Genomic DNA, 52107 nt, shown 5'->3' with positions numbered 1-52107 from the left:
GCCAAGACCAGTTCCGGGGATCTGATCGCCATGCGACTTCGTTCCGATATCTTCGTGTCGGCGCTTCTGCGCCGGGTCTTCGCCGCCGGCGGCTTTGCCGCGGTGGTCTCGAAGGGCGTCGAGGAAGCGGGTGCGATCTTCGTCAGGCAGCGGTTCCGCGACGGGCTGGAAACGCTCTACGGACCGGCGCCGCAGGCCCTGCTCGGCGAGGAGGATCGCGACAGTCGCCTGTTCGAGGCGAGGCTGGAAAAGGCGGAGCCGGAAGCGGTCGACGAAATGCTTGCGCGCGAGCGCCGCTGGGACCCGGATTGCTGGGTGGTGGAGCTTGAAACCGACGAGATCGGCGACCTTCTGCCCATGGCGAAGGAAGGCAGGCCATGACGGTTCTCGGGCGCGGCTGACCCGGCCGGAAGGCTGGCCGTCAGCGCTGCCGCGCCTTCAGCACCTGCGGGCTGTGTTCGTCGACGCTTTGCAGGATCGCTGCGACGGGCTTGATCGCCTGCGGCTTTGCCGGCGCGGTCGTGGGTTCCTCGCCGCCGGCGGAATGGAAGGTGTAGCTGTCGGCGCGGCGCCAGGTATCGACCCGTTCCTCGCATTCGATCGGATCGAGGCTTTCGATCAGCCGTTCGGCGCGGGACATGCCGCCCTCGTCGCGGGAAAGATGCGGATAGAGGCTTTTCAGCACGAAGGCGATTTCGGCGGGCGCCATGGCGACCCCGACAAGCGTGGTGGCAAGCTGGCGGCCGGAAATATCGAGCAGGATGCGTTCTGCGAGCCAGCGGCTGGAAGACAGTGTGTCGGCGAGCGTCGTGGCGAGAAGGCCGGCCTCCCGGTTGCGGGCGAAGCGCACCAGGAGCGCCTCCTGCAGCGAGGTGACGGTCCTGAGGCCGAGGCGATCGGCGGGCGGACGGTTGACATGGGCGGTGAGCCGCCTGATTTCGCCGCGCAGTTTCTCCTCGCGCTCCAGCCGTCCGCCATCGGCGGCGGCCGGTCCCGATGCCGCCGCAGCCTCCGTCGCCGATGGGCCGCTCCGCTCGCCGTCCGGGGTCGTTGCAGCCGGTTTCGGGTGCTCCGCGGGCGTCCGGCTCTTCGGCGCATCGAGATGCCGCATTCCGACCAGCGCATCGATCACGGTGGGCGAAAGCGCCTCGCGCCGGACGATGGCGCGGGCATGCGCGGCCCCTTGCGTGCGGGCGATCATGATTAGAAGGTCATCGGAAAGGCAGGGCGAGGAGGCGAGAAAGGGGGCGGCGATGGCAATCGGCTGGGATGCGATGAAGAGGGCGACGGCGGTCGGGATGTTGGAGCATTGGGAAAGGGCCGCGACCGCCTGCCGTCTCGCCTCTTCGCTGGAGGCGTGGAAGAGCGGCGTGAAGAGTTCGGCGAACTGCCTGAGTTCCGACTTGGTGGGGAAGGCGATCTCATCGAAACTGGTGACGGTGGCCATCAGCACTACGTCCTTCTTCCTTACGCCCACCGGCTTTTCCAGCTCACGAAACCGACTGTTCATGATACGACCCACGCTCACGCAATACCCGTGTTCCAGATTAGAACGAATTTGTTAGCAAGCTGTTAACTAAGCTGTGGCCAAATCAGGGCATGGGGGTGCATAAGTATGATTCGTGTATCTCTAATTTAGTGCAGTTCGCGTGTCCCTCCCGGTGGGTGGCTTTTAGCTCCGGCAGGTTCGCGCTGAGAAAGGCACGATTGGCTCCGGCCCATGGGCCGCATGGCATTGCCGTCCGCCGGAGACGTGCTGGCCCTTCATCGAAAGGGCAGGGTGAGATCGCACGTCCTCATCCGTCTCGATCTGGAAAACGGAGACGAGAATGGCGGAAATTATCAGGATCAAGGATCGGTTGTCGCTGGCGGACAGGCGCGTGCGACGGGACGGGACGGCGGCGCAAATCCTGCTGTTCACCGGCATACGCTACGAGCGTTACGAGCCGCCGCGGATAACAGAGAAACGCCTGCCGGCGCTGCCCCGCCCGCTCGACGGCGGCATGGACCAGAGGCCCTGACGCCTGCGGCTGGACGTCTGTCGCGAAAGGCGTCGAGCGGTTTTGCTTGCCGCGACGACCGGCAGCACGACAAATAGAGCGCCGGCGGCGCACCCGTTCCCGGCAGTGTGCGGCAGGGCAGAGGGGGGGCGGAATGCCGCCGCGTCAGAAACGCCCGAACCCAAAAGACCGGGCTCAAAGCCCTTCCACGGGCGCGCAGACGGCCTCATCCAGGAAGCTGTCGGCCTGCTCCTCGAGGCTCGGCTGCGGCGCCATGGCACGGAGCACCGCATAGCCTGTATTGCTCCTTGCCTCGACGATGATCGATTCCGTCAGGGCGGCGACCGGTGTCTTGCGGATTCTCGCCATCTGCACGGGGTTTGCCACCAGCACGTCGAGATTGCCCGAGACCGAGGTGCGGTCGTTCATGCTGAAGATTTCGTTGGAATTGGCGTCGTAGAGCGCCAGCGACCAGAAGGCCGGCCCGCGTGGCGCCAGCAGCCGGAGCGGACGCCGTTCGATGTCGAAATGACAGACGGCGACCCGGAGATAAGGATCGCCGTTGGAAAGTCCGGCCGCATCCGGCGTGTCGGCGAGCGCATAGAACCGGTTGGCATTGCCCTCCGCCTTCACCCGCGTATAGGCGTCGCGGCCGGTATAATGCGGCAGCGAGAGAATGATGATGATATGCAGCACCACGGCGCCGACGAGGCCGGTCGCGACGGCATAGAGGAATTTATTCATTGCCGCACCCGATCGTCTCGACCTTGGGCATTTCGAGCCCGATCAGCCCGGAACTTCCCGCCGCCGGCGTATCGAGCAGCGTCAGCACCAGCGAGAAGCGCCCGGCATCCGGCAGCGCCAGCCAGTTGCCGGCATGGGCGGTGGGCGAAATCACGATCTCGAAGCTGCCGTCGCGCTTGCGCAGGATGCTCTGCGAATTATGCGAGCCGGGAAGCTCGGCCCGCGTCGAAAGCGGCCGCCCGGCGGCATCGGCGGCATAAAGCGTCCAGAAGCGGGCGGTCGGCGTGCGCCCGGAGAGCCGGTAGCTGCAGGTGCCGATGAGCTGGCGGCCGCTCTCGTCATGGGCGGCGGTAAACGTCAGCCCTTCCGCCGAACCGTAAAGCAGCCGTCCGGCCTTCGCCCGGTGGGATTTCGCGTAAGGATCGGCGGCATCCGTCTGCGCCTGCGGGAAGGCGCTCCACACGCCAAGCCGGATCGCGCCGAAGCCGACCGAGGCATTGAGCGCCGAAAGCGCCGACAGGATCCCGCCGCCGAAGGCGATGACGAGCGTAACGGCGATGAGCAGTGGAACACGCAACACGGCTGGCTCTGGACCCTCTTGAAATGCAACGCGGCCCGCCCCGCGCCGGGTTCCAGCGGTATCACTGATTCTGGGGAAGGGGAAGGCGAGGGGTGTGGTGACGGAACTCACCGATTCATGCGTTATCCAAGCTTAGAATGTCCGCTTGCGACTTCGTCGCTAGTACTCCATTCTGAATGGCAACTAATATAACCTTCTCCTATGGTTGCTTGAAAATGGAGGCAGTCATGAAGCGATTGTTGGGAATGTCGGCAGCACTTTGTCTTTTTGCCAACGTCGTTTCGGCGGCCGATACAATTTTGTGGAAAGAGGTTGGCGGATGGGGAGTGTACATGGACCCATCCCTAGGTAATGGCTGCTTCGTATTGAACGTTTATGAAGATGGTACACTCCTGCGGCTCGGGTTCAATTTTACGGTGAAGCCAACGACCATTTATCTTGCGCTTGGTAATGACAAATGGAAGTCGCTGGAGGTTGGTAAGGATTATCCTATCCAGATTCAGTTTGATCGCAGCCCTGTCTGGGATGCAACCGCTAGCGCTATTGAGATGAACCAATCGAAATTTCTTGTCGTGTCTACAACCGACCCGAATTTTGCATCGGAATTCGCTAGCAAGCTGAGCATGCGTTCGACCTTCTCCGGTCGAGAAATAGCGCATCTGCGCTTGAATGGATCGGCGAAAGCCATTTCTGAAATGCTGAACTGTCAACAAGCGGTCAATTCGACCAAAAAATCTGATCCCTTTGAGGCAGATCCCGGTGTGAAGAGCTCGAGTGATCCATTCGAACTTTAGGTAAAAACCCTAATTTTCTTGATGGCCTCAGAAACTTTGAGCTACGGTGTCTTCCGTTAATGGTCACCAAGTTGGACAAGTTGCTATTGTAGAGAATCAAAACGCCAAAAATTGATCCGCTTGTGTCTCCTTAAAATTGTAGAAAGGCCTTTTGAGAATCGAACAAAATATATCTAAATACTCTAGAAATAAATATATTGTGATGGATTGGCAATGGAATACAAAAATAAAAGAAGCGTTTTTGATTATCTGCAATCGATAGATAAGAAATTGGAGCTTATTGTAAAATTCATTGGGTATTTTAGTATATTTATTATAACGCCATCATTTTTCTTGTTTGCTAAGTTTGGATTAGATATAAAGGAATATTTTTATGGCCGCGAATTGAGCGAGGGTCAAAAAGAAATAGTCGCTTTAATAAAAAGCAGGGGGTATGAGGCTAACGAGGAAGGAGCTTTGTTGGCCTTAAGGGAGAATTCTCCTTTGTTTGTTGATTACATACGTGCTGAAATTCTGCCAGAATCAGCGCTAGTTACTGCAGAACTTCTTGAGGTGTGGGCGTCCGGACACCAACTCAATGGTGATTCGGAGGTATTTAAGGGGTGGTTGCGTAAGGATCCTGCTGTTTTGAAGGATCTTCGTCCTGCGCTTGATGACGCTAATCAGTTCATCAATCGTATCTCGGTGGATGCGGTGTTCGGCAATGTTTCAGAAGTGTGTGTCGCGCTAGGAAAGAATGTCGATGAGGGCGCTTTCGGCTATGCGATCGGGCAAACTGCCGATTGTCAGTTGTCCTTTGTTGAGGGCACTATTGGCGTATATCTGTCAAATCTAATAAAAAATACAAGATACTGGAATGAACTCGTTGGGATTGCTCAGCCTCCGGATGTTCCGACGGAGAATGTCGTCCGAATTGCCACGCTCGCCGACCTTGACGACAAGGCGAGTGAGAGGCAGTTGACGCCGATTACTCCCGATCTATTTGACGATGTGTACGATGGACGCATGTATCGCTTTAAGGTCGACGCTAGAGAATATGGAACGTTGGCACAAATTGAATATGAAAATGCCTATCGGCTTGCTGTCGTCAATCAAGACGTCAAGCTTAAGAAGAAAGAGGTGTTTAAAATAAGGCTATTTAGGAATTTTTCCGATGAATGGTATTATAAGTATTGCCGCCAAGGAGATACGTGTCTGATTGATTTTAATGGTATTTTCTTCGATAATAAAGTTTTCCTTACTAAGGTGAATGGAGTTGAGGCTGGAGATGAAGAACTTTGGGCTTATGTAGACAACGGCGATGATTGGAGTGATAGCAAATAACGGAAATAATTTTTTATATTACGCGATGATATTGTTGTCAACGAAATGATATTAAGATTGACTTGCGTTTACTGTTTGAGATATATTTTCAGGCGGCGAGGTGGATAGGATGCTGGTGCTAGGGCCTGAGGTGATTGGGTATTAATCTTCCTCGTTGTCGAAATGAGATAAGGCGCAAGCAGAGTTTTGCTCATGCAAGTGTGCCACAAGAAGCGCTTAACGCCTCCGATGACAGCCCCTCAGAGTTTTCCGCGATCCCTGTAACCTCCGCGAACAACCTCCATCGCACCCACCCCCTCAAGCCGCATCCGTCCTCTCGCCTTCGGCTGGCGGGCCGAAGTGCCAGCCGTTGCGGCCGTCGGCCTTAACGGCGTAGAGGCCGCGGTCGGCGGCGTCGAGGGTTTCGGAGAAGCTGGCTTCGTCGGCGATCGAGCCGCAGCCGATACCGATGCTGATGGTCACGTGGCGGTTGCGGTCGCCGGTGTGGTCGTGCGGGATGGCAAGCGCCCGGACGGCCCGGCGCATGCGCTCGGCGAACATGCCGGCGCGGGCGGAATCGGCAAGCGGCATCAGCGCCAGGAATTCCTCCCCGCCATGGCGCGACAGGTGGATTGCGTCGGGCAGTTCGCGGCGCATGCTTTCGGCGACGGCGCGCAGGCAGGCGTCGCCGGCGCTGTGGCCGTAATTGTCGTTGAAGGCCTTGAAATGGTCGATGTCGATCAGAAGCAGCGCCGATTGCGCAAGGTCCTCCGCCCGATACCAGCGGCGAAGCCGCGCCAACTCGGCCTCGGCGCCCCGCCGGTTGGGAAGCTGGGTCAGGGGATCGGTGACCGACAGACGCTCCAGCTCGCCGTTCTGGCGGGAAAGCTCGCGCTTCAGCGCCTCGTTCTCATGCGCCTGCAGGAAGGCGATCTGCCGCTCCGCCTCCAATTGGTGGCTGGAGATGAGCGTCAGCGCCGCCGTCGGTATGTAGAGGGCGAGGTGATAGAGCACGTAATCGAGGCTGACGCCCTTCAGGAACCAGATGAAGCCGTAGTTCAGCAGGAAACAACAGAGCGTCGCGTAGAGCGTGATCTTCAGGGGAGCCCTGACGGCGATGGTGATGACCATCTGGAACACCGCCGCGGCATAGTAATAATGCAGCGCCGCCGGGCTTTCGCTTGTCGTCAGCACGATGCACCAGACGAGATTGCCTGACAGCACCACGGCGAGCGTCGCCGCCTCCTTGCGGGCGATCGGCCGCCGGCCCATCTGGTATTGGCTGAGCGCCATCGCCAGCGGCAGCATCAGCCCGAAGCGCAGCGACAGCGACAGCCAGACGATGTCGCCGAGCAGCATCGCGTCGACGGCGGCATAGATCAGATAGAACAGCGTGACGGTAAACGTGGTCTGGTTCAGCGAATGGCTGCGGGCCACCGCGCGGTCGCGCTCATAGGCCGAACGTTGTTCGTCCGTCAGGCGCGGGCGTGGGTCCAGACCAAGCCAGTTGTCCATCAAACATCGTCCAAGGCGCGAAAGAAAAGGGAAGCCCCGCTCGGGACCGGCGCAACAAATAGGTCGTTCGACTTAATCAGCCTTTAAAGCAACGAAAAACGCGCCTGAAACAGGCGGGCTTGACGCTCCGTGGTTAACGGCGGGTAACCGTCGCGGCAAGCGGCGTTTCAGCCCCGGATACTAAGGGGTTTTTGCCGGTCCGACCGTCTCATTCCGAGCCACGCAGTTCGGCGCTCGCAAGCTTCTGTATCGGCCGGGCCGGCGGCTTCGCTTCCTTCAGCATGCGGGCGATATCGCGAATCAGCCGGGTCGAGCCCGCCGACAGCGAACGCGGCCGGACCGGGGCGGGCAGGGCATCCTCGCCGTCCTTCGGCGCGGCCTTTGCCACCTTCTCGCCGGTCACCTCCTTGCCCGGGTTCTCGAAGCCGGGAATGGGCCTGAGATCGATGCCCTGATGGGCATAGTCCATCAGCTTCTTGAAGGTCATGGCCGGCACCGAGCCGCCGGTCATGTTGTTGGTCGAGGTATAGTCGTCATTGCCGAACCAGACGGCGGCGGCGTAGTTGCCGGTGAAGCCGCAGAACCATGCGTCGCGATAGGCCTGCGTGGTGCCGGTCTTGCCGCCCGTCAGAACCCCGTCGACGGCGGCGCGCCGCGCCGTGCCGATATAGGGAACCTTGGTCAGCATCTGCAGCATGGAATGCGCGGCCTGCTCGGAGAGGACGCGCTCAGGCTGCGGTTCGTCGCGGTCGAAATCGTAGAGCACGTCGCCATTGTAGTTCATGATCTGCTGGATGCCGTGGCGGCGCGACTGGTAGCCGCCGGTCGGAAACACCGCATAGGCGGTCGCCTGGTCGAGCACGGTCACTTCCGAGGTGCCGATCGGGATCGTCACGTCTTTTCGGATGGGTGTTTCCACGCCGAATTTCTTCGCCTCCGCCATAATGTCGTTGATGGCGTTGGGGCCGAGCCTGTCCTTGGCGAGACGCACCGGGATGGTGTTGATCGACTTGACCAGCGCCGTCTCGATGTTGATGCGGCCGGCATAGCTGTTGCCGTAGTTCTTCGGGCTCCAGTTGCCCCAGGAAATCGGGCCGTCGGTGATCGGCGTCTCCGGGGTGAGCCCGCTCTCCATGGCCAGAGAATAGGTGTAGATCTTGAAGGAGGAGCCCGGCTGGCGCAGCGCCCGCGTGGCGCGGTTGAACTGGCTTTCGCCGTAGTCGCGCCCGCCCACCATGGCGCGCACCGCCCCGCCGTTCTCGATCAGCACCAGCGCGCCCTGCTTGACGTGATAGGCCTCGCCATATTCGCGCAGGCTGGAGGCGACGGCCTCCTCCGCGGCCTTCTGCAGGCCGGTATCGACGGTGGTGCGCACGACAAGCGAATGATCGGGGAATTTCGCCGCGATCCTTTGCACCTCGTCGAAGGCCCAGTCGAGGAAGAAATCCGGTGCCTCGGCCTGGCCGCGGTCGACCACGGTCGCCGGGTTGCGCCGGGCGGCGATCACCTGTCCCTCGGTCATGATGCCGCCCTGCACCATGTTGGACAGCACCTCGTTGGCGCGGGCGCGGGCCGCCGGCAGGTTGACATGCGGCGCGTATTTCGCCGGCGCCTTGAACAGGCCGGCGAGCATGGCGCTTTCGGCGAGCGTCACCTCGGTGATCGGCTTGCCGAAATAGAATTGCGAGGCCGCCGCCGCCCCGAAGGTGCCGCCGCCCATATAGGCGCGGTCGAGATAGAGCGAGAGGATTTCCTTCTTGCTGAGATTGGCCTCGAGCCACAGCGACAGGAAGGCTTCCTTGATCTTGCGCTCGATCGAGCGTTCATTGGTGAGGAACAGGTTCTTGGCGAGCTGCTGGGTCAGCGTCGAGCCGCCCTGCACGACGGAGCCGGCCTTGGCGTTTTCACTCATGGCGCGGATCAGGCCGAGGAAGTCGATGCCGAAGTGATCGAAGAAGCGGCGGTCCTCGGTGGCGAGAACGGCCTTGATAAGATGGTCCGGCAGCTCGTCGATCGGCACCGAATTCTCGTGGATGATGCCGCGATGGCCGATCTGGTTGCCGTAGCGGTCGAGGAAGGTGACGGCGAAGTTGTCGTGGTTGCGCCAGTCCTTCTTGGTCTCCTCGAAGGCCGGCTGGGCGAGCGCCAGAAGCACGACGAAGCCGGCGGTGCCGAGCGTCATGCCTTCGCCGAGCACCTCGAAGAACAGCCTTTTGAGGCCGCGCACCCGGAAGCGGCGGAAGAAGATGGTGATCTCCTCCCAGGCTTCGGTGAATTTGAAGCCGGCGTTCCACAGCGTGGAATCGATCCAGCTATCGATGCGCAGGAAGATATGGCGCTTGAGGCGCGGCTTCTTTTCCGGTTCCGGCGGCAGGTTGTCGGCCACGCAATTGCTTCCCAGGAATGCTGCGGACAGGCGTCCGCGACTGTCGATCCGGACCGTCCGATAAGGGGGTGCCCGGCAAAACGCAGCCGGCCCCTGGATCGTTCGACCCTTGACGCGACCGCCGGCAGGGGCCAAGAGCATGACGAACCGGCCGGCAAATCGGTGAATGCTGATAGATTGTCGATTTGTACGCAAAGAACAAGAAAAAAGCGGGGCGCAGTCTGCCCCGGTGACGGGCGATGACCGAACTACCCTACTGGAAGACCAAGACCCTTGCTGAAATGACGCTTTCCGAATGGGAAGCGCTGTGCGACGGCTGCGGCCTCTGTTGCCTCAACAAGCTGGAAGACTGGGACACCGGCGAGGTGGTGTTCACCTCCGTTGCCTGTCGCCTGCTCGACGGGGAAAGCTGTCGTTGCAAGGATTATGAAAACCGCAAGGCGACCGTGCCGGACTGCATCCAGCTTACCGTCAAGGGCGTGGACGAGATCGGCTGGTTGCCGCCGACCTGCGCCTACCGGCTGATCGGCGACGGCGAGGATCTCTACTGGTGGCATTATCTCGTTTCCGGCGACCGCGAGACGGTGCATGCGGCGGGCATCTCCGCCCGCGGCCGCACGGTGTCCGAAGAGGACGTCGATGTCGAGGACTTCGAGGACTACGTGGTCGACTGGCCGCTGAGGGTGGGAGAGGGCGGCCGCTGAACGCCGCTGCCGCCGGGTGAGGCGCTATCCGGCAGACCGGTTGCCGCGCATCAGGCCGATGAAGAAGACGCCGCCGGCAAGGCCGGTGATGATGCCGATCGGCATGTCCTGGGGCGGGATGATGATGCGCGCCGCGATGTCGGCGACCACCAGCAGGATCGCCCCGGCGAGCGCCGACAAGGGCAGCACCCGCCGGTAATCGCCGCCCACGACCCCGCGCACGATATGCGGCACCATCAGCCCGACGAAGGAGATGATGCCGGAAAACGCGACGGCGGCGCCGGTCAGAAGGGCGCAGACGACGAAGGTCGCCAGCCGGAAGCGGCTGGCGTTGAGGCCGAGCGTCGTCGCACTCTCGTCGCCGAGCGTCATGGCGTTGAAGTTGCGGGCGTTGAGGAAGATGTAGAGGCCGCATCCGAAAAGGGCCACCAGCGGATAGGGCAGGTGCGACCACTGGGCAAGGCCCAGCCCGCCCAGCATCCAGAAGACCACGGTATGGGTGGCGCGGGGATCGCCGAGCAGGATCGCGAGGCTTCCGAGCGAGGAGATCACGAAGGAGATCGCCACGCCGGAAAGGATCAGCCGGCCCGCATCGGCGGAATGCGTGAAGCGCGCCGTGGCGATCACCAGCGCCGTGCTGCCGAGAGCCCCCGCGAAAGCGAAGAGCGGCACCGTCACCGCCCCGAGGATCATGCCGGTATGCAGCATGGCGACGATGGCGCCGAGGGCCGCCCCCGAGGATATGCCGAGCAGATGCGGATCGGCGAGCGTATTGCGCGTCACCGATTGCAGCGCGGCGCCGACGAGCGCCAGGCTCGCGCCGATCGTCGCGCCGAGGATGACCCGCGGCGTCCTGACTTCCCAGACGATGTTGTCGCGGCCCGCCGACCAGCTTGCCTCTATTCCCTCGATCCCGAGATGGCTGGCGACGACCTTCCAGACGACATCGAGCGGAATGCCCGTGGAGCCGACGCTGACGCCGAACAGCATGGTGCCACCAAGGGCGAGCGCCAGACCGGCGATCAGCAGCGGCATGGCGTGGATCAGCGCGTGACGCGGACCGCGGACGAAATCCCGGTGGCTCATCAGTTGCTCTTCGGATGGAAGGCGGCGGCAAGCGCCTTCACGGCCTCGATATTGCGCGGGCCGGGCGTGGCCTGGGCATAGGGCAGGATCACGAAACGGTTGTTCTTCACCGCCGGAATATCCTTGAAGGCCGGGTTCCGGCGCATGAAATCGATCTTCTCCGCGGCGCTGACCGCGCCGTAATCGACGATCAGCACGATATCGGGATTGCGCTCGATGACCGGCTCCCAGCCGACCTCCGTCCAGCTCGTTTCGACATCCTCCATGATGTTCCTGCCGCCGGCCGCCTCGATGAGCGCCGTCGGCATGGCGAAGCGGCCGGCGGTGAACGGCTTTTCCTCGCCGGAATCGTAGACGAACACCTTCGGCGCCTCGCCCGCGCCGGCGACGGTCGCCGTCGCCGCCGCAATCTCCTGCTTGTAGCCGTCGACCAGCGCGACCGCCTTTTCCTCGACGCCGAAGATGCGCCCGATGTTGAGGATGTCGTTGTACATGTCGTCCATGGACGACTTGTCCTTCTTCATGATGTGGATGCAGCTTTCGGTCAGTTCATAGACCTTGATGCCGAGGGGTAAGAGCGTATCCGGGGTGAGCTCTCCCCCGACCTTGAGGCCATAGTTCCAGCCGGCGAACAGGAAGTCGGCGTCGGCCGCGAGCAGCACCTCCTTGGTCGGCCGCTGCGGCGCCAGTTCCGGCAGGCTGTCGAGGCGCTCCTTCAGCGCGTCGTCCATCTTGTACCAGCCGGAAATGCCGGAATAGCCCGCCATGTTACCGGTGAGGCCGAGCGCCAGCATCATCTCCGTCAGGTTGATGTCCTGCGAGACCGCGCGCTTCGGCGCCGCCTCGAAGGTGACGTCGCGATTGCAGCTTTTGACCGTGACGGGAAAGCCGGATGCTGCCGCCATGGAGGCGGCAAGGCTGAAGGTGGCGGCAAGAAGAAGGGCTAGGCGCATCAGATACTCCCCTGAACATGCGTTTCGAGATGAAAGGAAAAGCGGGGACGGCCGGTCGCCGGATTGCGGTCGATCACGGTTTCCACGGAAAAGGTTTCGCGAATGGCATCGGGCGTCAGGACGCCGGCGGCGGGACCGCAGTCGACCTGTCGTCCGTCGCGCAGCACCAGAACCCGGTCGGCATGGGCCGAGGCGAGGGCGAGGTCATGCAGCGATACGATGACGGTCGTCGGAAGCGCCGACAGCAGGGCGAGCACTTCGAGCTGGTGGCGAATGTCGAGATGATTGGTCGGCTCGTCGAGGATCAAAAGGTCCGGCTTCTGCACCAGCGCCTTGGCGATCAGCACGCGCTGCTTTTCCCCGCCGGACAGCGAGGTGAAGGACCGGTGCGCCAGATCGGCAAGGTTCAGGAGGTCGAGCGCCGCGCCGATGGCGAGACGGGTCTCCCTGCGGTCAGCTTTTCCGACATGGGGCGCAAGGCCGAGTTCGACCACCTCGGCGACCGTCAGCCCGAAATCGCCGGCCGGCTCCTGCAGGACCGTCGCCACGCGCCGGGCGACATTGCGAAGCGGCATCCGCCAGATATCCGCGCCGTCCAGCGAGATACGCCCCGCAAGCGGCCGATGAAAGCGGTAGAGGCAGCGCAGCAGGCTGGACTTGCCCGCACCGTTCGGGCCGACGATGGCGAGCATTTCGCCGGCGGAAACGGAGAAGCCGATATCCTGGACGATCGGCGCACGCCGCGAGGGCCCCCACGCGAGATCCTCCACGAGGAGCGCGGCGGGACTAGCTCCGTGAAGATAGGGTGAAAGCTCCATCGCAAGCCTCCGCGAACGCACGGGGGCTCAAGCGAGAATCAGTCGGGCAAAGATCGGAAGAGAAATCTACAATCGCCATCGTCATTCCCCCAGGCACACCCCGGCCAGGTTTCGTTGATCGTCGACGGCAGGTCTCCTGACTCACGGGTCAAAGCGCCTTCGCACCTTCCCAGCCTTTCGGGCCAGTGGCGCATGTTGCGAAGGAACTCGCCGTTCACAGTTGCGGGGGCAGCCACGGATTTGCGCCCTGATGGGTACGTCGCACCGTGTTCCCTTTTAATCCCCCGAAAGCGGATGCCGTTGGGGGAACCTTCAACGACCGGCATGTAACTTTGTAACGGCCATGAAGTCAACTGCCGATATCAGGTTTGTGAGGCTTCGGGGCGCGAAGGGGCCTCCTTCCGACGAAAGCACAAGCGACAAACAACGTCCAATCGGCCGATGACCCTCCCATGTCGGAAGGGTCATCCCTGGTGCGGTCCTCGGGTGCTTCCTTGATCGGGCAGAAGATATCGCAGCGGATTTCAGGCGGTGCGGCCGGTGGAAGCGCCGTTTCGCTCGAGGCGCTGTGCGATCAGGTGGTCGAGGGAGAAGAGGCCCGGCCCGCGGGCGATGACCACGAGCAGGCAGGCGGCCCAGGTGCCGTGGGTCGGCCAAGCGTCCGGATAGACGAAGATTTCGATCACCAGCGTCATGCCGAGCAGCGCCAGGGCGGAGAGACGGCTGGCAAGTCCCAAGACCAGCAGGACCGGAAAGAGATGTTCGGCAAACGCGGCCATGTGGGCGGCAAGCCATGGGCTGAGCAGCGGCAGCCTGTATTCGTTCTCGAACAGATAGATCGCATTTTCCGAGACGCGCCAGCCGTCGAGCTTGGTCTGGCCCGACTGCCAGAAGACGCCGGCAATCGAAAGCCTTGCAACCAGGGCGATGAAGCCGTTCGGAATGCGTTCGAGCATTGCTATGCCGGAGAGCGCTCTGTGCAGGAGCGGCTGGCCCTGCGCCGGGGCCATGGTCATCGGATGTGGCATGGGTTTTCCTCCCTGATCGTGATGTCGATGAATGCGCCACTGGCCAGGAGTGTGGCGAGAGCGGCCGCAAGGTTGAAGGCGTCCGTCTCCCGGACGGCGAGGTCGGCGGCTTCCGCCAGCGAAAGGCCCCGGACGAGCGCGTCGAAGAAGGCGGCGGCGCCGGGCGGCAGACGATGAACTTCGACGGTCATCGCCGGACGCACGATGATGGCGTCCTCGCCCGCCCAGTCGTCGACCGGCGCAAGCTCCGCCTCGCCGGCATTCATCGCCCAGATGGTGACGGCGGGATGGGCGAAGCGCAGGACGGCGAGGGACGGATGCGGCGTGAAGATGAGATCCGCCAGCCGTTCGGCAGGCACCTGCGCCAGCGTTTCCGCCGCCAGCGGCACGGCATCGGCTGCATGATAGGCGTGCCCGCGGGCGATCTCCAGCCGGATGACGTCGGGCAGGTAGGGCAGGCCCGCCGCCGGCGCGAAGGTCGAGACGAAATCGGCGAAGCCATCGCCATAGTGCATGAGCAGCGGAGAGCGAGGCGGATGCGCGGCGATATATGCCGCGGCCATGGCGGCGAAGAAATCGGGTCCGACGATTGCCTCGCTCGCTGGAAAACGCGACGCAAGCGCCGCAGTGAGCCCGGCGCGCACATTGTTGCGATAGATGGAAAAGCGCCGTTCCGGCCGCTCGCCGGTCCATGCGCGCAGCCCGGCGGGAACGGGACTTGTCCAGTCGGCAAGGGCTTCGGCGAAGCGCGCCTGTGTCGTTGCGGTCATGGCGGCCTCACGCGGCATGGCCGCGGCGCGCGCGGCCGAGCACGGCTTCGGCGGCCTGCGCCTCGGCAAGCAATATCGGCCATTCCGGCACGTCGTTATCCCACTCAATCAGGGTGGCGACCGTGCCGGTGCGCGACAGGACGGTTTCGTAGAGCGCCCAGACCGGGTCCTTGACCGGTGTGTCGTGCGAATCGACGAGCAGCGGTGCGCCGGTATCGTCCAGCGTCTCGGAATGGCCGCTCAGATGGATTTCCCGCACATGCGCTAGCGGGAAGCCGGCGAGATAGGCGCAAGGGTCGAGATTGTGATTGGTCGAGGCGACGAAGACGTTGTTCACGTCGAGCAGCAGGCCGCAGCCCGTGCGCCGGGCGATCTCCGACAGGAAATCGGTTTCGGCAAGCGTGCTTTCCTCGAAGACGAGATAGGTCGCCGGATTTTCCAGGAGCATCTGCCTGCCGAGACGCTCCTGCACCATGTCGATGTGTTCGACGACCTGGCGCAGCGTCTCGTCGGTATAGGGAAGCGGCAAGAGGTCGTTCAGGAAGACCTCGCCATGGCTCGACCAGGCGAGGTGTTCGGAAAAGCTGTCCGGTTCGTAGCGGTCGCAGAGGGTTTTCAGCCGGGCGATGTGCTCGCTGTCCAATGGCTGCATTGCGCCGATCGACAGACCGACACCGTGGATGGAAAGCGCGTAGTCGGCCCTGATGCGGGCCAGCCTGGCATGTGGCGGGCCGCCCGCGCCCATGTAGTTTTCCGCATGCACCTCGAAGAAGCCGACGGGCTGGCGTGCCGCATCGATCTCCGCGAAATGCTCGGGCTTGAAGCCGACGCCGGCTGAGGCGGGCAGCAGGGAATATTTCATCGCAGGTTCTCCGGGTTTCCGTCGGTGCCGCGGCGCGGTTTTGCCCGCGCCGCGTTGGTTTTCCTGTGTCAGACCGGTGCCGGGCCCTGCATCAGCGAGCCGTTGCCATCGGGCGTCTTGATGGTTGTGCAGGTGCCGGCCGGCACCAGCTTCCAGGCATTCTTCTGATAGTCGATCTTCGAGGTGCCGGCGCAGGTGGTGCCGGGGCCGGCGGCGCAGTCGTTCTGCCCCTTGAGGGCCACGCCGTAGCACTTCTCCTTCTGTGCCTCCTGCGCGGAAGCGCCAAGGTTGCCGGCGAGCACGAGGGCGGTGGCAAGCGACGTGGCCAGCGCGGTGCAGCGTCTGTTCATGGTGATGTCCTTTTTCGATGATGAAGGCAGAGGGTGGAAATCAGGCCGGCGTGAGCGAGCCGTGGCCGCCGCCCGGCACCATCATCGTCGTGCATGTGCCGGCGGGAACGAGCTTGAAGGACTGCTTGTCGTAGTCCATCGTCGCCTTGCCGGCGCAGTCGTGCTTGCCGGCGGCGCAATCGTTCTGTCCCTTCATCGCGACGCCGTAGCATTTTTCCTTGGCGGCATCCTCTGCGAGGGCCGGCGCGGCGAGGGTGGCGAGTGCGGAAGCAAGCGAGCCGGCAAGCGCCAGAGTGACAAAGCCGTTTTTCATCGTTAGTTCTCCTCATGTGGCAAGCCCTGATTGGCTTGGACATCGGGAGCTACGCAGCCGCCGGGGAAAACATTACGCGGGGTTTTCGCTTTCTTTGGCCGCCGTAATGGCGCAGTGAAGCGTTGCCTTGCAAAATAAATGTTGAAAATCAATGCGTTGACGGGCCGAAAAATTCGTCGCGATCACTGCGGTAACAAAAACGTGTAGGCCGACGTAGAGGGTATAGTGAAGCAGTTGGAACGGGAAGCGCAGTGGGCCGAATGGATGCGCGGAGCGCTGGATGGCGACGCGGCGGCCTATGACCGTTTCCTGCGCGCGGTGACGCCGCATCTGCGCGCCATGGCCAGAAGGCGCTGCGAGCAGTTTGGCGCGCCTGCCGGCGAGGCCGAGGATATCGTTCAGGAGGTTCTGATCGCCGTGCATCTGAAGCGCGGCAGCTGGGACCCGGGCCGGCCCATCGGTCCATGGCTTTCGACGATCGTGCGCAACAAGCTGATCGACAGCCTGAGGCGGCGCGGGCGCCGCATCGACGTGCCGCTCGAGGACGTGATGGCGACGCTGGAAGCGGAGGAGGGCGCGGATGTCGCCGACAGGCTGGACGCCGAGACCGTTCTCACGCGGCTGAAAGAGCCGCAAAGGGACATCGTGCGTTCGATTTCGCTGGAGGGCGCCGGCGTGAAGGAAACCGCCGAGCGGCTGAAGATGAGCGAAGGTGCGGTCCGGGTGGCGCTGCACCGGGCATTGAAGACGCTGTCCGCCCTTTACCGGAGTGAAGCATGAAGACGGACGAACTGATTAGGCTGCTTGCGGAAGACGCGCCGGTGCGCATGCGCCTCGGCCGGATGCTGGTCCCGGCGCTCGTCTTCGGCATACTGGCTTCGGCGGGGCTTTTGCTTTCGACGGTCGGGCTGCGCGTCGATCTCGCAACGGCGATCGAGACGGCGCGTGTCGCCTTCAAGATCGGTGCGACGCTGCTGCTTGCCGTTCTCGCCTGCGTCGTCGTCGCCCGGATCGGCCAGCCCGGCCTTGCCGTTCGTTCCCAGGCTCTCTTGCTCCTTGTGCCGGCCGCCCTGCTGCTCGTGGCGATCCTTGCCGAGCTTTTCGTCCTGCCGAGAGGGGAATGGACCACGCGCCTTTTCGGCCTGCACGCGGCCTTCTGCGTTTTCTTCATTCCGGTGCTGTCATTGGCGCCGCTTGCCGGCCTTATGATCGCGCTGCGCCAGGGGGCTCCGGGAAATCCGGGCCTTGCGGGCGCCGCCGCCGGGCTTGCGGCGGGCGCCGTGGGGGCCGCCATCTATGCCTGGCATTGCCCGGATGACAGCCCGCTTTTCATCGCCACCTGGTATACGCTCGCCATCGCCCTGGTGACGGCCGCAGGCTACGTCATCGGCCGGAAGGTGCTGAGGTGGTGAGGGCGGGTATTCTCTCCCCCGTCATGCATGCGACAAAAAATCTTCCATTCGCTCCTTGACCCTCCCATGATGGGAAGGTGCATCTATGGTGCGGTCCTCCCTCGCTTCCCATATGGGGTGGGGGATATCGCAATGGTTTTCAGGTTTCGCGGCCGGTCGAAGCGCCTGTTTCGGGCGAGGCTGCGAGACCGGGGGTGACGATGATGAACGAGATGCCGAGAAACAAAGCGCCGGCCGCCCAGCCGATCATCCTGCCGGTCGAGGGCATGACCTGCGCCTCCTGCGTCAAGCGGGTCGAAAAGGCAGCGGCGAAGGTGCCGGGCGTTGCGGCGAGCGCCGTGAACTTTGCCACCGAAACGCTGAGTGTGACGCCGGGGCCCGGTTTTTCGGCGGAAGCGCTGGTCAAGGCGGTGCAGGATGCGGGCTATGAGGCGAAGGCCGAGACGGTGACGCTCGATATCGAGGACATGACCTGCGCCTCCTGCGTCTCAAGGGTGGAAAAGGCCCTGAAAAGCGTGCCGTCCGTCGAGAGCGCGGCCGTTAACCTTGCAACCGGCAAGGCGGTGGTGACAGTGCTTGGCGGCAGAAGTGCCGTTCCCGCTCTCACAAAGGCGGTCGAGAGGGCCGGCTACAAGGCGAAGCTGCAGGCCGAGGCCGGCGAGACGGATACCCACGAGGAAGCAAAGGAGCGGGAGATTTCCTGCCTGACCCGCGATTTCTGGATTGCGCTGGTGCTGTCGCTGCCGCTTTTCGTGATGGAGATGGGCAGCCACATCTATCCGCCGCTGCATCACAGGCTGATGGACATCTTCCCCGGCAACCTCCTGAATTACATCCAGTTTACGCTCGCGACGCTGGTGCTTTTCGGCCCCGGCCGCCGTTTCTTCGTCAAGGGCGTTCCGGCGCTTTTGCGCGGCGGGCCGGACATGAATTCGCTGGTCGCGATCGGCACCGGTGCCGCCTATCTCTATTCGTTGGCGACCACCTTCGCGCCTGACGCGCTGCCCTATGAGGCGCGGCACGTCTATTACGAGGCGGCGACCGTGATCGTGACGCTGATCCTGCTCGGGCGGCTGCTGGAAGCGCGCGCAAAGGGCCGCACCGGTGCCGCAATCAAGAAGCTTGCCGGCCTGCAGGCCAAGACCGCCCGCGTCGAGCGCGACGGCGAAACACTGGATATCGCGGCGTCCGACGTGGTGGCCGGCGATGTCGTGGTGGTGCGTCCGGGCGAGCGCATTCCGGTCGACGGCAGCGTGATCGACGGTGCCTCGCATGTGGACGAGGCGATGATTTCGGGCGAGCCGGTGCCGGTCGAAAAGACCGCCGGCGCAACGGTGATCGGCGGCACGATCAACGGCAAGGGGTCCTTCCGCTTCCGCGCCGAACGGGTCGGCTCCGACATGATGCTCTCGCAGATCATCCGCATGGTGGGCGAGGCGCAAGGGGCGAAACTGCCGATCCAGATGGCGGTCGACAAGGTGACGGCCTGGTTCGTTCCAGCGGTGATCGGCATTGCCGTGCTGACCTTCCTCGTCTGGCTCGTTATCGGGCCGGAACCGGCTTACACCTACGGGCTGGTTGCGGCCGTCGCCGTGCTCATCATCGCCTGCCCCTGCGCCATGGGGCTCGCCACGCCGACCTCGATCATGGTCGGCACGGGGCGCGCCGCAGAACTCGGCGTTCTCTTCCGCAAGGGCGAGGCGTTGCAGACGCTCAAGGATGTCGACACCGTCGTCATGGACAAGACCGGCACGATCACCAAGGGCCGGCCGGAACTGACGGATATTGCAGTCGCCGAAGGCTTCGAGGAGGACCGTGTGCTGGCGCTTGCCGCAAGCCTCGAGGCGCGCTCCGAACATCCGGTGGCCGAGGCGATCGTGAAGGCTGCAACGGCGCGCGGGCTTGCGGTCGAAGCGGCCGACGCCGTCGAGGCGGTGGCGGGCTACGGTATCGCCGGCAGGGTTTCCGGCGTCACGGTGGCGGCTGGCGCCGACCGCTACATGGCAAGGCTCGGTCTCGACGTTTCGGTTTTTGCGGAGACGGCGGCGCGGCTCGCATCGGAAGGCAAGACGCCGCTTTATGTCGCGCTCGACGGCCGGCTTGCCGCTGCGATTGCCGTTGCCGATCCGTTGAAGCCGACCAGCATTCCGGCCGTCAAGGCATTGAAGGCGCTGGGATTGTCGGTGGTCATGGTGACGGGCGACAACCGCCGGACGGCGGAGGCGATCGGGCGCGCGACCGGCATCGACGAGGTGGTGGCGGAAGTGCTGCCCGAGGGGAAGGTGAAGGCGATCGAGGCGCTGCGCGACAAGGGCCGCAAGGTGGCCTTCATCGGCGACGGCATCAACGATGCGCCCGCACTGGCCAGCGCCGATACCGGCATTGCGATTGGAACCGGAACGGATGTCGCCATCGAAAGCGCCGACGTGGTGCTGGTTGGCGGCGACCTCTCGGGCGCGGTGCATGCCGTGGAAATCAGCCGTAAGGTCATCCGCAATATCGGCCAGAATCTTTTTTGGGCCTTCGGCTACAACATATTGCTGATCCCGGTTGCCGCGGGCATCCTCTACCCGCATTTCGGGATCATGCTCTCGCCGATGGTGGGCGCCGCAGCCATGGGGCTTTCGAGCGTCTTCGTCCTGACCAATGCGTTGAGGCTGAAGCGGGCCACCGTGACGGATATTGGCACGGCGGGGGCTATCTGATGCGGGCGGTTGTGAAGGAAGGCCATCGGGTCGGAGAATGGAAGGGAAAGGAGTGACGCATGAACATCGGTGAAGCCTCTCTCGCCTCCGGCGTTTCGGCCAAGATGATCCGCTATTACGAGGAAATCGGCCTGGTTCGCCCCGCCACACGGACCGCCAGCAATTACCGCATCTACGGCGAGGACGAGGTGAACCGGCTGCGCTTCGTGCGGCGCTCCCGCGATCTGGGTTTCTCGCTGGAGGAGACGGAAAAGCTGTTGGCGCTCTGGGCCGACAAGGAAAGGGCGAGCGGCGAGGTGAAGAAACTCGCGCTCGACCACATTGCCGAACTCGAGGAAAAGATCGCCTCGATGAAGGCCATGGTGGCGACGCTGAGCGAGCTTGCGGAAAGCTGCCACGGCGACCATCGGCCGAGCTGCCCGATTCTCGCGGATCTCGCCGGCAGCGGCAAGAAGACGCGGGCCCACCGAAACTGACCCTGGTTTTTGCCTCTTGACCTTCCAATTGTAGGAAGGTGCAAGAAGGACCGGTCCGATAGGTCGGAAACGGAAGGAAGAGACGATGAACGAGATAGTACGATTTGCGGTGGAAGACATGACCTGCGGCCATTGCGAGAAGGCCGTGACCAAGGCGCTGAGCGAGGCCCTGCCGGGCGCTGCGGTGACGATCGACCTGAAATCCCACGAGGTCTCGGTGGCCGGCGACGCTGCCAAGGCCGAGGAAGCGATACGCGAGGCCGGCTATACGCCGGTCCGGAAAAGCGTCTGACGGCGCCGGCCCTGGCGCATCGAGCTTTCCGAAGATCGCAATCGATTTTCGGAGAGTTCGATTCGCAGATTCTATAATTCGGAGCGTCCTTTGTGCGTCCTGATGGACGCACGGCGCTCCAGGGTAAGGGGTCCGAAAACGGCCGGGAGCGATCCCGGCCGTTTTCTTTTTGTGGGTTGGCTTTGTTCTTCAATGGATTGAGAACGAAAAGGACGGAGCGCTGTGCGCCCGCTAGTCCAGTTTGCCGCACCATGTCTTTCCGTCGTTTTCATGCTTGCGGCAATCTGAAATCTTCATGTATATGAATTTATATATGTTTTGATTGAAAGGGTGACCGGTGAGCAAGGACTATCTCGACATCACGAAGGAAATCTCCAATGGTCTCAAGATCTTGCGCAAGGACGTTCCGGATGTGATGGCCGGCTTCTCCGCCCTGGCGCAGGCTGCCACCAAGGCTGGCGCGCTGGACAAGAAGACCAAGGAACTGGTGGCGCTTGGCATCGCGATCTCCACCCGCTGCGACGGCTGCATTGGCTTCCACACCGAAACGCTGATCAAGCTCGGTTGCACCAAGGCGGAATTCGAGGAAACGCTGGGCATGGCCGTCTACATGGGCGGCGGCCCGTCGCTGATGTATGCAGGCCATGCGATGACGGCATGGGAACAGTATGGCGGGGCGGCGGAGTAAGGAAGCGGGTGTGATCCGCCCAGTATTGGCGTTTCTCCGGCGGAGGCCTGGGCGCTAGCTTGAGCCTCTGTCTTCTGAGGAGCCCCCGCCATGCGCCGCATTGTCCCGATCCTGCTTTTTCTCGCCGGCATGCCTTTCGTGGCGAATGCGGCCGAGCCGGCTTTCTACGAAAAGGAGATCGGTTCGATGAAGGATTGCGACGCGATTTTTACCGCCACTACGCCGGACTGGCAAAACCGGCCGGAATTCATCGCGCGCAACCTCTCGGGTGGACGAAAGCAGGTCGTCCAATGCCTGCCGGATGGCGTCGTCGAACTCTATTGCGACCCGCAGAACCGCCACGCGATGGCGGCGGTGCTGGAAGGCGAGACGCTGCCGGCCTGCAGCAAGATCACGCCCGGCATCAAGGTTCGCGATGTGGATACGTTGATGAAGTGGTAGGGATGGGGTGGCACTCACTGTCGACGGTAGTCCGCCGGCATTGCGGCGAAACTCACTTGCACCGCTATCCTGCTGAGTTCGATTTCCGTCATAACCGCCGCGCAGCGCTCAAGATTAGCGATGCAGAACGTGCCGAAGATCTTCTTCGTCAGGCTCGCGACAAGCGTTTGACCTATCGGCGGATTGGTGAAGCCGCTCACGCCTAAGCAGAAGGCTAGACACCTACTTTGGAAGAGACGAAGTCATCCCCAAAAGTGACTGAAGCTGTTCCTGAAATGTAATGAATGCACCAATTAACAAAATCGCAGAAATAACTACTTTGTTTATGTAGCCCTTGGACGGCAGGTGACTGACATTGACTTCCAGTCGCTGAAACCGCTCGCGCACGTCCTTAAGATCAGGCTTGATTGAAGAAATATCTTCACGGATCGTGTCCGTGTATGCCTCTATCTTTGATACCCTAGATCCAAGTTCGTCCATTCCATCACCTCCGCCGCCGCCACTAGTTATGGGGCCGGTTGCGGCAAAACTGTTGTTGCCAAGCTTCTCCATAAGCGCGCCACTGACGTTCGATTTCTCATAGTCGTTGTTATCAGGATTCGAGGCGCTCATGTCTTTTCGTTCCTGTTCTGAATTGCACTAGCAATTAAGGAACTCATAAGAGACCTGACATAATTCAACGCTTCAAGATTATTCCTTTTAGACATGTCCATAAGGGCGTTAGCGTGATCAACATTACCATTGCTGTAGGCGATCAACGCTTCCTGGATCGAACCCAACGAGGAGATAACTCCGTTTATGGAGAAAAACAGATTGTCGATATCGGCCTTGGTAAGCCTGATTTCAACGTCATCATCAGGAGAAACCTTAGTCCACTGTTCTATGAGTGACCTCGGGATCGTATGAATGACCGGCAGCGGTGGGGCTTCTTCTCTCATTGGGCAAATGAACTATAAAATCACTTTTTTCGCGAGTCCTTTTTGTTTTTGTCGCCGGCCGTGTTTTCTGATTTCTTCGGTTCAGGCGGGGTCTTCAGCATACGCCGCAAGATCTCGTCGCCCTTCTTGTCGTCAATCTTTTGATCTGGGTCAGCCATGGCAAAAACCTCCAAGACAGTTGAAATCCCAAGCGACCATGCGGCAATCTGGATGATTGGATGCCTTACAGTTTCTTGGTCACGGGTCGAAGACATTCTTGAAACAATCCTAGAGGCCTATCTAGCGCCGCACCCTTTGGGCGTCGAGATTTTAGAAACCTTAGGAAATGAAACCAAAACAGATTTCATTTTCAAGATGCTCCTTATGAAGGACAAGAAAAGCGAATTTGTAGCCTTCTGCTCGAAGTTAAAGAAAGCTTTATCAGTGTGCAGGGACAACAGAAACTTTTTGGCGCACGGGATCGTCCACAAGCGCGGTGATGACTTTATCCATATTGAGCGGTACACAAAAAAGAAAACGTCAAGGCTACTATACAAATTGACTTTGCAGAATCTTAATTTGCTTCAAAATGACCTAAATGACGTAATAAACGCACTACATTACGTATCAACAAATAACAAATTTGCTATGTCTCTTTATGGCGTAAAGAAGCGCGAACCATTGCCAAATATACCACTTCAACCACGTAGGATGGCGGAAACTCTCCAGCCAGTTCGACGTACTCGGATACGCCAGCCTCGATCATCTCTGGCGTAATCTCAATTTCTGGCGTCTTCTTTTCGTCTTCCGTTGTCATAGGAAACTCTCCGTTTCCTTGACGTATTTGCCAGCCTGTCACGCCAGAGAATCATGCCTTTCCGATTCTGGTACGTCAAGTATATAGTTAGGAAAATAGTCCTTGACGGTGTGACGGTCGTTTGATAGGGTTCAGGCATCGTCGGAGAGTTGCGGCCGGAGCGGAGTGTTTCGGGTCGTGGTCTTCGGCAAAGGGATTGTAGCAAGGCTCGGGCGACCGGGCCTTTTTTATTGGCCGGTGGTTGCCTTGCGAAGCCGGCGGTGAGCGGGAGGCGGCGATGCGCAAGGAGCGGGAAATCGATCTCATGCTGTCGGGCCGCGAGCCTTTTGCTTTCGAGCGAGAGGGCGTAGGCGAGGTCTGGAGCTTTGAGCAGATCGGGCGGGCGGCGGAACGCGTGGTGCTGGAGCTGAAATCGGCTGAAGGCCTTTCCGCCGCTGACCGCTATGAGCTGCTGCTCAATGAGCTGATGGGCGAGATGGCGCGTCAGTTCGAACTGTTTCGCAGCCTCCGGGCTTCGGCGGAAGCGATGCTTTCGCGGATCGAGGCAGAGGGCGGAGCGGTCGACGACGCCTCTGCAAAGCTTGCCCGCACCGACGCCAAGGCGGCGACCGATGCGATTTCATTGATCGTCCGCACGCTGGAAAAGGTCGATGCGCTGCAAAGGCAGTTTGCCCGCGACCGGGCGGAGGCCGAGGAACAGCGAGCCGAGAGCGAGGATCATGACCGGATACGACAGGAACTCGCGGACCTCATCGAAGAGCGGGCACTTGAGCGCGCCGCTGCCATGCTGGCCGCGCGCGGCGACGGCTCTGGAGATGCTGATGGCGAGGGGATCGGCTGTGCCGGGCCTGGCTATGCCGGGCTTGGGGCCGGATGCGGGCCTCCCGGATAACCGGGCGACAAGCCGGAAGAAGAAAGCAAAGGAACGCCATCGGATCGCCGCGTCGGCGAGAGCGGTGGCTGCGGCCACGGACGACATGGTCAAGGGTATCGGCACGATCGCGGACAGGGTGACGGGCATGCGTCGGTTGACCGCCGCGTTGGAGGGCGTTGCCGCCGCCGGCTTCAGCGTGTCGACGAGCCCGCCGGACGGACATGGCCCCGGATCGGCGAAAGCGCAGGCGCAAGCCATCGCGGCCGGGGCGACGCAGGCGTATCCGAAAGAGGTATCGGCGGGCGGACAGGACACGATGCAGCCGGCCGGCAGCGCGGCGGCGACCCTCTCGCCCGGCAGAGGGCGGGTTGCGGCAGGCTTTGGGGGTGAGGCTGGCTGCGCTGTGGATGAAGGCCCCGAAGGCGGACGCGCTGCCATCGGGCTGTCCGATGAAGGACGGGGTGAGGTGGCTCACACCGAAGGCGGTGACGTCGGGAATGGATGGGCTGCGAATGGGCAGGCCGAGAGACGTTCGACCGAAGGCGAACGCGCCGGGAATGCGCGGGCGGATAACGCGCGGGAGAAAGGAAGGCATGCCACCGGCGCGGTGGCGGGTCTCGATGCCCTGCTGCGCTCGGCGCCTTCGGGTGCGATTGCCGCGATGCGGCGCGACTGGCGTTTCTTGGCGCGGGCCGAGCAATTGCCGCCGCCGGGCGACTGGCTGACATGGCTGATGATGGGCGGGCGCGGCTCCGGCAAGACAAGGGCGGGCGCGGAATGGGTTCAGGCCATGGTGCGGGCGGCAGGGCCGAAGACCGATCTCAGGATCGCGCTGGTGGCGGAAACGCTGGGCGATGCCCGTGAGGTGATGATCGACGGCCCCTCGGGGCTGGTGCGTATTGCAACCCGCATGCGGCCGGAGGTGGAGATTACGCGCAGGAGGCTCGTCTGGCCGAACGGCGCGGTGGCGCAGATCTTCTCCTCGGAAGATCCCGAAAGCCTGCGCGGCCCGCAATTCCACTTCGCCTGGTGCGACGAACTGGCGAAATGGAAGCATGCGCAGGAGACTTTCGACATGCTGCAATTCGCGCTGCGTCTCGGGACCGCGCCCCGGCAGGTGGTGACCACCACGCCGCGGGCGGTACCGCTTCTGAAGCGGCTGATCGCCGAACCCGGAACCCGGCTGACCCGGCTTTCGACCGCGGCCAATGCCGGCAATCTCGCTCCGGGCTTCATCGCGGCGCTGGAGCGCCGCTACGGCGGCACGCGGCTCGGACGGCAGGAACTCGGTGGCGAACTGATCGAGGATCGCGAGGACGCGCTGTGGAAGCGCGACCGTCTCGAAGGCATCACCATAAGGCTGACCGAACCGCTGAGGCGCATCGTCGTCGCGGTCGACCCGCCGGCGGGCAGCGGCGAGCGCTCCTGCTGCGGTATCGTCGTGGCCGGCCTGATGGAAAACGGGCAGGCGGTGGTGCTGGCGGACGTGTCCGTTGAAGGCAAAAGCCCGGCGGTCTGGGCAAGGGCCGTGGTCTCCGCCTATCGCCGCTTCGAGGCCGACCGGGTGGTGGCGGAAGTCAACCAGGGCGGGGAAATGGTGGCGGCCATGCTGAAAAGCGTGGAGGCGACCCTGCCCGTCAGCATGGTTCGGGCGACGCGCGGCAAGTTCCTGAGGGCCGAGCCGGTGGTGGCACTCTACGAACAGGGCCGCGTTCTGCACGCGGCCCGGTTTCAGGAACTGGAAGACCAGATGTGCGACTTCGGCCCGGAGGGGCTCTCGTCGGGACGCTCGCCCGACCGGCTGGATGCGCTGGTCTGGGCGCTGACGGCGCTTCTCCTCGAAGGCGCGGGCGAACCGCGAATCCGCGGCGTCTGATGCCTATCGCCGCTTCCCCGAACCCGGCATGGGGCCGGGTCCGGCACGATTGACAAGTTTCGCGGAACGTACAATCCTGAGTGGAGGTTTCGGGGGAGGGGTCCATGAAGAAACTGATGGTGGCCGCGCTTTGCGCGGGGCTCGCAGGCTGCGCGACATCCGGAGGTGGTGGCAATGTGACGCCGATCTCCATGGCCGATTTTCTCGCCAAGCTGAGTTGCGAACTCTACAGGAGCCGCGAGGAATTCGGTTATCTGAAACGTGACGACTGGGTGGTCTCCGCCGCCTTCGAACTCAAGATGAACTATGAAGGCGGCCTGAACCCTTCGGCGACCTTCAGCGACACGCTCTCGACACCGGGGGAAAGCCTGTCCTTCGCCCTGCCGTTCGGCGTGAGCCGGAAGGGTTCGCGAACCTATAACCAGAATTTCGTGATTTATCTTTCCGACAAGTCGGAGAAGGCCTGCACCATCCATGTCCCGGATGCGAGCCCTGTCGTCGGCACGCTCGGTACGCGCGAACTGATTGCCGAGAACCTTCGCGCCGAGACATTCGTCAAGGAGATGGGAGGTGCGATTGAGGTGACCGGCATTCAGGGGGCGGAGAAGGCCGTGTTTTCCGGCAAGACGGAATTCGCCTTCACCGCCCGTATTTCGGACGCCGGGCCGACCTGGGTATTGACCCATTTCACCGGGCCGGGACCGCTGGTTTCCGCCTCGCGTACGAATACGGGTACGCTCACCATGGTCTTCACCCGCTTGCCGCCCAAGCCGGCAGCGCCGCCGCCGAAAAAGCCGCAACCGCAGTTCACCAAATTGCGGGCTGCGCCCTCGGCCGAGGCCCCGGCAGCGGTCCAGCCGGATTGGCTGCGACGCGGCATCGAAGGCTTCAAGGTGCTGGAGTTCAACCGCGATCTCAGGGAGTGAATGCGATGCCGGCCGTCCTGCGGCCGGCACTGCCAAAGGAAACGGCCGGTCCCTCGATGGAGGGCCGGCCGTTTTGCTTCGGGTCGTTCGACGCCGGGATTGCCTGGAACCGGGATGAGAACCGCGATTACTTTGAAGAAGACGCGGACGGCTGGTTGCTGCCCTGGCGCATCTGGCGCCATTCGCTTTCGAGACGCTCCATGACATGGGCGGGAATGGTGGCGGCATTGGTCTTCGTCTGGGTCGTGCTGTTGGTCTGCATCGATCTACTCCTCACGGCTCAAGGTTAGGCCAGAAATGCTGTCTGCAGGTGCCTAAACGCGGAATAAGCGGGAAGGTTCCACAGAGTTAAATCTTTGTAAATATGAGGGTTAAGCTCCTCAAACGATTGAAATTATTTTAAACGTTTGAATTCCTCAGGAAATTTTCGCGTCCCACGCCGCAGACGGTTTTCGGGCCGGAGACGTCTATCCAGATGTGCAACTATAAAGATTATTGAAGTGTAATTATATTTTTAGTTGCATTGAATCGCAGGGAAAACACGACGGATGCTCCCCGGCAGGCTGCCATCGGCCGGGCCGGGAGGGTGTGACGTCAGGGAAGAGGGGAAAGCGATGAGCAGGATCAACCGGGGTTTCTTCCACGACCGGGTGCGCATGGCATTGTTCAACGGGCGCATCCAGCCGCCGCAGGCGCAGGGCATGGAGGCGATCCTCGACCACTGGGAGGCGACGAGCCCCGGCAATGACGACCGGTGGCTCGCCTACATGCTGGCCACTGCCTTTCACGAGACGGCGCGCACCATGCAGCCGGTGCGCGAGACATTGGCGCCGACCGACGACAGGGCGATCGCCATTCTCGACCGGGCGTTCGCGCGCGGACAGCTTCCCTGGGTCAGCAATCCCTATTGGCGGCGCGACACGCAGGGCAAGTCCTGGCTCGGGCGCGGGCTGGTGCAGCTCACCCACAAGACGAACTACGCGAAGATGAGCCCGCTGGTGGGTGTCGATCTCGTGGCCGATCCGGCGCAAGCCATGCGCATGGATGTGGCGATCAGGATCATGTTCATCGGCATGGAAAGGGGCACTTTCACCGGGGTGCGGCTCGACCAGGTCTTCAATCCGAACCGCGAGGACTGGGTGAATGCCCGCAAGATCATCAACCGGCTCGACCGGGCCCTGCAGATCGCCGATTACGGGAGGGCCTTCTATGGCGCGATCAGCTATACGACCTGACCTGCTGCTGGCGGGCCTGCTGTTTCTGGCGACCGAAACGGCGGCAGCCGACGAGGTGATCGAACTCGGCTGCAGCGCCGAGGTGATCTATTACTGCCATCCGGCCTGCGAGGAGGGTGGCGGTTTCGCCGATTTCTCCTTCAGCACGAAGGACGGCAAGGTGAACTATTGCCGTGGCGAGCGCTGCGACGAGGGCCGGATCGGCGAGGTGAAGACGGCGACGGGCGTGCGCGACGACGAGCGCTATGTGATCTTCCGAATTTTCGGTGAGGGCGAGGTTCCGTTCGAGGTCTCGGGCGCCGCCTCGCTGAAGACGGGCGTCTTCGGGGCCGAGGGGGATGTCGGGCGCATGATCGGCACCTGCAGCGCCGGCATGGACCGCTGAACGGCAAGCGAGCGATTGAGCCCCGCGCGCGGTCATGCTATCGCGGCACGGGCCGGACCGATACGTCGGCCCCCCGTGAGACCTGCCTTCGGAGCCAATGCCCTTGATCCGCCATATCGTGTTCTTTTCCGTGCCGGACAGGGCCAATCTGGAGCGCGTGCGGTCGGGGCTTTCGATCCTGACCGAAATACCCCATGCGCGGCATCTGGAAATCGGCACGAGCGTCAAGAGCGATCTCTACGACACCAGCGTCGATCTGATCGTCTATGGCGAGTTCGACGACGAGGCGGCGCTTGCCGCCTACCGGGCGCACCCGCTCTACCAGGAATCGATTGCGCGCGTGAAGCCGCTCCGCGAACTGAGGATCGCCGCCGATTACGATGTCGCCTATGCGGTGACGCGGCCGGTCTGAAGAGCGGGCCGAGGCCCTGCCTGTCTCAGGCAAGGGCTTTTCCATACATAACGACCGAAGGAAGCTGCCGATGAAACTGTCGTTTCGTCTGCCGTGGCGTGGCCCGGCGGAAAGTTCACCCGTGTCCGCAAATACGGTGAGCGATACCAAGGGGGCTGTCGGGACGGGCGGGCTGTCGCTGATTGCGTCGGAAGCGCCCGCGCACTGGACGGGCCGCTCCTATGGGGCGCTTGCCCGCGAGGGCTTCATGAGAAACCCCGTCGCCCACCGCACGGTGCGGCTGGTGGCGGAGGCGGCCGCGGCAATCCCCTGGCTTGCCTATGAGGACGGCCGAGAGCTGACCGATCATCCGGTGCTGGCGCTGATCGCAAGGCCGAACCCGCGCATGGGCGGGCCGGACTTCATGGAAGCGCTCTATGGCCACCTGCTGCTCTCCGGCAATGCCTATGTCGAGCCGCTGGCGCTCGGCGAACGGCCTGCCGAACTGCACCTGCTTCGCCCCGACCGGGTAAGCGTGGTGACGGGAGCCGACGGCTGGCCGGAGGCCTATGACTACCGCGCGGATACCGGACGGCGCCGGATCGCAGTGGGACGGGATGGGGAGGGGCTGCTGCATCTGAAGCTCTTCCATCCATTGGACGACCAGACGGGTTTTCCGCCGCTGGCCGCAGCCCAGGTCGCGCTCGACCTGCACAATGCGTCGGGCCGCTGGAACAAGGCGCTGCTCGACAATTCCGCCCGTCCCTCCGGCGCGCTGGTTTACCAGCCAAAGGAGGGCGGCAACCTTTCCGCCGACCAGTATGAGCGGCTGAAGCAGGAGCTGGACGAGGGGTATTCCGGGCCGATGCGGGCCGGCCGTCCGCTGCTGCTGGAGGGCGGGCTCGACTGGAAGTCGATGGGGCTTTCGCCGAAGGACATGGACTTCGTAGAGGCGAGGAACGGGGCGGCACGCGACATCGCGCTCGCCTTCGGCGTGCCGCCCATGCTGCTCGGCATTCCCGGCGACAACACCTATGCCAACTATCAGGAGGCCAACCGTGCCTTCTACCGGCTGACCGTTCTGCCGCTGGTCACGCGCACCGCCGCGCGGTTTTCGGCATTCCTTTCAGGCCTTTACCTGAGACCGTTGAATCTCGTTCCCGATCTCGATCAGGTGGCGGGACTTTCCGCCGAGCGCGATGCGCTGTGGGCGCGGGTGGGGGCGGCGGACTTCCTCTCCGAGGAGGAAAAGCGCGAGGCCGTGGGGTATTGAACGAAAGACGTTTGCGCCGCGATGACCGCGTCTTTTGCGCGATGGACATCGCGCGGCTGGATGCCGGATCAGGTCCGTCACGACGGAGGAAGGGGCGACGCCGAAAGCCCGTCGTTTCCATCTGAATCAGAAAGTGAAGGACTTAAAGCACTGCATCGGGAAGCGGAATCGAAGTGTGAGGTTCTGCAGCCAAGCGATTCTTTCGACTCGACAAAAACGCCCCGCTTAAAGCGCCGCGTGAAGGCGCTTCCGTTCGTTCGACGGATAGAGAAGGGGAGACCGGCCGCCGCCATCGTAAGACGAAATCCTGGCGGGATCGTGCGGCCGGTCCGATTTCATCCTAGCTGCGAGAGATTAAAAATGACTGACTTTAGCCACGACGGCGGCGTTTCCGCTGCCCGCCTGATCGGCGCGGTCGCGGGCTCGGCGATCTCGCTCGTCTATCTCCTGCCGAAGGGAAATCGCGAGGCGGCGACCCGCTTCCTGACCGGCGTTGCCTGCGGCCTGATCTTCGGCGGGCCTGTTGGGCTGTGGTTGGTGCGCAAGCTCGACGTGGCCGCCAGCCTCTCGCCGCAGGAGACCATGCTGGCGGGGGCGGCAGCCGCAAGCCTTTCGGCCTGGCGGGCGCTCGGCGTGCTGGCGCGGCTGGCCCAGCGCTATGGCGGGCGGCCGCCCGAACCCTGACCGCGACACGGCAGGCATCTTCATCGGCTCCGCCGTGACGCTTCTCCCACTGCCGTCATCCCGGCCTTGAGCCGAGATCCAGCGCGATCAAGTCCTTGATCGCAAGAGAGTCTTTCGCGCGATGGACATCGCGCTACTGGATGCCGGAACAAGTCCGGCATGACGGAGAGGAGCCTCATCCGCGGCCGGACCAAACACATCATTCCATGACGAGGAGTAGGACGATGACGCCGAAGCGCGAACCGCCTTCGCTGACCCATACCCGTGCCAACCTGACGCTGAAGGGCGTCTCGGGTGACGGCAGTTTTTCCGGCTATGCCAGCCTTTTCGGCGAGGTGGACCTCGGCCGTGACACGATAGAGCCCGGAGCCTTTTCGAAATCGCTGAGGGCGCGCGGTGCCGCCGGTGTGCGGATGCTCTTCCAGCACGATCCGGCCGAACCGATCGGCATATGGACGGTGATCCGCGAGGACGAGCGCGGCCTTTATGTCGAGGGCGTGCTGTCGCCCGGCGTGGCGCGTGCCCGCGAGGTGCATGCGTTGATGAAATCCGGCGCGCTGGATGGGCTTTCCATCGGTTTCCGCACCGTGCGCGCCCGCTCCGACAAGGCAAGCGGCGTGCGCCGCATCCTCGAGGCCGATCTCTGGGAGATCTCGGTGGTGACCTTCCCCATGCTGCCGGCCGCACGGGTCTCGAACGTGAAACATGCGCGGTTCTACCGCGACAGGGAAACCGAGCTCGTCCGCGCCATGCGCCGGGCAGCAAGGGCAATGGCGACGAGTGTCTTCAGGAAAGGATGACGAGAATGGAAAACATGCATGACAAGCAGCCGGCAAAGCGCGGCCTGACTCCGAAAGTGACCCCGGAAGTGGCCCCGGAAGTGAAGGCCGTGCCGGACGGCGTGACGGCGGCCTTCGAGGACTTCATGGGTGCCTTCGAGGCGTTCAAGGAGGTCAACGACCGCAGGCTTTCGGAAATCGAGGAAAAGCTCGTTTCCGACGTCGTGACCCGCGACAAGGTGGAGCGCATCAACAAGGCGATGGACGACCAGAGCCGGATGATCGACGAGATGCTCTTGAAGAAGATGCGTCCGTCGCTCTCCCGAGGCGGGGCAGGCGAGATCGAGGCGGCCGAGCACAAGGCGGCCTTCGACGCCTATATCCGCCGTGGCGACGAAAGCGGCCTGCGCGAACTGGAAGCCAAGGCGATGAGCGCGGGTGCGCCCGCCGACGGCGGCTATCTGGTGCCGCCGGAAACCGACAGCGAGATCGGCCGCCGGCTTTCCGTCGTCTCGCCGGTGCGTGCGCTGGCAACCGTCAGGCAGGTCTCGGGTTCGGTGCTGAAAAAGCCCTTCTCGCCGGCCGGCATGACAGCGGGCTGGGTGTCGGAGACGGCGGCGCGGCCGCAGACGGGAACGGCGCAGCTTGCCGAACTCTCCTTCCCGACCATGGAACTCTACGCCATGCCGGCCGCAAGCCAGGCGTTGCTCGACGATGCGGCCGTCGACATCGAGGCCTGGATCGCCGGCGAGGTGGATATCGCCTTTGCCGAGCAGGAAGGCACGGCCTTCGTCACCGGCGACGGCATCAACAAGCCGAAGGGTCTGCTTGCCTACGATCAGGTGGCCGACAGCGCCTGGGAATGGGGCAAGATCGGCTATGTGGCGACGGGGGCCGCGGGCGCGTTTTCCGCCGCCGGCGCCTCCGACGTTCTGGTCGACGTGGTCTATGCGCTGAAGGCCGGTCATCGCCAGAATGCAAGCTTCCTGATGAGCCGCAAGACGCAGGGGCAGATCCGCAAGTTCAAGGATGCCGACGGCAACTACATCTGGCAGCCGCCGGCCAAGGCAGGTGAGGCGGCCTCGCTGATGGGCTTCCCGGTGGCCGAGGCCGAGGACATGCCGGCGATTGCCGCCGGCGCGACCTCGATCGCCTTCGGCGACTTCCGCGCCGGCTACCTCGTGGTCGACCGGGTGGGGGTCCGCGTGCTGCGCGACCCCTATTCGGCCAAGCCCTACGTCCTGTTCTACACCACCAAGCGCGTCGGCGGCGGGGTGCAGAACTTCGAGGCGATCAAGCTGGTGAAGTTCTCGGCGAACTGACGGGGCGGATGGGGGCGTGTCCCCGTCCTTCAGCCCCCCGTGAACGGGAAGAGGGAATGGACGCGGTTCGGCATTCCTAACCCTTCCCCTTGTGGGGAGGTGTCCGCAGGACGCAGGCGGGAGGGGTTTTTATTCGGGGCAAAGACCCCTCCCCAACCCCTCCCCACAAGGGGGAGGGGCTCCACACAGCCGCCCCGTGCCTTCGTTTCAAACGGGTGCCGGCCTCTGCCCACCAAACAGGAGACATTCATGATCTATATCCCGACCGTGCCGCCCGCGGGCGAGCCGGTGACGCTGGCCGAGGCGAAGGCGCATCTCAGGGTCGATAGCGACGACGAGGATGCGCTGATCGAGGGGCTGATTACGGTGGCCCGCGAGCATCTCGAACGCGAGACGGGTCTTGCGCTGATGACGCAGGGGTTCCGGCTGGCGCTCGACCGCTGGCCTGACGATGGCGTGATCCGCATCGAACGTGGCCCCGTCAGTGCAATCGAGACCGTGACCGTCTACGACGAGGCGGGAGAGCCGTCCCTCGTGTCGCTCGACGATCACCTGCTGGAGGGCAACAGCCGCCCGGTGCGGCTGTGGCTGCGCGAGACGCCGGCACCGGGCCGCGCGATCAACGGCATCGAGATCGATTTCATCGCCGGTTTCGGCGACACCGGCGCGGAGGTGCCCGGCACGCTGAAACGGGCGATGCTTTCCCATGTGGCGCTGATGTTTTCCGTGCGTGGCGCGGTTTCGCTGGAGGACCAGCCGGCGGCGATGCCGGCGGGCTACGAACGGCTGATCGCGCCCTATTGCCGGCGGAGGCTCTGACCATGGGGATTGCCGATTTCGACCCCGGACGGCTCAGCGCCCGGCTGGTGCTGGAACGTCCCGTGCCGGTCTCCGACGGACAGGGCGGAGCGACGGAAGCTTTCGAGGCGGTTGCCAGCGTCTGGGCGCTGGTCACGCCGCTTGCCGCAAAGGTCGAGGAACGGGCTGGCGCCGAGACGGTGGAGATCACCCACGACATCTGGGTGCGCCGGCGTGGCGACCTCGTCTCCGGCATGCGCTTCGTCAAGGGTCTCAGGCATTTCACGGTGGAAAGCGTGCGCGATCCCGACGAGAGCGGCCGCTATCTCGCCTGCCGCTGCAGGGAGGAAGGGCGATGAAGGCCGCGATCCGCCTGACAGGCGGCGATCTCAAGACCGCGCTGTCGCGGGCGCTTTCGGCACGCCTTGTCCGGCGGTCGATGGAACTTCGCGAAAGCGGCGAGCCGATGTCCAGGGCTGGCCGCGGTGGCGGGGCGACCGATGAAACGACGGAGGGCGGAAGCCATGGCCAACCCGGTGAATGAACTGCTGAAGGCGATCCATGCACGGCTAATGGCCGATGCGTCGCTTCTTGTCCTGATCGGCGCGGCCGGCATCCGGGACCGGCGCGTAGCGGGTCTGCCGCTTCCCGCACTGGTGATCGGTGAGGCGGAGACGCGGGATTTCTCGACCGCGAGCGAGGACGGAGTGGAAATCCTGCTGACGCTGGAAGCCTGGTCGAAGATTGGCCGGCGCGAGGCGGAGGAGATCGCCGGGATAGTGCGAAGGCTGTTGCATGACGCGGCGCTGGATGTGTCGGGTCATGCGCTGGTGAGCCTTGCCCACCGGGGAAGCATCAGCCGGCGTGAGCCGAAGACGACGCTTTTCGTGGCCGAAGTGCAGTTCCGGGCCGTTCTGGAACCGCTTGTATCAGCCGGTTGAGTCCGCGCGCTTTTCGATACGGGACAGGCTGAAGAAGGCCACAAGCGAGATGACGGCGAGGCCCGCGCAATAGGCGAACACGGCATTGGGACCGCCGCGATCGATGAGGAACGTGACGATGACGGGCGCGATCGCCATGGCGAGATTGGCCGGCAGCGACAACTGCGCCGAAAGCTGCGCATAGCGGCTGGCGGAGAAGAAGCCGAGCGGCAGGAGCGCCCGCGACAGCGCCGAGATGCCCGATCCGAAACCGTAAAGCGCGATGAACAGGAAGAGCGGCAGGGTGGCGCCGCCGGAGAGCGCGAGCACCGGCATGGCGACCAACATCAGGAGGCAGGCGAGCTTGCCGGAAAAGAGCGGCGAGGCCTTTTTGCCGGCCAGCGTATCGACGGCGCGGGCGGCGATGCCGAGCACGGACCTGAGCGAACCGAGCTGCAGGGCGACGGCGGCGGATGCGCCGGACTGCTGCAGCAGCTCGAGGAGCGACGGGGCGAGGCCGAGGGTGAGCAGGCTGAAGGTGATGGTGATGACCGCGATCAGCCGGAAGGCGAGGCGGGACTGGTCGGGCGACAGCGCAAGCGGCTCCCGATCCGCCGAGGCCTGGCCCGCCGTATTGCCATCCGATGGGGCGGGCAGGCCGAAGAGATGCAGCGGCGCGAGCAGCAGCAGATGCAGGAGGGCAGCACCCATGAGCGTAGGCCGCCAGCCATAGAGATCGCCGAAGAAGCTAAGCGCCGGCCAGGCGAAAGTTGCCGATAGACCGGTGAAGATCATCAGAAGGCCGATGCTGCGCTTGGCATCGGAACCTTCGCGCTCGACGACGGCGGCATAGCAGGGAACGGACAGTCCGAAGGCGCCGCCGAAACCGATGACCAGCCAGGCGGCGAAATAGCTTGCCGGACCCTGCGCCATCGAAAGCATGAACAGGCCGGCGCTGAAGGCAAGCGAACCGGCGGCAAGGACGCGGGCTGCGCCATGACGTTTCAGCAGCCGTCCGACCAGCGGGCCGGCGAAACCCGAAACCAGCATCATCACCGTGAGGCCGGCAAAGGCCATCTCGTTCGACATGCCGAGATCGGCGGCGATGCGCCGGCCGAAGACGCCGGGCATGTCGAAGCTCACGCCCCAGCCGGCGATCTGGCTGACGGCGAGCAGGGCGATGAGGCGGATGCGCGAAGACGACATGAAGAAATTCCGGAGGGGCCATTTCCTCTACGGCTTTCCGAAGTCGCGGGCAACCGGCGAGTCTCCCGGAAAATCCACGGAACGAACGGACAAGAGAAGGAAACCGACATGGTCGTACAGAAGGGCAAGGACCTGCTGCTCAAGGTTCTGGATGGAAGCGCATACATGACTGTCGCCGGGCTGCGCTCGAAGCGGCTCGCCTTCAATGCCGAGACGGTCGACGTCACCGACGGGGAAAGCGCCGGTCGCTGGCGGGAACTGCTGGCCGGAGCCGGCGTGCAGCGCGCCTCGCTGTCCGGCGCGGGCCTGTTCAAGGACCAGGCTTCGGACGCGCGGGTGCGCTCGGCTTTCTTCGCCGGCGAGATTGTCTCGTGGCAGGTGGTCATTCCCGACTTCGGCACTGTGACTGGCCTCTTCCAGATCACCGCGCTCGAATATGCCGGCGCGCATGACGGCGAGGTGACTTTCGAACTGGCGCTGGAATCGGCGGGACAGCTTTCCTTCGGAGCGCTCTGATGCGGGGCGCGGGCGATCTTGCGCCTTCGGTCTTCAGGGCGAACCGCAGGCGCGGCGAGGTGGAGGCGGTGATCGACGGCGAGCGCCGCATTCTCTGCCTGACGCTCGGCGCGCTGGCCGAGCTGGAAACGATGTTTCAGGCCGATAGCCTGGCAGGGCTTGCCGAGCGCTTTTCCAGCGGGCGGCTGAAGGCGGCGGATCTGATGAGCATCATCGCCGCGGGCCTGCGCGGCGGCGGCAACCGTTTCAGCGACGAGGACGTGGGCTGCATGGCGGTCGAGGGGGGCGTGGCGGGTGCCGCCGCGGTGGTGCGCGAACTGCTGACGCTGACATTTGCCCCTGATGAGGCGAGCAGGACGATCGACGGGTCCGGCAAGTCCTCCCCGGACCCTTGAGAGCCGCAGGCGGCGGGGCAAGAGCGCGTCCCTTCCCCTGGGGGGCGGTGCTCGACACCGGCCTTTGCCGCCTGCGGCTAGATCCGACGCGTTTCTGGGAGCTGAGCCTCGTCGAGTTTGCCGCGATGACCGGTGCGTTTGCGCTGCGGCCCGCCCGGCTGGGGCGGGATGGGCTGGAGATGCTGATGCGGGCCTTTCCGGATTGAGGGGATGGGTTTCGTTTATCTGCCACGAGTCTGCACCTAACCCCAACTGTCCCTGCCCCTCACTCTGACCCTAACCTTCTCCCCGCTTGCGGGGAGAATGTGCCGTAGGACGCAGGCGGATGAGAGGCCGAAAGGGTCTTTCGGCCCAAGGACTTGGGCTAGCTGGATGCCTGTGACGAGCACAGGCATGACGGTGCGGAACGTATCGAACTTGCCTCCGTTTTGTTCAAAGGAGCATTCAACCATGAATGACGACGGTCTTTCGTTTGCGGTCGAGCTGGATGCGTCGACGGCGCTGAAGGCGCTTGACGATCTTGAAAACCGCTCGGCGAGTTTCGGCCGGGCGCTGACCGGGGCGCTGAAGAGTGCCACCATCGGCGGCAAGGGGCTCGACGATACGCTGCGATCGCTGGGCCTGCGGCTTTCCGACGTGGCGCTGGCCTCCGGGCTGAAGCCGCTCGAAACCATGCTTTCGACGCTGACCTCGGGGCTGATCTCGTCGCTGACGGCGGGGTTCGGTTCCATCCTGCCCTTTGCCGATGGCGGCGTGCCGGGACGGGTGACGCCGTTTGCAACGGGCGGCGTGGTCTCCGCGCCGACCTATTTTCCGCTGGGCGGCGATCTCGGCCTGATGGGCGAGGCGGGGTCCGAGGCGATCCTGCCGCTGAGGCGCGCGGCCGACGGTTCGCTCGGGGTCGCGGCGGCCGGCGGCGGGACGACCCAGATCAACTTCAACGTGACGGCGACGGATGCGGCGAGCTTCGCCCGCAGCGAAGGCCAGATCACCGCGATGCTGGCACGCTCGGTCGGGCGCGGCCGGCGGAATCTTTAGACAGCAACTCCAGCAAAAGTGGGAACCGGTTTTGCGTCCGGAGTTGCGTGAAAACAAATAGATAGAGCGTTGAAAGCAAATCCGTTTTCGACGGCAGATCAAGGTTCCATTCCAAGGAGGCATGCCGATGGCAGACGGCTTTCACGAGGTGCGGTTTCCGCTGCGCCTGTCGCTCAACGTGACGGGCGGGCCGGTGCGGCGCACCGACATTGTCAACCTGTCGAACGGCAGGGAGGCGCGCAACCGCCGCTGGCGCGACAGCCGCCGCGCCTATGATGCGGGGTCCGGGATGCGCTCGGTGGCGGACCTTTACGAGGTGCTGTCCTTCTTTGAGGCGCGGGGCGGTGGTCTCCATGGCTTTCGTTTTCGCGATCCGGTGGACGGGAAATCCTGCGCGCCCGACCGGGCGGTAACGCCCTTCGACCAGGTCATCGGCGAGGGGGACGGGGAGACCGTGACCTTCCAGCTTGCGAAGACCTACGGGGATGCGGCGGGCGAATGGCGGCGTGTGATCGCCAAGCCGGTGGCGGGCACGGTGCGGCTTGCCGTCGATGGCGTCGAGCTGCCGGCTTCCGCCTTCACCTGTGATGCGGCGACCGGTCTTGTTGTCATCGATGAGGATTATATTCCTCAGTCCGGCGCGCTTGTACGGGTGGGCTTCGAATTCGACGTGCCGGTGCGCTTCGATGCCGAGCGGATCGATCTCAACCTCGAGGCCTTCCGGGCCGGGCGCATTCCCACCATTCCGCTGATCGAGATCCTGCCATGAGAAAGATACCGCAAGCACTGGCCGCCCATATCGAGGGCGGAGTGACGACGCTTTGCCGCGCCTGGCGGGTGACGCGCAGTGATGGGGTGGTGCTGGGGTTTACCGAGCACGACCATCCACTGCTGTTTGCCGGCACGACATTCCGGGCGGCGAGCGGCTTTACCGCGAGTGAAGCGCGGGAGACGGGCGGCATGGCGGCTCCGGCGGCGGAGGTGACCGGCGGCTTTTCCAGCGAAGCGATCACCGAGGCCGACCTTGCCGCCGGGCGCTATGACGGCGCGCGGGTGGAGGTCTTCCTCGTCAACTGGCAGGAACCGGAGGCGCAGCACCTGCTGGTGTCCGTGAAGGAAATCGGCGAGGTCTCGCGGGCCGGCGAGGCCTTTACCGCCGAACTCAGGAGTTTCGCCCACCGGCTGTCGCAGGAAAACGGACGGATCTACAACCGCCGCTGCGACGCGAGCCTTGGCGACCGCCGCTGCGGCATCGACATGGCGACGGGCGGGCGGCGGCTTTCGGGAACGGTGGCTGCGGTCGAAAGCCGGGACCGTATCGTCGTGGCGCTGCCGGCGAGTGTCGAGGACGGGCATTTCCGGCTGGGGCACCTTGGTTTCGACGGCGGCGCCAATGCCGGGATTTCCGTTCAGGTGGAGGATAGCGAGGCGGCGACGGGCGGGGTGCGGCTCAGGCTCTGGCTGCCGCTGGAGGGATTGCCGGAGGCGGGGGATGTCGTGACTGTTTCCATCGGTTGCGACAAGGCGTTTTCGACCTGTCGCGACCGGTTTGCCAATGCCATGAACTTCCGGGGTTTTCCGCATATGCCGGGCAGCGACTTCGCCTATTCCTACGTGAAGGGCGAGAGCCTGCATGACGGGAGCGTGCTTTATGAGTGAGTGTGCATTATCAGTGCGCGCTAAAAAATGATCTGCCGCCACGGCAAAGTGCACTTCCTCTGCGCTTGAAACTTGTGCTAAGAGCACCACATTTAGCATCAAGAAGCGCGCGAAATGATTAAGCCCACGGCAAGGAATGTAGGGTTACAGTCTGAAACCATCGACCAAATGATGCGTTGTACCGTGACAAGATTCGTGCTTATCTGCTCTTAACAAAGATATAGGAGACGAAAATGTCTGCACCGATGCGCAGGGCTGACAGCCACTTCGATGATCGGGACGCAAGCCGATTTCCGCCGGAGGTGTATAAATCGCATGATGATGTTACGCCTGAAGCTGTCGATCTGATGCGGAAACGCGCAGCAGAGAAGATTGGATCTTCCGACTGGGAACTCATTGATGGCTTCGGATTGTGCAAATCATTCTGACTGGTGGCTTCAGCCTCCGTCAGCATTTGATATTGTGACAGCCTACTTCCCGGAAACGAATCCCAAGGGCGAGCTTAAGCTTCGCCCTTGTTTGATTCTTGATGTATTAAAAAGCAAAAGTGACGAGCGATTCGCCTGTAGGATTGCTTATGGCACCAAAAACATCAAATTTGTTCAAAGAAAAGACTTAGATTTAATAATTCAAAACGCCACTCATTTGGATGAAATGGGGTTGCCGTATGCTACCAGATTCGACTTGGATAGTCGGAATATAGTTGTTCTTCCTTGGGATGTCGAAAATTTCGGTTGCTGGCGTGGATATCCGACTCCCAGAATCTCTTTCTTGCCGGAAGAATATATAAAGAATTATGCATATTTGATGGCTCTTCGTCAGGCAACGAATAGACCTTGAAGCGAATTTTGCGAAATTATTTCATTAAGGTGGATTTGTTGTATTAATTTCAACTTGTCCCCTCTGATTTATTGCCCGGCATAGGCCGTTATCCAGACAAAACGGTAAGAAGGCTTTCAATGACCGCCATCGGCACCCGCGTTCTGGCTGCGGCGGAGCGTTATATCGGCACGCCCTACCGGCATCAGGGATCGGCGGCGGGGATCGGCTGCGATTGCCTCGGTCTGGTGCGCGGTGTCTGGCGCGATCTTTATGGCGAAGAGCCGGAGGTAGTGCCGGCCTATGCGCCGGATTGGGCGGAAAGGGCGGGTAAGGAGCGGCTGCTCGATGCCGCCGCGAGGCATTTCGTGCCTGTTTCAAGTCTTGCGGAAGCAGAAGCGGGCGATCTCTTGGTTTTCCGCTTCCGTCCGCAATTTGCCGCCAAGCATGCCGGCATTCTCTCCGGTCCCGACCATTTCATTCACGCCTATGAGCAGGCAGCCGTGATCCGCTCGGCGCTGGTGCCGGCCTGGCGACGGCGGGTTGCCGGTGTCTTTCGTTTTCCCGACATTCTCTGAGGTCCTTCTATGGCGACCATTCTTTTCCAGGCGGCGGGTGCGGCACTCGGCTCCGTCTTCGGCCCGCTGGGCGCTGTGATCGGCCGGGCCGCCGGCGCACTTGCCGGCAGCGCCGTCGACGGCATGCTGATCGGCGGTTCGACGGTGACGGGGTCGCATCTCTCGGCAGCGAGACTGCCGGGGGCTTCGGAGGGCACCGCGATCCCGCGGCTTTACGGCACGGCAAGGCTCGGTGGCACGCTGATCTGGGCGACGCGCTTCGAGGAGGAGGTGACCACCGAGCGCGCCGGCGGCAAGGCGACGGGAACGCGGGTGAAGACCTACAGCTATTTCGCCAATGTCGCCTTCGGACTGTGCGAAGGGCCGGTCGCGGCGATCCGAAGGGTCTGGGCCGATGGGCAGGAAATCGACCTGACGGGGGTGGAGATGCGTTTCTATCCCGGGTCGGAAAAACAGCTTGTCGATCCGCTGATCGAGGCGAAGCAGGGAGCGGGCAATGCGCCTGCTTATCGCGGGCTTGCCTATGTCGTGTTCGAGCGGCTGCCGCTCGACGATTTCGGCAACCGCATTCCGCTTTTGCAGTTCGAGGTGATCCGCCCGGTCGGCAGGCTGGAAAGCGATATCCGCGCCGTGACGATCATTCCGGGCGCGACCGAGCACGGCTATGCGGCAACGGCTGTTTCGGAAAAGACAGGGGATGGCGAGGAGCGCATCCTCAACCGCAACACGCTGACCGCGCCGACCGACTGGCAGGCCTCCATCGATGAATTGCAGGCTCTTTGCCCGAATCTCGAAAACGTGGCGCTGGTGGTGAGCTGGTTCGGCACCGATCTGAGGGCCGGCGAATGCCGGGTCGTGCCGGGCGTTGAGGTTTCCGCACGCGAGAATTGTAGGGGGGTGTTACCTTTGTCACAGGTCAGAGGGATGGACTAATCGCAGGTAAGTGACCGGAGAGTAAAGGAAATTCGCTCCAGCGCTCTAACGGGGGCGGCGCGGCGAAATGCAAAAAGCACGATAAAAGTTGGGAAAAACCGCGCAATCTTTGTCACAGGTTCGCGCATTCTTCCGCCATTGTTCTGCCAACCGCGCTGACAAGAACAACATTTTGAATTGAAACGCAAAAATAGGGAACAGCGGCGGCCCGTCAGAGACCGGCACGGCTCTTTCTGCGAAGAAGAAGGTACAGTGAGGGCAGCGGCAGAGCGTTGGAGGTGGGACGTTTCGACCCACCTTGACGAAAAACGTCCCACCTCAGTCAAGCGGCGGAATTTCTAGGGGAATTTCCGCCAATGCCTGGGCGATGAGGAATGCCGAGGTGGGACGTCTGAAACTGAGCTTTGTCGGCGTTAGCAGCAGACGGCGGGCAGCAGATTTACAACGGTCACTTTACCCATACGATCTGCTCGGCGATGATGCTCGGTTCGCCGGTGAACGTTTTGCCGAGAGAGCCGATGATGGTTGCGCCGCACCCCTTGGCCGGCATCAGCCCGGCGCAATTTTGCAGCGCCTGCTTGAATTGCGCACGGTCGAGTTTCTCGACGCCGACGTGCAGATTGCCAACGGTGCCGGTCTTGCTTTTGATGCCGCACATCATGAAGCTGATATTTGCCCCAATAATCGTGCAGCCGGTCACCTTCAGTGCTTTACCCTCAAGGGTCGCCGCGTCTACCGCGACATCGAGGGCGGCGATCTCCTGTGGTTCCTGGGCGGCTGCCACGGTGGCCAAAGCGGAAAACGCCAAGGCGGCCATGCTCATCAACTTCATACGTTCTCTCCGTTATCTCTAAAGTATGGTTTTGGCGGGGTGGCTTCGCGACGTAGCATTGGAGCTACCTCCGGCATGCATTTCTCATTTCTTGCGACGCTTAAGGCCGGCGACGTAACGATAGGTCTGTTCCAGCTCATCATTCGCCAGTTCCGTCAGACTCGTGGCCTTGAACTCGCGTTTGATGTAGGCGCGCATGGCGGCCTCGTCTTCCGGTGATTTGGTGTTGGTCTTGATGTAGGCGATCTTCTTGTTTCGCCATGCATCGCCGTTCTTCACCGGCGCGGAGGCCGACGAGTTCAGCCTACCGAGCCACATGTTGAGAAACTTCCGCGCCTTGTCGAAGTCCTCAAGCCTGATGAGGTGGTAGCTCGTTACCCCGCAATGCTTGTTGAGCGAGGACCAGACGGCACGATGCGTCTTGGGTGTCTTCTTCAGAACAGCTTCCGTCTCAACAACCTGATCCACCAAGTCTGTCAAGATCCGTTTTTGTTCGTCCCGGATATGATCGGTTCCAGGCTTCGCCTCAACCTTCGTGCGGGTGATGTGCTGCTGGGTATTAACGATCTGGACGCGAGACCCCGGCCCGACGAATCCGATGCCGGAAACTTCACCTTTGATTACCTGCTTTTCGAAACCGATCTCTTGGGCAACCGTCTCCGTATTTTGGGATCTAACTCCCGTCAGTACATACTGAACATCTATGCCAGCAGACGCACCACGAGCGAGAACATCAACTCGGAAGGCCGATTTCCCAGCCTCGATCAAGCGCAGCGTCTCTGAGTTGATTCCCAAAAGACGTGCAAACGCAGCTTTGTTATAATCGAGGCGTTCCCGTTCTTCGATTAATCTTGCTGCAATTTCAGACATTTCCATAGATTAAACATTCCCACCAAATAAAATTTGACCCCCAAAAATTTTTGGAGTATCAAATTTGCGCGGCCTGCTTCGGCGGAGCGCAATTGTTGCAAAACCATCAACAAAAAGCGGGTGTGCCACCACCCGCTTCCTGTGGGAGTTAGTCACATGGCCAAGGCCAAACCCAAGTGGGATCGCCACTCGATCCTTGCCGAATTTCGACGCCGTGGCGTCAGGTTCAACGATTTCGCCGTGGAGAACGGCCGTAACCCCAGCTCCTTTCGCGGCATCTGGACCCGGTGGAACCGCACCAACGAAAAGCTGATCGCGGACTTTCTCGGTGATCCCGTCGAAGTGGTGTGGCCTGACCGTTATCCCATACAACCTAACCGCATCTTCAATACCGCGAAACGTGCGCCGTTAGAAAGTCAAAAATCTAACGCGTCGACTGACATGCAGGTGGCCGCATGAGAACCGCCATGTCAGCAAACCGTCCCAGGGTCGACGTCCTCGACGATACCGCGTGCGACCTCTCCGTGGCCGAGGTCACCAAGAATGCCCGCCGGAGCTTCGAACGCTGGTGGGAGGCTGTTCCTCAGGACAAGAAGCGGTCCATCGATGGTCCGTTCGCTTGGACGATGTATAAAATGGGCTATCTTGCCATGGCCCGCGAACTCGGTCGCCCGCCGGCAGGCGGTGCAGTATGAGCGGGAGCAAAATTCCCTTTTTCAGTGACCTGCCGCCGAGGGCCATTAAAGCGGCCTGCCGCCTTTGGGACGCAATCCAGTCGCCGGACTATAACGGCATCACCGCCTACCACGATTTCTGCCATGATCTGACCATTGCGTCGGTGACGGCTCCGGCGCGCTCCCTCGTCAAACGGTGGGCCGCAGCTGTGCAGCTCGGCGCGGCCGAACGGCCCGCGCCTTTCTCCGAGGTGCCTGCCGCCCGCAAGGCGCAGGCCGTACCGATGGCCGAAAAGCAGGCCGAGGCATTGCCTCTTCATCAGCCGTTGCCGTTGAAGGCGAGGGCGGAGCGCAAAGCGCGGGTGAAAGCTGACGTATTCGTTACCGACGATGCTTGTGTCCCGTTCCAGCCGATCATCTCCGTGGCGATGGACCAGAAGACGCGGCAGCTGTCGGATGTTGCGATCAGTGACAATGTGTCAGAGCCGACCGCCTCCGACGGCCAGACCTCCGACGGCGCGGGCGTTCTGGCGAATGTCTCTTCTCTGCTAGACGCGATCCGCTCCAGCACACCTGTCGCGGTACCGCCCGTATCGACCCTGGAGTTTCGGGCGCGGCCGGCGCTGCTGGCGGTGCAGACGGCGGCCGGCCGGCTGCTGGAGGAGACGATTGTCCAGTTGAGCCAGAGCATTGAGCGAACCGCCCGCGAACAGACGGCCCGGATGCTGCGCGACGTAGCCGACGAACTGGAGCGCTCGTCGAGCTGACCCCCTTGCTGCGCCGATCAGGTTTTGCGTCCGGCGCGGTTCGCGGAGCCGCCTGCCACCCCCTTGGGCGGCTCCGCAATGTTCCCTTCGAAATACACAGGTTCCCGATGTCCAAGCCGCAAACCGCTGGCATTCCAAAAGTGCAGACAACAGACGCGCCGAGCGTACCGCTCTCGTGGATTGACATTCCCGAAGACCGCGCCCGCTCCTTTGACCCCGGCGAGGCTGCTGCCCTCGCTCCTCTCATTGCTGCAACCGGCCTGCAGCATCCGATCCGGGTCCGCGCGGTCGGCAATCGCTATTGCCTCGTGTCCGGTCTGCGCCGCCTGGAGGCGGTCCGTCTGCTCGGTTGGACCGCGATCCCTCTCACTGTTTCCACCGCCTCCACCGACGACGAGGCACGGCTTGAAGAGGTGATGGAAAACCTTGGGCGCGTCGAGCTGAATAAACTGGACCGCTGCCGCCATCTCTACGAGTTGAAACAGGTTTACGAGCGCCTGTATCCGCAAACGAAAGCGGGCACAGCGGGTGCATTGGCGAAGCATGGTTCTGCAAACGAAATCTTTGCGTTTGCAACTGATACCGCCGAAAAGATCGGCCTTTCGCGCCGTGCCATCGAACTCGCCGTTAAAGTTTGGTCCGAGCTAACGCCCGCCAGCCGCAAGCGTGTCGTTGGCACATGGCTCGCCGACCATCAAGCCGGCTTGAAGCAGCTTTCCGAACAGGCGCCCGGCGATCAAGTGAAAGTGCTCGACCTGCTTTTTGCCGATCCGCCGCGCGCTACCAACGTCCAGGATGCACTGACGATCCTCGCCAACGGCCGGGTGAAAACCCACGTTGAGCGCAAGATCGAGGCGATCAACGAAAACCTGAAAAAGCTGCCCGCCGCAATCGCCAACAACATCGCATCGGCGCATGTGGACGCCCGTCTTGCTGACCTGCAGAAGAGCATTGCGACGCTCTCCAAGTTTTTCGGCGGCCTGAAGGATGACGAGCTGGATACGGTCGTCGCTGAGCATGAAGAGCGGATCATCGCCTCGCTGAAGCGCCGGGGGCGCATCTGACGATGAGCAAGCGCCGCGATCCCGACACGATGGATATGTTTCGCGACTATCGGCCGCCCGAAGTCGTTGCGCGGTTCGAACCGGATGTCGCCAAGGGCGGCACTCTGGACGTGAAAATCGCCCGCGTCCTCTCGGAGGCCATGTCACGCAGCGGGAAATCCCGTGCGGCGATCGCGGCGGAAATGTCTGACTACCTCTCCCAAAACGTCACCGAAAACATGCTGGATTGCTACGCCTCACCCGCGCGCCGCGATCACAAAATCACCTTGGAGCGGTTCATCGCGCTGATCGACGTGACCGGCTGCCACGAATTGCTGACGTTCCTCGCCGAGTTCTCTGGATTTGTCGCCGTTCCGGCGCGCTATGCCGAGGTCATTCAACTCTGGCAGACGGAAGAGCGGCTTGCGGACCTTGAACGCCAGCGCGCCGCCCTGCGCGGCCGGGTTGGGGGGCTGCTGAAATGAGCTACCCGTATTTTTCAGCGCAGGAGATCGCTTCGGCCGGAGAGCGGCTGCGGATTAAGGCGCTGCCATGGAGCAAGCGCCGTGTGCAGGATCATATCGACCGTTTCGAATGGGCATCCTCGCCGCTTTGCCGGAAGCGAGCAGGTCGCGAAGGCGGCGGTGGCATGGAATACCATGTTTCGTTGTTTCCCGAGGCTCTGCAATCGGCCTTGCATGCCGAACAAACGCGGCAACTGGTCACGGTCACTCAGCAGGAAAAGAGGGCCCGCGAAATCGAGCGCCGCGAACGGCTCTCGACTGCCAATCTGACGGCGCGCCAGCGCGACGTGATGACTGCGCGGTCCGCGATCCTGTCAGCGATCGACATGCACCAGATCAGCAACGGCATGTCTCAGCGGCAAGCTATTCAGTCCTTCCTGCAGAATCCCGATGCGTTAGACATTTCGGAAGCGACGCTGATCACGGCAAACGACCGCAACGCCCGCGCCGACGTGAGCATGCGGACCGTCCAACGCTGGTTCTCCATGCGTGATACCTCTGGCGTGGGCGCACTTGCTCCGCTTGCGACCAAAGAACAGCAGGAAATCCCCTCATGGTTCTGGCAGTTCTTCCGGTTTTACGCGCAGCCGAGCAAGCCGTGCATGACGGATGCACTCGAAAAGTTCTCCAAGGGATTGCCGGAAAATCGCGTCGCCCCGAATTACGATCAGGTTCGCCGTCTGATGGCGCGCCTGGGCAACGTGGAACGGCATCGCGGTCGTGAGGGATCGCTGACGCTCAAGAGCCGCATGGCCTATACGATGCGTTCGACCGGCGATCTGCTGCCGGGCTGCGTTTACACGGCGGACGGCAAGACCTTCGACGCGGAAATCGCCCATCCGATCCATGGTCAGCCGTTCCGGCCGGAAATCACCAGCATTGTCGATGTCGCGACGCGCAAATGCGTTGGCTTCTCGTTCGGCCTTGCGGAAAACGCCATCGGCGTTGTCGATGCCTTCCGCCGTGCCTGCGAGGAACACGGTATTCCCGCGATCTTCTATGCCGACCGTGGTCCTGGTTACAAGAACGACGTGCTGGACAATCCCCTGACCGGCGTCACCGAGCGCCTTGGTGTCACCAAGCTCCATTCCCTTCCTCAAAACTCGCAGGCGCGCGGTATTATAGAGCGGTTCAACGGCTCGGTCTGGAACCCGCTGGCGAAGGAGTATTCGACCTATATCGGCGAGGAGATGGACCGGCAGGCGCGCCAACGTTCGTTCAAGGTCACGCGCAAAGATATCCGAGAGTTCGGGGCTTCCAGCCGCTTGCCAACATGGCAGGAGTTTCTAACGGCGTGTGCCCATGCCGTCGCGGCCTATAACGACAAGCCGCATTCGTCGCTGCCGGATCGCATGTCGCCCAACCAGTATTGGGAATACCACGTCTCGACGGGTTTCGAGCCCGTGCCGGTGCTGGAGCATGAGCGGAACGACCTCTTCCGCCCCTATGTCCGCCGCAAGGTCTCGCGCTCGATGGTCGAGTGGCTGAACAACTCCTATTTCCACATTGGTCTTGAGGAGTTCCACGGGGATTACGTCCTCGTCGGTTACGACATTCACGATGCGTCCAAGGTGTGGGTGCGCGAGATCGATGCTCGCTCAGGTAAAGAGCTTATGGGCCGGCTGATTTGTGTTGCTGTCTTCGCCGGTAATGAAGAGCGTTACATTCCGCTGACCATGGAGCGCGCGGCAAGCGAAAAGCGCGCCAAGGCGAGGGAGCGTCGCCTCAACGACCATCTGGCCGAGGTTCACGCCGAGCTTTCACCGGGGCGCTTCTTGGAGGCTGCCACCGCAGTTCCCATGCCCGTCTTCGACATCGTCCCGGAGCCGGTTTCGGCCGCGCCCGTGCTGGTGATCGACAACGAGAAGCCCCAACACCCGGCGGCGGCCGGAGCCGCCGAGCAGCCCCGCAGAAGGTCATTCCCGAGCGATGTGGAATTGGCGGCGTGGGCGCTCGAAAATCCGGATCACCTCACCAGTACCCACGTTCGCGTATTGCGCTCGGCCCTGCAGAGGCCTGCCGCAACTGAACATTTCCGACTGTCAGGCATCGACTTGGACGCGCTTCGAACCCTCGTCCGTGACGCTGCCTGACAGCCCCAAAACGCAAGGAAACTAGCATGAAAAATACCTTTGTCGAGACCAGCAACGTCCGCCGCTTCGTGGGAGCCGTTTCGGCGCTGGAACAGCGAGGCGCGTCGGAAGCCTGCTTGGCGGTTGTCGACGGCCTGCCGGGACTTGGAAAAACGACGACGTTGAAACATTGGGTGGCTCAGAACGGTGCGATCTACCTTCGGGCGAAGAAGGAATGGTCGCCCGCATGGTTCATGAACGAAATGCTGGAAGAGCTTCGGGTGAACCCGCCGCACTCGTTCCAGAAGAAATTCCAGAAGGTCATTGAGGAACTGGCGCTTCGCTCGAATGCCGCGAACATGGCGCGGCGCACCTTCGCCGTCGTCATCGACGAGGCCGACCATATCTCCAAGCGCGAAGCGATCCTCGAAACGATCCGTGACATTTCCGACATTATCGAACTGCCGACGATCCTTGTCGGGATGGGCAAGGTCAATGACCACTTGACGCGATACCCGCAGATAGCCTCGCGCGTTAGCCAGAAGGTTAGGTTTGAAAAGGCAAGTCTTGAAGACGTCCGTCTGTTCATCGAGCGGCGCTGCGAAGTACCGGTTGCCAGCGATCTGGCGACGTTCGTTCACAAGATCTCGAATGGCTATAACCGGGAAATTCTGGAGGCCATTGCCAACATCGAGAAGTTTGGCTTGCGCATGGAGCCGGGCGACCAGGGCGTGAGGCTCGCCGACATGGCGGGGATGGCGATCCTCAACGATCGTCACAGCGGTCAGCCGGTGCGCGTGCCGGAGGTGTTCTGATGGCACGCAACGCACCCTACACGTTGTCGAATACGACCATCCACGCCCTTGCGGATGGCGCATGCCGAACGTTGTCCGAGCTGGATGCGCTTCTGCCGCTGGACAGAAAGAAAATCTCCAACGCAATCGGCCAGTTGGTCATAAATGGTTATGCCGAGCGGATCGAGGCCGGCTGCTACCAACTGACCGCCAAGGGAAAGGCCGCCGCCGAACGGGGGGAAGTGCTGGGACGTGTTCGCGGTCCGAACGCCGTAGTGCGTCGGGTGCGCCGGCTCACGTTCAGCCAGCGCATTTGGACCGCCATGCGGATGTCATCGACCTTCACCGTCGCGGAACTGGTGATCGCGGCCGCGCAAAACGAAGCCAATCCGGAGCATCTGGCCCGGCGCTATATCGGGCATCTGGTCGCTGCGGGATATGTGGCCGAACAGGCGGGCCGAACTGCCGGAACGCGCCTCAATTCGCGTGGTTTCAAACGGTTTCGTCTGCTGAAAAATACGGGGATGCAGGCCCCTGTTTGGCGCAAGGCGCTGAATGCGGTGCATGACTTCAACACCGGGGAAGATGTGCCATGCGCCAGCCGTCCCTGATGTCAATCGCCGATCCTGAGTGGGTCGGTGTGTTGCGTGCCGAGGCCGAGAAGCCCGGCCGCACGAAGCAGGCCATCGCCGACGAATTGGGCGTTTCGCGAACAGCCATATCTCTGATTTGCGCGGGCAAATACTCGGCCGGGATGGACAAAGTGCAAGCCAAGATCGCGTCCCGCGTCCTGTCTCTGTACGCGGGCGGCGTCTGGTGCCCGCATCTCCATTCCGCTCTGTCAGGCGGCGCCTGCGAGGAACATCGGTCCGCGCCCATGACCATGAGCGACCCCGGCCGGCTTCGCCAGTGGGCGGCCTGCCGGTCTTGCCCCCAAAATCCCATGCAGCAAAGCGAGGTGAAAGATGCTGTCTGACGCCATCCGACAGATGCGCGATCGGTTCCAGTCCGGCGTTAGGAATGACGATCCGGTTGGGCTGTTGCTAACGCTTCGGGCCTTCGAAATGGAGGCCCGGAACATGGAAGAGCGGATCGCCTGCCTCACCGGGCGACCGCATGTCGTGCTGGACGGCCGGTTGATTTCTCTGCCCGGCGTTGCCATCGACCAGGGCGGGCGGGAGGTGCGGGCATGACGGCCGTGAAAATCTCCGGCGTGCTGGCATTGGTTCAGCAGGCTCTCAACCACGCCGCCTTGGGCAACTCGTTGCCACCGATCGAATGCCTGCACATGGCCGGTCTGCTCTCCATCTGCGCCGTCGAGGCGCGTCGCATGGAGGCGCTGCTTATCCCCGCGTCTTCGTCGGCCACGGGGCAGATTGTCCCGTTTCCCTCCCATCTCGTCAGGCCGGCAGGAACGCCGACACCCCAACCCAAGTGAACAAAAGAGGACAACATGAAAATCGAAATACCGACCACCATCCCCACGCAGGACATTAGCGGCACTGCATATGTCAACAAGGGTAAGGGCGAACTGATCGCGCTCTCTTCCGTCAAGCCGGAACATATCGAAGAAGATGAAATGGTAAGGCGGCTGGCGGCGCGCGCTGCGGCCGTCAATGCCATCCTGGTCGCCTTTCGCGCCGAAATATTCGAGGAGGCCACGGCTTACCGGGAACTGCTCGCCGAGAAATACGGCGTCAAGCGCCGGGGAACCAAGGGAAACATGACCTTTACCACGGTGGATACGGGCATCCGTCTGACCATTGCCGTGGGTGAAACGTTGACGTTCGGCCCGGAGTTGGAAGTGGCAAAGCAACTGATCGATGATTGCATCCGTCGTTGGTCGGAAGGGTCCAGCAACAATATTCGTGCGCTGGTCGACCAGGCGTTTCAAGTGGACAAGAAGGGCAAGCTGAACACCGACCGCATTCTTGCCCTGCGTCGTCTCAAGATCGAGGACGAAACCGGCGA

General features: G+C 62.4%; 68 protein-coding genes, 2 pseudogenes and 1 riboswitch (1 of these 71 cut by a window edge). Of the genes and pseudogenes, 50 read left to right on the top strand and 20 right to left on the bottom strand.

Going from position 1 to position 52107, the window contains the following annotated elements; translation table 11 throughout:
• The first annotated feature begins 30 nt into the window (after positions 1 to 30).
• On the top strand, positions 31 to 381 hold the full coding sequence (locus J5N58_RS17205) for a DUF1491 family protein (RefSeq protein WP_112830822.1): 351 nt from the start codon (positions 31 to 33) through the stop codon (positions 379 to 381).
• A gap of 40 nt (positions 382 to 421) precedes the next feature.
• On the opposite strand, the gene J5N58_RS17200 is transcribed toward J5N58_RS17205, so the two are convergent.
• Entirely contained in the window at positions 422 to 1510 is a 1089-nt protein-coding gene (locus tag J5N58_RS17200) for a DUF2336 domain-containing protein (protein ID WP_244711907.1), read from the bottom strand.
• A gap of 319 nt (positions 1511 to 1829) precedes the next feature.
• Here J5N58_RS17200 and J5N58_RS17195 point away from each other — a divergent pair, with 319 nt between their 5' ends.
• On the top strand, positions 1830 to 2021 hold the full coding sequence (locus tag J5N58_RS17195; RefSeq protein ID WP_112830810.1) for a hypothetical protein: 192 nt from the start codon (positions 1830 to 1832) through the stop codon (positions 2019 to 2021).
• Between the two features lie 174 nt (positions 2022 to 2195).
• Here J5N58_RS17195 and J5N58_RS17190 read toward each other — a convergent pair whose 3' ends face one another.
• Both J5N58_RS17190 and J5N58_RS17185 read right to left on the bottom strand, forming a co-directional pair.
• Positions 2196 to 2744, bottom strand: a complete 549-nt coding sequence (locus J5N58_RS17190) for a DUF1254 domain-containing protein (RefSeq protein WP_113338894.1) — start codon at positions 2742 to 2744, stop codon at positions 2196 to 2198.
• Complete coding sequence (locus J5N58_RS17185) at positions 2737 to 3324, bottom strand: DUF1214 domain-containing protein (RefSeq protein WP_112830812.1); 588 nt, start codon at positions 3322 to 3324, stop codon at positions 2737 to 2739. Before J5N58_RS17185 ends, J5N58_RS17190 begins: the two co-directional genes overlap by 8 nt.
• 227 nt (positions 3325 to 3551) lie before the next feature.
• Here J5N58_RS17185 and J5N58_RS17180 point away from each other — a divergent pair, with 227 nt between their 5' ends.
• Both J5N58_RS17180 and J5N58_RS17175 read left to right on the top strand, forming a co-directional pair.
• A complete protein-coding gene (locus J5N58_RS17180) occupies positions 3552 to 4118 on the top strand; it encodes a hypothetical protein (RefSeq protein WP_244711905.1) in 567 nt (188 codons plus the stop codon).
• Between the two features lie 213 nt (positions 4119 to 4331).
• Positions 4332 to 5441, top strand: a complete 1110-nt coding sequence (locus J5N58_RS17175; RefSeq protein WP_113338892.1) for a hypothetical protein — start codon at positions 4332 to 4334, stop codon at positions 5439 to 5441.
• 297 nt (positions 5442 to 5738) lie between these two features.
• On the opposite strand, the gene J5N58_RS17170 is transcribed toward J5N58_RS17175, so the two are convergent.
• Both J5N58_RS17170 and J5N58_RS17165 read right to left on the bottom strand, forming a co-directional pair.
• Positions 5739 to 6935 carry a GGDEF domain-containing protein gene (locus tag J5N58_RS17170; RefSeq protein ID WP_244711902.1) on the bottom strand — a complete coding sequence of 399 codons (1197 nt, stop codon included), beginning with the start codon at positions 6933 to 6935 and terminating at the stop codon, positions 5739 to 5741.
• Between the two features lie 208 nt (positions 6936 to 7143).
• Positions 7144 to 9321 carry a transglycosylase domain-containing protein gene (locus J5N58_RS17165; RefSeq protein ID WP_244711900.1) on the bottom strand — a complete coding sequence of 726 codons (2178 nt, stop codon included), beginning with the start codon at positions 9319 to 9321 and terminating at the stop codon, positions 7144 to 7146.
• A gap of 239 nt (positions 9322 to 9560) precedes the next feature.
• Between J5N58_RS17165 and J5N58_RS17160 the strand changes: the two genes are divergently transcribed.
• A complete protein-coding gene (locus tag J5N58_RS17160; RefSeq protein WP_113338891.1) occupies positions 9561 to 10025 on the top strand; it encodes a YcgN family cysteine cluster protein in 465 nt (154 codons plus the stop codon).
• Between the two features lie 24 nt (positions 10026 to 10049).
• On the opposite strand, the gene J5N58_RS17155 is transcribed toward J5N58_RS17160, so the two are convergent.
• The 8 genes from J5N58_RS17155 to J5N58_RS17120 form a co-directional block, all read right to left on the bottom strand.
• On the bottom strand, positions 10050 to 11111 hold the full coding sequence (locus J5N58_RS17155; RefSeq protein ID WP_244711898.1) for a FecCD family ABC transporter permease: 1062 nt from the start codon (positions 11109 to 11111) through the stop codon (positions 10050 to 10052).
• Positions 11111 to 12064: an ABC transporter substrate-binding protein gene (locus J5N58_RS17150; protein ID WP_244711895.1), complete on the bottom strand. Its 954-nt coding sequence runs from the start codon at positions 12062 to 12064 to the stop codon at positions 11111 to 11113. Before J5N58_RS17150 ends, J5N58_RS17155 begins: the two co-directional genes overlap by 1 nt.
• Positions 12064 to 12882: an ABC transporter ATP-binding protein gene (locus tag J5N58_RS17145; RefSeq protein ID WP_244711893.1), complete on the bottom strand. Its 819-nt coding sequence runs from the start codon at positions 12880 to 12882 to the stop codon at positions 12064 to 12066. The genes J5N58_RS17150 and J5N58_RS17145 overlap by 1 nt, the downstream gene beginning before the upstream one ends.
• Positions 12883 to 12991: 109 nt before the next feature.
• Positions 12992 to 13211, bottom strand: a riboswitch (cobalamin riboswitch).
• Between the two features lie 195 nt (positions 13212 to 13406).
• Positions 13407 to 13910, bottom strand: a complete 504-nt coding sequence (locus J5N58_RS17140; protein WP_414900751.1) for a DoxX family protein — start codon at positions 13908 to 13910, stop codon at positions 13407 to 13409.
• Positions 13895 to 14680: an HvfC/BufC N-terminal domain-containing protein gene (locus J5N58_RS17135; RefSeq protein ID WP_244711891.1), complete on the bottom strand. Its 786-nt coding sequence runs from the start codon at positions 14678 to 14680 to the stop codon at positions 13895 to 13897. Before J5N58_RS17135 ends, J5N58_RS17140 begins: the two co-directional genes overlap by 16 nt.
• 7 nt (positions 14681 to 14687) lie before the next feature.
• Positions 14688 to 15542, bottom strand: a complete 855-nt coding sequence (gene bufB / locus J5N58_RS17130; protein ID WP_244711889.1) for an MNIO family bufferin maturase — start codon at positions 15540 to 15542, stop codon at positions 14688 to 14690.
• A gap of 68 nt (positions 15543 to 15610) precedes the next feature.
• Positions 15611 to 15892, bottom strand: a complete 282-nt coding sequence (locus J5N58_RS17125; protein ID WP_112830032.1) for a BufA1 family periplasmic bufferin-type metallophore — start codon at positions 15890 to 15892, stop codon at positions 15611 to 15613.
• A gap of 40 nt (positions 15893 to 15932) precedes the next feature.
• Positions 15933 to 16205 (bottom strand): BufA1 family periplasmic bufferin-type metallophore, encoded by a 273-nt coding sequence (locus tag J5N58_RS17120; protein WP_113466921.1) that lies wholly within the window; start codon positions 16203 to 16205, stop codon positions 15933 to 15935.
• A gap of 225 nt (positions 16206 to 16430) precedes the next feature.
• Here J5N58_RS17120 and J5N58_RS17115 point away from each other — a divergent pair, with 225 nt between their 5' ends.
• The 8 genes and pseudogenes from J5N58_RS17115 to J5N58_RS17080 all read left to right on the top strand — a co-directional run.
• Positions 16431 to 16985, top strand: coding sequence for a sigma-70 family RNA polymerase sigma factor (locus J5N58_RS17115; RefSeq protein WP_112830030.1), 555 nt, complete (start codon positions 16431 to 16433; stop codon positions 16983 to 16985).
• Complete coding sequence (locus J5N58_RS17110; protein ID WP_244711887.1) at positions 16982 to 17617, top strand: NrsF family protein; 636 nt, start codon at positions 16982 to 16984, stop codon at positions 17615 to 17617. The genes J5N58_RS17115 and J5N58_RS17110 overlap by 4 nt, the downstream gene beginning before the upstream one ends.
• 203 nt (positions 17618 to 17820) lie before the next feature.
• Positions 17821 to 20322 (top strand): heavy metal translocating P-type ATPase, encoded by a 2502-nt coding sequence (locus J5N58_RS17105; RefSeq protein WP_244711970.1) that lies wholly within the window; start codon positions 17821 to 17823, stop codon positions 20320 to 20322.
• A gap of 59 nt (positions 20323 to 20381) precedes the next feature.
• Positions 20382 to 20798 carry a Cu(I)-responsive transcriptional regulator gene (cueR, locus tag J5N58_RS17100; RefSeq protein ID WP_113457567.1) on the top strand — a complete coding sequence of 139 codons (417 nt, stop codon included), beginning with the start codon at positions 20382 to 20384 and terminating at the stop codon, positions 20796 to 20798.
• An 85-nt stretch (positions 20799 to 20883) separates the two neighbouring features.
• Positions 20884 to 21090, top strand: coding sequence for a heavy-metal-associated domain-containing protein (locus J5N58_RS17095; RefSeq protein ID WP_112830027.1), 207 nt, complete (start codon positions 20884 to 20886; stop codon positions 21088 to 21090).
• A gap of 337 nt (positions 21091 to 21427) precedes the next feature.
• Entirely contained in the window at positions 21428 to 21778 is a 351-nt protein-coding gene (locus J5N58_RS17090; RefSeq protein ID WP_244711884.1) for a carboxymuconolactone decarboxylase family protein, read from the top strand.
• A gap of 90 nt (positions 21779 to 21868) precedes the next feature.
• Entirely contained in the window at positions 21869 to 22219 is a 351-nt protein-coding gene (locus J5N58_RS17085; RefSeq protein ID WP_244711882.1) for a hypothetical protein, read from the top strand.
• 38 nt (positions 22220 to 22257) lie between these two features.
• Positions 22258 to 22425: pseudogene (locus tag J5N58_RS17080) on the top strand (IS1595 family transposase); the annotation flags it as partial.
• Positions 22426 to 22441: 16 nt separating this feature from the next.
• On the opposite strand, the gene J5N58_RS17075 reads toward J5N58_RS17080, so the two are convergent.
• Positions 22442 to 22831 carry a hypothetical protein gene (locus J5N58_RS17075; RefSeq protein WP_244711880.1) on the bottom strand — a complete coding sequence of 130 codons (390 nt, stop codon included), beginning with the start codon at positions 22829 to 22831 and terminating at the stop codon, positions 22442 to 22444.
• Positions 22832 to 22944: 113 nt separating this feature from the next.
• Between J5N58_RS17075 and J5N58_RS17070 the strand changes: the two genes are divergently transcribed.
• A complete protein-coding gene (locus J5N58_RS17070) occupies positions 22945 to 23109 on the top strand; it encodes a hypothetical protein (protein WP_244711878.1) in 165 nt (54 codons plus the stop codon).
• Positions 23110 to 23177: 68 nt separating this feature from the next.
• On the opposite strand, the gene J5N58_RS17065 is transcribed toward J5N58_RS17070, so the two are convergent.
• Both J5N58_RS17065 and J5N58_RS17060 read right to left on the bottom strand, forming a co-directional pair.
• A complete protein-coding gene (locus tag J5N58_RS17065; RefSeq protein WP_244711876.1) occupies positions 23178 to 23411 on the bottom strand; it encodes a hypothetical protein in 234 nt (77 codons plus the stop codon).
• Between the two features lie 371 nt (positions 23412 to 23782).
• Positions 23783 to 23953, bottom strand: coding sequence for a hypothetical protein (locus J5N58_RS17060; protein ID WP_244711873.1), 171 nt, complete (start codon positions 23951 to 23953; stop codon positions 23783 to 23785).
• Between the two features lie 277 nt (positions 23954 to 24230).
• Between J5N58_RS17060 and J5N58_RS17055 the strand changes: the two genes are divergently transcribed.
• The 3 genes from J5N58_RS17055 to J5N58_RS17045 all read left to right on the top strand — a co-directional run bounded on the left by J5N58_RS17055 (position 24231) and on the right by J5N58_RS17045 (position 27629).
• Positions 24231 to 24845 (top strand): hypothetical protein, encoded by a 615-nt coding sequence (locus J5N58_RS17055; protein WP_244711871.1) that lies wholly within the window; start codon positions 24231 to 24233, stop codon positions 24843 to 24845.
• A 643-nt stretch (positions 24846 to 25488) separates the two neighbouring features.
• Positions 25489 to 26703, top strand: a complete 1215-nt coding sequence (locus J5N58_RS17050) for a DNA-packaging protein (RefSeq protein ID WP_244711968.1) — start codon at positions 25489 to 25491, stop codon at positions 26701 to 26703.
• A gap of 104 nt (positions 26704 to 26807) precedes the next feature.
• Positions 26808 to 27629: a hypothetical protein gene (locus J5N58_RS17045; RefSeq protein WP_112829903.1), complete on the top strand. Its 822-nt coding sequence runs from the start codon at positions 26808 to 26810 to the stop codon at positions 27627 to 27629.
• Positions 27630 to 27756: 127 nt separating this feature from the next.
• Here the strand turns inward: J5N58_RS17045 and J5N58_RS25990 are convergent, their stop codons facing one another.
• Entirely contained in the window at positions 27757 to 27891 is a 135-nt protein-coding gene (locus J5N58_RS25990) for a hypothetical protein (protein WP_280520011.1), read from the bottom strand.
• A 352-nt stretch (positions 27892 to 28243) separates the two neighbouring features.
• On the opposite strand from J5N58_RS25990, the gene J5N58_RS17040 reads away from it, so the two are divergent.
• The 11 genes from J5N58_RS17040 (at position 28244) to J5N58_RS16990 (ending at position 35437) form a co-directional block, all read left to right on the top strand.
• On the top strand, positions 28244 to 28864 hold the full coding sequence (locus J5N58_RS17040; RefSeq protein WP_112829904.1) for a lysozyme family protein: 621 nt from the start codon (positions 28244 to 28246) through the stop codon (positions 28862 to 28864).
• Positions 28839 to 29249, top strand: coding sequence for a hypothetical protein (locus J5N58_RS17035; RefSeq protein ID WP_112829905.1), 411 nt, complete (start codon positions 28839 to 28841; stop codon positions 29247 to 29249). The genes J5N58_RS17040 and J5N58_RS17035 overlap by 26 nt, the downstream gene beginning before the upstream one ends.
• 103 nt (positions 29250 to 29352) lie before the next feature.
• Positions 29353 to 29661, top strand: coding sequence for a Dabb family protein (locus J5N58_RS17030; RefSeq protein WP_244711869.1), 309 nt, complete (start codon positions 29353 to 29355; stop codon positions 29659 to 29661).
• Positions 29662 to 29731: 70 nt separating this feature from the next.
• A complete protein-coding gene (locus J5N58_RS17025; RefSeq protein WP_244711867.1) occupies positions 29732 to 30913 on the top strand; it encodes a phage portal protein in 1182 nt (393 codons plus the stop codon).
• Positions 30914 to 31273: 360 nt separating this feature from the next.
• Positions 31274 to 31597, top strand: coding sequence for a DUF6107 family protein (locus tag J5N58_RS17020; protein ID WP_244711864.1), 324 nt, complete (start codon positions 31274 to 31276; stop codon positions 31595 to 31597).
• Positions 31598 to 31821: 224 nt separating this feature from the next.
• A complete protein-coding gene (locus J5N58_RS17015; RefSeq protein WP_244711860.1) occupies positions 31822 to 32397 on the top strand; it encodes an HK97 family phage prohead protease in 576 nt (191 codons plus the stop codon).
• 14 nt (positions 32398 to 32411) lie between these two features.
• Entirely contained in the window at positions 32412 to 33698 is a 1287-nt protein-coding gene (locus tag J5N58_RS17010; RefSeq protein WP_244711966.1) for a phage major capsid protein, read from the top strand.
• Positions 33699 to 33947: 249 nt separating this feature from the next.
• Complete coding sequence (locus J5N58_RS17005; RefSeq protein ID WP_113438650.1) at positions 33948 to 34517, top strand: head-tail connector protein; 570 nt, start codon at positions 33948 to 33950, stop codon at positions 34515 to 34517.
• 2 nt (positions 34518 to 34519) lie between these two features.
• Positions 34520 to 34855 (top strand): phage head closure protein, encoded by a 336-nt coding sequence (locus J5N58_RS17000; protein WP_113338873.1) that lies wholly within the window; start codon positions 34520 to 34522, stop codon positions 34853 to 34855.
• Positions 34852 to 35040 (top strand): hypothetical protein, encoded by a 189-nt coding sequence (locus J5N58_RS16995; protein WP_113439538.1) that lies wholly within the window; start codon positions 34852 to 34854, stop codon positions 35038 to 35040. The genes J5N58_RS17000 and J5N58_RS16995 overlap by 4 nt, the downstream gene beginning before the upstream one ends.
• Positions 35021 to 35437, top strand: a complete 417-nt coding sequence (locus J5N58_RS16990; RefSeq protein ID WP_113439539.1) for a DUF3168 domain-containing protein — start codon at positions 35021 to 35023, stop codon at positions 35435 to 35437. Before J5N58_RS16995 ends, J5N58_RS16990 begins: the two co-directional genes overlap by 20 nt.
• On the opposite strand, the gene J5N58_RS16985 is transcribed toward J5N58_RS16990, so the two are convergent.
• Complete coding sequence (locus tag J5N58_RS16985) at positions 35426 to 36622, bottom strand: MFS transporter (protein WP_113439540.1); 1197 nt, start codon at positions 36620 to 36622, stop codon at positions 35426 to 35428. The genes J5N58_RS16990 and J5N58_RS16985 overlap by 12 nt on opposite strands.
• Positions 36623 to 36730: 108 nt before the next feature.
• Between J5N58_RS16985 and J5N58_RS16980 the strand changes: the two genes are divergently transcribed.
• From J5N58_RS16980 to J5N58_RS16935, 10 genes and pseudogenes are all read left to right on the top strand, one after another.
• Positions 36731 to 37138 (top strand): phage major tail protein, TP901-1 family, encoded by a 408-nt coding sequence (locus J5N58_RS16980; RefSeq protein WP_113439541.1) that lies wholly within the window; start codon positions 36731 to 36733, stop codon positions 37136 to 37138.
• On the top strand, positions 37138 to 37533 hold the full coding sequence (locus J5N58_RS16975; RefSeq protein WP_244711855.1) for a gene transfer agent family protein: 396 nt from the start codon (positions 37138 to 37140) through the stop codon (positions 37531 to 37533). Before J5N58_RS16980 ends, J5N58_RS16975 begins: the two co-directional genes overlap by 1 nt.
• Entirely contained in the window at positions 37530 to 37739 is a 210-nt protein-coding gene (locus J5N58_RS16970) for a rcc01693 family protein (protein ID WP_113338868.1), read from the top strand. Before J5N58_RS16975 ends, J5N58_RS16970 begins: the two co-directional genes overlap by 4 nt.
• Positions 37740 to 37983: 244 nt before the next feature.
• The gene (locus tag J5N58_RS16965; RefSeq protein WP_112831355.1) at positions 37984 to 38571 is read left to right on the top strand and encodes a phage tail tape measure protein; all 588 of its coding nucleotides are present in this window, start codon (positions 37984 to 37986) and stop codon (positions 38569 to 38571) included.
• A gap of 127 nt (positions 38572 to 38698) precedes the next feature.
• Complete coding sequence (locus J5N58_RS16960; protein ID WP_244711849.1) at positions 38699 to 39340, top strand: DUF2460 domain-containing protein; 642 nt, start codon at positions 38699 to 38701, stop codon at positions 39338 to 39340.
• On the top strand, positions 39337 to 40230 hold the full coding sequence (locus J5N58_RS16955) for a DUF2163 domain-containing protein (RefSeq protein WP_244711847.1): 894 nt from the start codon (positions 39337 to 39339) through the stop codon (positions 40228 to 40230). Before J5N58_RS16960 ends, J5N58_RS16955 begins: the two co-directional genes overlap by 4 nt.
• A gap of 233 nt (positions 40231 to 40463) precedes the next feature.
• Positions 40464 to 40658 (top strand): hypothetical protein, encoded by a 195-nt coding sequence (locus J5N58_RS16950; RefSeq protein ID WP_113448308.1) that lies wholly within the window; start codon positions 40464 to 40466, stop codon positions 40656 to 40658.
• Positions 40630 to 41070, top strand: coding sequence for a hypothetical protein (locus tag J5N58_RS16945; RefSeq protein WP_162748264.1), 441 nt, complete (start codon positions 40630 to 40632; stop codon positions 41068 to 41070). The genes J5N58_RS16950 and J5N58_RS16945 overlap by 29 nt, the downstream gene beginning before the upstream one ends.
• 119 nt (positions 41071 to 41189) lie before the next feature.
• On the top strand, positions 41190 to 41627 hold the full coding sequence (locus tag J5N58_RS16940; protein WP_244711844.1) for an NlpC/P60 family protein: 438 nt from the start codon (positions 41190 to 41192) through the stop codon (positions 41625 to 41627).
• A 9-nt stretch (positions 41628 to 41636) separates the two neighbouring features.
• Positions 41637 to 42512 (top strand): annotated as a pseudogene (locus J5N58_RS16935) (baseplate multidomain protein megatron); the annotation flags it as partial.
• A gap of 496 nt (positions 42513 to 43008) precedes the next feature.
• Here J5N58_RS16935 and J5N58_RS16930 read toward each other — a convergent pair.
• Both J5N58_RS16930 and J5N58_RS16925 read right to left on the bottom strand, forming a co-directional pair.
• On the bottom strand, positions 43009 to 43392 hold the full coding sequence (locus J5N58_RS16930) for a hypothetical protein (protein ID WP_244711842.1): 384 nt from the start codon (positions 43390 to 43392) through the stop codon (positions 43009 to 43011).
• Positions 43393 to 43476: 84 nt separating this feature from the next.
• Positions 43477 to 44268: an ORF6C domain-containing protein gene (locus tag J5N58_RS16925; RefSeq protein WP_244711840.1), complete on the bottom strand. Its 792-nt coding sequence runs from the start codon at positions 44266 to 44268 to the stop codon at positions 43477 to 43479.
• Between the two features lie 150 nt (positions 44269 to 44418).
• Between J5N58_RS16925 and J5N58_RS16920 the strand changes: the two genes are divergently transcribed.
• From J5N58_RS16920 to J5N58_RS16865, 12 genes are all read left to right on the top strand, one after another.
• Positions 44419 to 44721: a helix-turn-helix domain-containing protein gene (locus tag J5N58_RS16920; RefSeq protein WP_244711837.1), complete on the top strand. Its 303-nt coding sequence runs from the start codon at positions 44419 to 44421 to the stop codon at positions 44719 to 44721.
• Positions 44722 to 44729: 8 nt separating this feature from the next.
• Positions 44730 to 44957 (top strand): hypothetical protein, encoded by a 228-nt coding sequence (locus tag J5N58_RS16915; RefSeq protein WP_244711835.1) that lies wholly within the window; start codon positions 44730 to 44732, stop codon positions 44955 to 44957.
• On the top strand, positions 44954 to 45703 hold the full coding sequence (locus tag J5N58_RS16910) for a hypothetical protein (protein ID WP_244711831.1): 750 nt from the start codon (positions 44954 to 44956) through the stop codon (positions 45701 to 45703). The genes J5N58_RS16915 and J5N58_RS16910 overlap by 4 nt, the downstream gene beginning before the upstream one ends.
• Positions 45704 to 45810: 107 nt before the next feature.
• The gene (locus J5N58_RS16905) at positions 45811 to 46767 is read left to right on the top strand and encodes a ParB N-terminal domain-containing protein (protein WP_244711829.1); all 957 of its coding nucleotides are present in this window, start codon (positions 45811 to 45813) and stop codon (positions 46765 to 46767) included.
• A gap of 2 nt (positions 46768 to 46769) precedes the next feature.
• Positions 46770 to 47231: a phage regulatory CII family protein gene (locus tag J5N58_RS16900; RefSeq protein ID WP_244711826.1), complete on the top strand. Its 462-nt coding sequence runs from the start codon at positions 46770 to 46772 to the stop codon at positions 47229 to 47231.
• Positions 47228 to 49363: a Mu transposase C-terminal domain-containing protein gene (locus J5N58_RS16895; protein ID WP_244711824.1), complete on the top strand. Its 2136-nt coding sequence runs from the start codon at positions 47228 to 47230 to the stop codon at positions 49361 to 49363. Before J5N58_RS16900 ends, J5N58_RS16895 begins: the two co-directional genes overlap by 4 nt.
• A 26-nt stretch (positions 49364 to 49389) precedes the next feature.
• On the top strand, positions 49390 to 50157 hold the full coding sequence (locus J5N58_RS16890) for an AAA family ATPase (protein WP_244711821.1): 768 nt from the start codon (positions 49390 to 49392) through the stop codon (positions 50155 to 50157).
• A complete protein-coding gene (locus J5N58_RS16885; RefSeq protein WP_244711819.1) occupies positions 50157 to 50747 on the top strand; it encodes a hypothetical protein in 591 nt (196 codons plus the stop codon). Before J5N58_RS16890 ends, J5N58_RS16885 begins: the two co-directional genes overlap by 1 nt.
• A complete protein-coding gene (locus tag J5N58_RS16880) occupies positions 50729 to 51112 on the top strand; it encodes a helix-turn-helix domain-containing protein (protein ID WP_244711817.1) in 384 nt (127 codons plus the stop codon). Before J5N58_RS16885 ends, J5N58_RS16880 begins: the two co-directional genes overlap by 19 nt.
• Complete coding sequence (locus J5N58_RS16875) at positions 51102 to 51329, top strand: hypothetical protein (RefSeq protein ID WP_244711814.1); 228 nt, start codon at positions 51102 to 51104, stop codon at positions 51327 to 51329. Before J5N58_RS16880 ends, J5N58_RS16875 begins: the two co-directional genes overlap by 11 nt.
• Positions 51326 to 51574 carry a hypothetical protein gene (locus J5N58_RS16870; protein ID WP_244711812.1) on the top strand — a complete coding sequence of 83 codons (249 nt, stop codon included), beginning with the start codon at positions 51326 to 51328 and terminating at the stop codon, positions 51572 to 51574. Before J5N58_RS16875 ends, J5N58_RS16870 begins: the two co-directional genes overlap by 4 nt.
• 15 nt (positions 51575 to 51589) lie before the next feature.
• A protein-coding gene (locus J5N58_RS16865; RefSeq protein ID WP_244711810.1) for a DUF3164 family protein crosses the window boundary here: on the top strand, positions 51590 to 52107 show its 5' portion. The gene runs 133 nt beyond the window's last position; the window shows 518 of its 651 coding nt (coding positions 1-518); its start codon is at positions 51590 to 51592; the stop codon falls past the right edge of the window.

This window comes from Paenirhizobium cremeum, assembly GCF_022884085.1.
Classification (GTDB): domain Bacteria; phylum Pseudomonadota; class Alphaproteobacteria; order Rhizobiales; family Rhizobiaceae; genus Allorhizobium; species Allorhizobium cremeum.
This window is presented reverse-complemented; position numbering and strand designations above follow the sequence as displayed.

Excerpts from the sequence above, each read along its gene's own strand:
- bufB (WP_244711889.1), bottom strand. The coding sequence starts at position 15,542 with ATGAAATATTCCCTGCTGCCCGCCTCAGCCGGCGTCGGCTTCAAGCCC.
- J5N58_RS17135 (WP_244711891.1), bottom strand. The coding sequence starts at position 14,680 with ATGACCGCAACGACACAGGCGCGCTTCGCCGAAGCCCTTGCCGACTGG.
- J5N58_RS17065 (WP_244711876.1), bottom strand. The coding sequence starts at position 23,411 with ATGTCTTCGACCCGTGACCAAGAAACTGTAAGGCATCCAATCATCCAG.
- J5N58_RS17195 (WP_112830810.1), top strand. The coding sequence starts at position 1,830 with ATGGCGGAAATTATCAGGATCAAGGATCGGTTGTCGCTGGCGGACAGG.
- J5N58_RS16940 (WP_244711844.1), top strand. The coding sequence starts at position 41,190 with ATGACCGCCATCGGCACCCGCGTTCTGGCTGCGGCGGAGCGTTATATC.
- J5N58_RS17035 (WP_112829905.1), top strand. The coding sequence starts at position 28,839 with ATGGCGCGATCAGCTATACGACCTGACCTGCTGCTGGCGGGCCTGCTG.
- J5N58_RS17155 (WP_244711898.1), bottom strand. The coding sequence starts at position 11,111 with ATGAGCCACCGGGATTTCGTCCGCGGTCCGCGTCACGCGCTGATCCAC.
- cueR (WP_113457567.1), top strand. The coding sequence starts at position 20,382 with ATGAACATCGGTGAAGCCTCTCTCGCCTCCGGCGTTTCGGCCAAGATG.
- J5N58_RS17175 (WP_113338892.1), top strand. The coding sequence starts at position 4,332 with ATGGAATACAAAAATAAAAGAAGCGTTTTTGATTATCTGCAATCGATA.
- J5N58_RS17015 (WP_244711860.1), top strand. The coding sequence starts at position 31,822 with ATGACGCCGAAGCGCGAACCGCCTTCGCTGACCCATACCCGTGCCAAC.
- J5N58_RS16905 (WP_244711829.1), top strand. The coding sequence starts at position 45,811 with ATGTCCAAGCCGCAAACCGCTGGCATTCCAAAAGTGCAGACAACAGAC.
- J5N58_RS16930 (WP_244711842.1), bottom strand. The coding sequence starts at position 43,392 with ATGAAGTTGATGAGCATGGCCGCCTTGGCGTTTTCCGCTTTGGCCACC.
- J5N58_RS16955 (WP_244711847.1), top strand. The coding sequence starts at position 39,337 with ATGAGAAAGATACCGCAAGCACTGGCCGCCCATATCGAGGGCGGAGTG.
- J5N58_RS16945 (WP_162748264.1), top strand. The coding sequence starts at position 40,630 with ATGGCTTCGGATTGTGCAAATCATTCTGACTGGTGGCTTCAGCCTCCG.
- J5N58_RS17150 (WP_244711895.1), bottom strand. The coding sequence starts at position 12,064 with ATGCGCCTAGCCCTTCTTCTTGCCGCCACCTTCAGCCTTGCCGCCTCC.
- J5N58_RS16910 (WP_244711831.1), top strand. The coding sequence starts at position 44,954 with ATGAGCGGGAGCAAAATTCCCTTTTTCAGTGACCTGCCGCCGAGGGCC.
- J5N58_RS17085 (WP_244711882.1), top strand. The coding sequence starts at position 21,869 with ATGCGCCGCATTGTCCCGATCCTGCTTTTTCTCGCCGGCATGCCTTTC.
- J5N58_RS17000 (WP_113338873.1), top strand. The coding sequence starts at position 34,520 with ATGGGGATTGCCGATTTCGACCCCGGACGGCTCAGCGCCCGGCTGGTG.
- J5N58_RS16890 (WP_244711821.1), top strand. The coding sequence starts at position 49,390 with ATGAAAAATACCTTTGTCGAGACCAGCAACGTCCGCCGCTTCGTGGGA.
- J5N58_RS16920 (WP_244711837.1), top strand. The coding sequence starts at position 44,419 with ATGGCCAAGGCCAAACCCAAGTGGGATCGCCACTCGATCCTTGCCGAA.
- J5N58_RS16870 (WP_244711812.1), top strand. The coding sequence starts at position 51,326 with ATGACGGCCGTGAAAATCTCCGGCGTGCTGGCATTGGTTCAGCAGGCT.
- J5N58_RS16995 (WP_113439538.1), top strand. The coding sequence starts at position 34,852 with ATGAAGGCCGCGATCCGCCTGACAGGCGGCGATCTCAAGACCGCGCTG.
- J5N58_RS17200 (WP_244711907.1), bottom strand. The coding sequence starts at position 1,510 with ATGAACAGTCGGTTTCGTGAGCTGGAAAAGCCGGTGGGCGTAAGGAAG.
- J5N58_RS16875 (WP_244711814.1), top strand. The coding sequence starts at position 51,102 with ATGCTGTCTGACGCCATCCGACAGATGCGCGATCGGTTCCAGTCCGGC.
- J5N58_RS16885 (WP_244711819.1), top strand. The coding sequence starts at position 50,157 with ATGGCACGCAACGCACCCTACACGTTGTCGAATACGACCATCCACGCC.
- J5N58_RS25990 (WP_280520011.1), bottom strand. The coding sequence starts at position 27,891 with ATGCAGACCAACAGCACGACCCAGACGAAGACCAATGCCGCCACCATT.
- J5N58_RS17110 (WP_244711887.1), top strand. The coding sequence starts at position 16,982 with ATGAAGACGGACGAACTGATTAGGCTGCTTGCGGAAGACGCGCCGGTG.
- J5N58_RS17020 (WP_244711864.1), top strand. The coding sequence starts at position 31,274 with ATGACTGACTTTAGCCACGACGGCGGCGTTTCCGCTGCCCGCCTGATC.
- J5N58_RS17180 (WP_244711905.1), top strand. The coding sequence starts at position 3,552 with ATGAAGCGATTGTTGGGAATGTCGGCAGCACTTTGTCTTTTTGCCAAC.
- J5N58_RS16880 (WP_244711817.1), top strand. The coding sequence starts at position 50,729 with ATGCGCCAGCCGTCCCTGATGTCAATCGCCGATCCTGAGTGGGTCGGT.
- J5N58_RS17055 (WP_244711871.1), top strand. The coding sequence starts at position 24,231 with ATGCGCAAGGAGCGGGAAATCGATCTCATGCTGTCGGGCCGCGAGCCT.
- J5N58_RS17140 (WP_414900751.1), bottom strand. The coding sequence starts at position 13,910 with ATGCCACATCCGATGACCATGGCCCCGGCGCAGGGCCAGCCGCTCCTG.
- J5N58_RS17120 (WP_113466921.1), bottom strand. The coding sequence starts at position 16,205 with ATGAAAAACGGCTTTGTCACTCTGGCGCTTGCCGGCTCGCTTGCTTCC.
- J5N58_RS16960 (WP_244711849.1), top strand. The coding sequence starts at position 38,699 with ATGGCAGACGGCTTTCACGAGGTGCGGTTTCCGCTGCGCCTGTCGCTC.
- J5N58_RS17170 (WP_244711902.1), bottom strand. The coding sequence starts at position 6,935 with ATGGACAACTGGCTTGGTCTGGACCCACGCCCGCGCCTGACGGACGAA.
- J5N58_RS16985 (WP_113439540.1), bottom strand. The coding sequence starts at position 36,622 with ATGTCGTCTTCGCGCATCCGCCTCATCGCCCTGCTCGCCGTCAGCCAG.
- J5N58_RS16975 (WP_244711855.1), top strand. The coding sequence starts at position 37,138 with ATGCGGGGCGCGGGCGATCTTGCGCCTTCGGTCTTCAGGGCGAACCGC.
- J5N58_RS16980 (WP_113439541.1), top strand. The coding sequence starts at position 36,731 with ATGGTCGTACAGAAGGGCAAGGACCTGCTGCTCAAGGTTCTGGATGGA.
- J5N58_RS17160 (WP_113338891.1), top strand. The coding sequence starts at position 9,561 with ATGACCGAACTACCCTACTGGAAGACCAAGACCCTTGCTGAAATGACG.
- J5N58_RS17010 (WP_244711966.1), top strand. The coding sequence starts at position 32,412 with ATGCATGACAAGCAGCCGGCAAAGCGCGGCCTGACTCCGAAAGTGACC.
- J5N58_RS16965 (WP_112831355.1), top strand. The coding sequence starts at position 37,984 with ATGAATGACGACGGTCTTTCGTTTGCGGTCGAGCTGGATGCGTCGACG.
- J5N58_RS17060 (WP_244711873.1), bottom strand. The coding sequence starts at position 23,953 with ATGACAACGGAAGACGAAAAGAAGACGCCAGAAATTGAGATTACGCCA.
- J5N58_RS17105 (WP_244711970.1), top strand. The coding sequence starts at position 17,821 with ATGAACGAGATGCCGAGAAACAAAGCGCCGGCCGCCCAGCCGATCATC.
- J5N58_RS16990 (WP_113439539.1), top strand. The coding sequence starts at position 35,021 with ATGGCCAACCCGGTGAATGAACTGCTGAAGGCGATCCATGCACGGCTA.
- J5N58_RS17125 (WP_112830032.1), bottom strand. The coding sequence starts at position 15,892 with ATGAACAGACGCTGCACCGCGCTGGCCACGTCGCTTGCCACCGCCCTC.
- J5N58_RS17205 (WP_112830822.1), top strand. The coding sequence starts at position 31 with ATGCGACTTCGTTCCGATATCTTCGTGTCGGCGCTTCTGCGCCGGGTC.
- J5N58_RS17045 (WP_112829903.1), top strand. The coding sequence starts at position 26,808 with ATGAAGAAACTGATGGTGGCCGCGCTTTGCGCGGGGCTCGCAGGCTGC.
- J5N58_RS16900 (WP_244711826.1), top strand. The coding sequence starts at position 46,770 with ATGAGCAAGCGCCGCGATCCCGACACGATGGATATGTTTCGCGACTAT.
- J5N58_RS17075 (WP_244711880.1), bottom strand. The coding sequence starts at position 22,831 with ATGAGCGCCTCGAATCCTGATAACAACGACTATGAGAAATCGAACGTC.
- J5N58_RS17040 (WP_112829904.1), top strand. The coding sequence starts at position 28,244 with ATGAGCAGGATCAACCGGGGTTTCTTCCACGACCGGGTGCGCATGGCA.
- J5N58_RS16915 (WP_244711835.1), top strand. The coding sequence starts at position 44,730 with ATGTCAGCAAACCGTCCCAGGGTCGACGTCCTCGACGATACCGCGTGC.
- J5N58_RS17095 (WP_112830027.1), top strand. The coding sequence starts at position 20,884 with ATGAACGAGATAGTACGATTTGCGGTGGAAGACATGACCTGCGGCCAT.
- J5N58_RS16895 (WP_244711824.1), top strand. The coding sequence starts at position 47,228 with ATGAGCTACCCGTATTTTTCAGCGCAGGAGATCGCTTCGGCCGGAGAG.
- J5N58_RS17050 (WP_244711968.1), top strand. The coding sequence starts at position 25,489 with ATGCGGCGCGACTGGCGTTTCTTGGCGCGGGCCGAGCAATTGCCGCCG.
- J5N58_RS16925 (WP_244711840.1), bottom strand. The coding sequence starts at position 44,268 with ATGGAAATGTCTGAAATTGCAGCAAGATTAATCGAAGAACGGGAACGC.
- J5N58_RS16950 (WP_113448308.1), top strand. The coding sequence starts at position 40,464 with ATGTCTGCACCGATGCGCAGGGCTGACAGCCACTTCGATGATCGGGAC.
- J5N58_RS17025 (WP_244711867.1), top strand. The coding sequence starts at position 29,732 with ATGAAACTGTCGTTTCGTCTGCCGTGGCGTGGCCCGGCGGAAAGTTCA.
- J5N58_RS17190 (WP_113338894.1), bottom strand. The coding sequence starts at position 2,744 with ATGAATAAATTCCTCTATGCCGTCGCGACCGGCCTCGTCGGCGCCGTG.
- J5N58_RS17005 (WP_113438650.1), top strand. The coding sequence starts at position 33,948 with ATGATCTATATCCCGACCGTGCCGCCCGCGGGCGAGCCGGTGACGCTG.
- J5N58_RS17145 (WP_244711893.1), bottom strand. The coding sequence starts at position 12,882 with ATGGAGCTTTCACCCTATCTTCACGGAGCTAGTCCCGCCGCGCTCCTC.